We start from the raw sequence: 55,688 nt of genomic DNA on the forward strand, positions 1-55,688 counted from the left end.
GCGGCACCTTGTTGCTGGACGAGATCGGCGACATGCCGCTGGCCTTGCAGACCCGCCTGCTGCGCGTGCTGGAAGAGCGTCAGGTGGTACCGATCGGCGGCGAACCCCAGGCCGTGGATGTGCGCATCATCAGTGCCACCCACCGCGACTTGCTGCAGCGGGTGGAGCAGGGCAGTTTCCGCGAGGACCTGTATTACCGCCTCAATGGCCTGGAAGTGGCGTTGCCGGCGGTGCGCGAGCGCAGTGACAAGGCGGCGTTGCTGGACTTCCTGTTACGCCAGGAGGCACAAGGGCAGCGTGTTCAGCTGGCGGCAGAGGCGCGCCAGGCGCTGTTGGACTTCGCTTGGCCTGGGAACGTGCGGCAGATGCGCAATGTATTGCGGACCCTGGTGGCGCTGTGCGAAGACGCCCTTATAGCGCTCTCGGATCTCCCCGCAATCATTCGAAGCGACGCGGGCCCTGTAGGAGCGGCCTTGTGTCGCGAAAGGGCCGCGCGGCGGCCCCAGGATCTCACCGGTGACGCTCAGCCCTTTCGCGACACAAGGCCGCTCCTACACGCCGAGCATCAGGCGCTCATGGACGTACTGGAGGCAAAACACTGGCACCTCACGCGTGTCGCCGAGCACCTGGGCATCAGCCGCAATACCTTGTATCGAAAACTGCGCAAGCACGGCATCGCCAGGGGCGCCTGAGCAAAACACCGGGTGCGATTTCCCGCGCCCTGGGCTACCCTGCCTCGACGTTTTGCGAGGTCGATCATGCACATTCATATTCTCGGTATTTGCGGCACTTTCATGGGGTCGCTGGCGGTGCTGGCCAAGGAGCTGGGCCACCGCGTCACTGGCTCGGACGCCAACGTCTACCCGCCGATGAGCACGCAGCTCCAAGCCCAGGGCATCGAACTGACCCAGGGCTACGACCCGGTCCAGCTGGAGCCGGCACCCGACCTGGTGGTGATCGGCAACGCCATGTCGCGGGGCAACCCGGCGGTGGAGTACGTGCTGAACAAGGGCCTGCCCTATGTCTCCGGCCCGCAGTGGCTGGCCGACCATGTGCTGCAGGGCCGTTGGGTCCTGGCCGTGGCCGGAACCCACGGCAAGACCACCACCAGCAGCATGTTGGCCTGGGTACTGGAGCACGCTGGCATGAGCCCGGGCTTCCTGATCGGCGGCGTGCCGCAGAACTTCTCGGTGTCGGCGCGTCTGGGCGGCACGCCATTCTTCGTGGTCGAGGCCGACGAATACGACAGCGCCTTCTTCGACAAGCGCTCGAAGTTCGTGCACTACCACCCGCGCACCGCGATCCTCAACAACCTGGAGTTCGATCACGCAGACATTTTCCCCGATCTGGCGGCCATCGAGCGGCAGTTCCACCACCTGGTAAGGACTATCCCCAGCGAAGGCCTGGTGATTCACCCGACCGCCGAACAGGCGTTGGAGCGGGTGATCGGCATGGGTTGCTGGACCCCGGTGCAGACCACCGGCGTGGGTGGCCAATGGCAGGCGCGCCTGCTCAGTGCCGACGGTTCGCGCTTCGAAGTGCTGTTCGAGGGCCAGGCCCAGGGCGTGGTGGACTGGGCCCTGACCGGCCAGCATAACGTCGCCAATGCCCTGGCCACTCTGGCCGCCGCCCGCCATGTCGGCGTGGCGCCGGCCATGGCGGTCGAAGGCCTGAGCGCGTTCAAGAGCGTCAAGCGGCGCATGGAGAAGGTCGCCGAGGTGCAGGGCGTGACCATCTACGATGATTTCGCCCACCACCCGACTGCCATCGCCACCACCCTCGACGGCCTGCGCAAGCGCGTTGGCGAGGCGCCGGTGATCGCGGTAATCGAGCCGCGCTCCAACTCCATGAAACTCGGCGCCCACCGCGACGGCCTGCCGGAGAGCGTCAACGACGCCGACCAGGTGATCTGGTACGCACCGCCCAACCTGGGCTGGGACCTGGCCGGCACCGCGGCTCAGTGCAAGGTGCCGAGTGTGGTCGCCGACAGCCTCGAGGCGATCATCGAGCGCATCAAGGGCCAGGCCCGCCCCGGCACCCATGTGGTGATCATGAGCAACGGCGGCTTCGGCGGCCTGCACGGCAAGTTGGCCGAGGCCCTGAAGTGAGCGGGCCCGAGCGCATCACCCTGGCCATGACCGGCGCCTCCGGGGCGCAGTATGGCCTGCGCTTGCTCGATTGCCTGGTGCGCGAGGAGCGCGAGGTGCACTTTCTCATCTCCAAGGCCGCGCAACTGGTGATGGCTACAGAGACCGACGTTGTGTTGCCAGCCAAGCCCCAGGCCATGCAGGCGTTCCTGACCGAGTACACCGGCGCGGCCGACGGACAGATCCGCGTGTATGGCAAGGAAGACTGGATGTCGCCGGTGGCCTCGGGCTCCGGCGCGCCGGCGGCGATGGTGGTGGTGCCGTGTTCCACCGGCACCCTGTCGGCGATTGCCACCGGGGCCTGCAACAACCTGATCGAGCGGGCGGCTGACGTGACCCTCAAGGAGCGTCGTCAGTTGATCCTGGTTCCGCGCGAGGCACCATTCTCGACCATCCACCTGGAGAACATGCTCAAGCTGTCGCAGATGGGCGCGGTGATCCTGCCGGCGGCGCCGGGGTTCTATCACCAGCCGCAGAGCATCGACGACCTGGTCGATTTTGTCGTGGCGCGGATTCTCAACTTGTTGAATATCCCCCAGGACATGTTGCCGCGCTGGGGCGAGCATCACTATGGGGTCGATGATTGAAGCGCACCCTGGCAGGGCTGTTGCTGTTGGCCCACCTCGGCGGCTGCGCCACGGTGCGCACGTTGGATGGCAACAAGCCGGGGGCGCCGGTGGTGTATGCCGGGACCCGGCTTGACCTGTATGTGATGAATGGCGGGTGCTGCCCGGAGGATCGCTTCGGCGCCACTGCGCCGGCTTATCCAGGGCTGGACCTGCCGGGCAGCGCGTTGCTCGATACCGTGCTGCTGCCGTTGTCGTTGTTGACGGCGGCGGGAGTGGGCTTCAACGCCACAGGCGGCCTGTAGCAAAGCAATCGCGGGGCAAGCCCGCTCCCACGTCTTGATTGCCAAGCTAGGAGGGAGCGGGCTTGCCCCGCGATGAGACCGGTACTGCTGCGCTACTTTTTGCCCAGCTTGCGCAATTCATCCGACTCGACCACGCGGATTCCGTCTTCCTCTTCCAGTGCCAGGCGCCAAAGCGCCCGGGCCAGGGTACAGGCCTCGATGCCACGGTACTTGCCTGGTATCAGTCGCGAGAACGGCGCCGCCAGGCGCTCGCCCAGGCGTGGCTCGATACGCTCGCCCAACAGCAGTGAAGGCCGCACGATGGTCAACTGCGGCCAGTCCTGCTGCCTGAGCGCTTCTTCCATTTCGCCCTTGACCCGGTTGTAGAAGATCGACGACTTCGCATCGGCGCCCAGCGCGCTGATCACCAGCAGGTGTCGCGCACCCATCTCCCGGGCGCGTTTGCTGAAGGCCACGACCATGTCCAGGTCGACCGCGCGGAAGGCGTTTTCCGACCCTGCCTGCTTGAGCGTGGTGCCCAGGCAGCAGAATGCGATATCGACGCGGCCGGCCAGTTGCGGGAGAAACACGGCCGGGTCGCCCACCGGATTTTCCAGGTGTGGGTGCTCGGCCAGCGGCCGACGGGTCGGTGCCAATACGCGGCTGATGGTGGGCTCGTTGAGCAGGCGGTCGAGCAGGTGTTCACCCGTCAGACCCGTGGCACCGGCAAGCAGGACATGCTGAGGCGTCAAATACATGATGTCTCTCCCTCGTTACTACTGAGCTTAGTGGGCCCCAGGTGTTTTCGCCTGTTCCCCCGAAGCTGGCTGGGCTTCATTGCGCAAGGCTTGCTCGGCCTGTTGTCGGCGCAGGCGCTGCCAGTGGCTGACTACCGCAGGCGGCGCCCAGAGCTGCGGCTGCGAGGCTTCGAAGCCTTCCCTTCGTTCTCTTTCGGCAACGCTTTGTCGCGCCAGTTCAAACGCTTGTTTCAGATCGTCGGTCTGGTTCAGCGCCTGGGCGAACAGGGCATCGCCGAAATAGGTGAAGTCGGCCTCCTCCGAGCAGCCGAACGACACTCGGTCCGGGCGCGCGGCGGTCATGATCAGGGTGCGTTGGTCCTTGAGCGGGGCGATGTAGCCCCCGGAGTAGCAGGCGGAAATGACCACGACCTTGTCGCGATCTTTCAGCGGCGCCAGGGCGCTGGCCAGTTCATCGGCGGACAGGTCGGCCAGTTGCAGGCGTGGCTGGTCGAGTACCAGTTGGTGATCATGGCTGCCGTGGCTGGTCAGGTAGATGAATACCAGGTCTTCCGGGCCGCTGCGCTCGGCCAGGGTACGCGCGGCGCGGGTGATGTTTTCGCGGGTGGCCATGGGCCGGTCGGCCAGGTGGTCGCGATGGTTGACCAGGGTGACCTGGCCATGGGCGCCGAAGCGCACCTTGAGCATGTTGCTGACATAGTCGGCTTCGCGCAGGAACACGCTCTGCTGGCCATCGCCGGCCACCACCAGGCTGTACAACTGCACCGGCGGCAGCGTGCGTGGCACCTTGGCCAGGGCATCCTCCAGCAGCTTGCCCTGGTTGAGCAGGGCCAGGTCGAGGGGGTCGGGCAGCAGCGTGCCATGCTCGTCGCGCACCCGCACGCCATTGACCCAGGTGCCTGCTTCGACGCGGCCGTCGGGATGGGTCAGGCGACCATGGCCATGGTAGGCGTCGTCGGCAAAGCCGCCGGCGTACTGGCTGCCGTCGGCCAGTTGCAAGGTGCCCAGGCCGCTGAAGCGCCAGTCGCGAAAGCCGCCTTTGTAGCGGCTGCCATCGCTGCCCAGCAGCTCACCCTCGCCAACCAGCGAGCCGTCCTTGAAGTCGCCGATCCACACGTCGCCATCAGCGCTTTCGTAGCGGCCGCGGCCCTCGAGACGGTTGTCCTTGAATTCGCCGATGTACTGCTCGCCGTCGGCGCTGTCGTAGGTGCCGGCGCCTTGCAGTTGGCCATCGATGAAGTGGCCGCTGAACTGGTTGTCGCTGGCGTCGCTGCGCACGCCCGCGCCATTGGGCTTGCCCCGGGCGAACAGGCCCTGGTAACGGCTACCGTCGGACAGTTCGAGCTGGCCGGCGCCCTCGTACTGGTCGTCCTTGAATTGGCCGCGGTAGGTCTGGTCGTGTTGCTTTAGGGTTCCTTCGCCATCGCGGCGGCCGTGCTTGAACGTGCCGGCGTAGTGGCTGCCAGGGGTGGTCAGCTCGCCCAGGCCCTGGAACAGGCCTTCGCTGAACTGGCCTCGGTAAACCTCGCCATTGCTGCCGTGCCATTCGCCCTGGCCGTGCCATTGGCCATCCTGGAAACTACCGGCGTACCAACTGCCGTTGGGATAGTCGATGCGCCCCTCGCCTTGTAGCAGGCCGTTCACCACCTGGCCGCGGTAGCGGCCGCCGTCGGGCAGGCGCGCGTCCGGCGGCGCCAGGGGCTCACCTTCGCCGCAAGCGGCGAGTAGCAGGATCAAAGTCAGGGGCAGCAGGGGGCGCATGGCGGCTTCCGCGAAAAACGATGCGCCGAGTATGCCGCAGAATGCCAGGAGGCGTGAATTGGGCCGCGAAGGCCGGTGTGGGAGCCGGCCTCGTCGGTGAATACCGGCCTCGCCGGTGCGGTTCGCCAGCAAGCTGGCTGCTACGCAAGATCAGACGAAACAGAGCGACAGCGGTTCGGCGATATAGGCGGGCTTCTCTTCACCTTCGATCTCGAGGGTGGCAGTGGCCTTGAGCAGCCACTGGCCTGGCTTCTTCTCGGTGGCGTCGACCAGGTCCACCTTCAACCGCACCTGGCTGTCGACCTTCACCGGCTGGATGAAGCGCACGCTGTCCAGTCCGTAGTTGACCACCATCTTCAGCCCCTCGGGGAGTACCAGGATGTCCTCCATCAACTTGGGGATCAGCGACAAGGTGAGGAAGCCATGGGCGATGGTGGTGCCAAACGGAGTTTTGGCCGCCTTCACCGGGTCGACATGGATGAACTGGAAATCGCCGGTGGCTTCGGCGAACAGGTTGATGCGTTCTTGGTCGATCTTCAGCCATTGGGAACGGCCCAGCTCCTTGCCAACGTACTGCGAAAGCTCTGTAACGGGTACATAGGGCATCGCGACATCTCCAGATTGTCATTTGGTACGAAGGTGCAAGATCAGCACGGCCATGGGGATCAGTCAAGTTGCCAGCATTTCGCCGAACATCGCCTTATAGCCAGTTGCTTAGCGTGCTTATAATGGCCGCCATGCTCTGAGGGAGGTCTTTATGCTGCTGCGTGGTTTGACCTGGCTGGTGCTGTTCCAGTTGCTGGGGACGGCAATCAATCACCTGTTCCTGCACATTCTGCCTGGGCCGATCATCGGCCTGTTGCTGCTGCTGGCATACCTCATGCTGCGCGGCGAGGTGGGCGAACCGCTCAACGAGGCCGCCAGCAGCCTGCTGCGCTACCTGCCATTGCTGCTGGTGCCGCCAGCGGTGGGTGTGATGGTCTATGCCAGGGACATCGCCGCCGACTTCTGGGCCATCGTCGGGGCGCTGTTGATCTCCTGCCTGGCGACCCTGGTGTTCGTCGGCGTGCTGATGCAGAAGCTCATCCAGCGCCAGGGCAAGCACGAGGAGCAGCCATGACCCTCGATTGGCACGGCGCGCTCGACGCGGTCATCCACCATCCACTGTTCGGTATCGGCATCACCCTGGCCGCCTACCAGCTGGTGCTGGCAGGTTATGAAAAGACCCGCTGGATCTTCCTGCAACCGGTGCTGGTGTCGATGCTGGTGGTGATCGGCATCCTGCTTGTCTGCGGCATCGACTACGCCGAGTACCGCAAGAGCACCGAGATCATGAACATCCTCCTGGGTCCGGCCACCGTGGCCCTGGCGGTGCCGCTCTACCTTAACCTGCGGCGGATCCGCCAGCTGTTCTGGCCGACATTTACTACGCTGGTAATCGGAGGCCTGTTCGCCACGGTGGCATGCCTGGCGCTGGGCTGGTGGTTTGGCGCCGAGCACATGATCCTGATGACCATGGCGCCGAAGTCGGTCACCTCGCCGATCGCCATGTTGGTGGCCGAGCAGATTGGCGGCGTGGCGGCCCTGGCGGCGGTGTTCGTGCTGATCACCGGGGTGATCGGGGCTATCTTCGGCCCGGCGTTGCTCAGCCGCTGCGGCGTGCTCAGCGCCGAGGCTCGGGGCATGGCGCTGGGTGTGACCGCCCATGCGGTGGGCACTTCGGTGGCCTTGCAGGAAAGTGACGAATGCGGCGCCTTCGCCGCGCTGGCGATGAGCCTGATGGGGGTGGCCACGGCGGTGTTCCTGCCGTTGGCGGTCAGCCTGGTGGCTTGAGGAGCAAAGATGACGCTACCGCTGTTTCCCCTCAATACCGTGCTGTTTCCCGGTTGCCTGCTCGACTTGCAGATCTTCGAGGCACGCTACCTGGACATGATCGGCCGCTGCATGAAGCAGGGCGAAGGCTTTGGCGTGGTATGCATCCTGGAAGGCGAGCAGGTGGGCAAGGCGGCGCCGGTGGTGGCGTCGGTCGGCTGCGAGGCACTGATCCGCGATTTCGTGCAGCAGGACAATGGCCTGCTGGGCATCCGCGTCGAAGGCGTGCGGCGTTTTCGTGTCGAGCGCACCGAGGTGCAGAAGGACCAGTTGATGGTCGGCCAGGTGCAGTGGCTGTCGGAGCTGGCGGACGGGCCGCTGCAGGAGCAGGACGATGACCTGCTGGCGCTGCTGCTGGCCCTGGGCGAACACCCGATGGTCGAGGCGCTGGACATGCCGCGGGATGTCGACGGGCGACAGGCGTTGGCCAACCAGTTGGCCTACCTGTTGCCGTTCGTGGAAGAGGACAAGCTCGACCTGCTGGCGATCGACTCGCCGCAGCTCAGGCTGGAGGCGATCCAGGCGTTGCTCGAGCGTATCCAGGGCGAGTTGTTCGCCTGATCAGCGGCCGCTCCTACAGGGATTCGCGGTGCCGCAAAATGGCCGTCTCAGTACTGGTAGCGCAACAACGCCTTGGGCAGCGCATGCAGGGCGAAGAACGCCAGCAACGCGATGCATGCCGGCAGCACCAGCCACCATACCCGTTGCGACAGTGCCGTAAGCGGCTGGCGATACTGCGCCAGGGTCAGGCTCAGCGCGCACACACAGCAGGCCAGCAACGCCCCGGCGAGGATATCGGTCGGCCAGTGCGCCCCCAGGTACACCCGCGACAGGGCGATGGCCAGGGCCGGGATGCAACCCAGTAGCACCCAGGTCAGGCGCATGCGCGGCGGTTGGCCGCGCCCGGCCAGCAACGCCAGTACCAGGAAGAAGGCGAACGACGCCGAGCTGTGCCCGCTGGGCATGCTGTAGCTGGTCAGCGGGTCGGCCAGCACCTCGGGGCGAGCGCGGGCGAACAGCCACTTGAGCGAGCCGTTGGCCAGGGCCGTGCCGATCAGCGCGCTGCCGGCGAACAGCGCATGGCGCCACTGCCGGGCCAGCAACAGCAGGCCGGTCAGCAGGCCGCCGAGGAAGAACTGGGTGCGAAAGTCGCCCAGCCGGGTCACCACCACCACCGCGCCGTCGATAACCTGGCTGCGGTGTTCCTGCACCAGGGTCATCACGCCCTGGTCGAGTGCGCTCAGGTAAGGCCAGCCAACGAACAGCGCCGCCACCGCCACGCCGCTCAGCGCGGCGATCAGGCGCGTGCCGTGGCGCTGGTCGCGGATGCTGCTGTTCAGGCTCAGGCCGATCAGCACCGCAAGGGTGCCCACGACGATCCCAGCATCCAGCCAGAAGCCTTCCGGCAGCGGCAGGCGCATCGCCGCGCCGGTGGCCCAGCCGGGCAGCAGGTAGGCCACCGCCCAGCCCGCCCCGGCCACCAGGCTGACAGCGATGAAGCGTGGCAAGGGCATGTCGAACATGCCGGCGACCATTGGCAGCATCGGCCGCAAGGGACCGATGAAGCGCCCGACCAGCAGGCTGGCGATGCCATAGCGCTGGAAGTAAGCCTCGGCGCCGCCGATCCATTGCGGGTGGCTGCGCAGTAGCGGCAGGCGCCGGATGTTCTGGTGAAAATACTTGCCCACGGTATACGACAACGCATCGCCGAGCAGGCCGCCGAGAAAGCCCAGCAGCAAGGTTTCGCCCAGGCTCAGGGCGCCGCTGCCGGCCAGCACGGCGACGGCGAACAGCAGCACGGTGCCGGGTACGATGATGCCGGCAATTGCCAGGCACTCGACGCAGGCGATGATGAAGACCGCCAGGCCGAGCCACTGTGGATGAGCGCCAAGCCAGGCGGTCAGGCTATCGAGCCATTGGCCCATGTTTCAGTTTCCTTGTTCGAGCATGAAAAAATCCTTGCCTTCGACCTGGCCGCGGCGCAATGGGTTGCGGGTGCAGAAGCGCGCGTAGTCGGCATCGACGAAGCGGTAGGGCAGGTGTTCGTCGCGGCCGTGGGGAATGCCCAGGCGGGTGGTCTGGATCACCCGTGGCACGGCGATGGCGCAATCCTCGACGTACAGCCGCTGGGGGTCGAAGCGCTGGGCGTCCCACTGGGTCACCTTCAGGCCCAAGGCCCGACACAGCAGAGTCTGGCCGTTGCACAGGCGCTCGGGCGGGCGCAGGTTGCCGCTGGCGTCGGGGTTGTTCAGCTGCATCTGCGCCAGGCTGTTGTCGCCCGACAGTGCGTCGCTCCAGGGGAACGCCGACTTGATCAGCACCGCGTTGCCGGGGCCATGGGCGCTGAAATTGAGCGAATCGCCACCGCGGGCGTAATACATGTAGATGTGCCCGCCGTCGAGGAACAGCGCCTTGCGCTTCTCGGTGAAGCCGAGGGAGGCATGGCTGCCTTTGTCACTGAGGTAGTAGGCCTCGGTCTCGATGATGCGCGCGGCCAGCCACAAATCGCCATGGCGATGGCGAATGATCTTGCCCAGCAGGTCGCGGGCGAGGGTCTGGGCATCGCGGTCGAAGAAGCTGTCGGGCAGGGCGCGGGCCGGGCAGGGGGCTTGTTCGGGCATGCGGGCGGGGTTCGTGTTGGTGAAGGCGGGGATGATAGCAATGAATGGCTTAAGCGAGGCTGAATCAGGTTGTCCCGCGATGGCTAGGTGAAAATTCCGATACGGGCGGTTACATCTTTCCTGCACTTGGACGCCAACCATTTTCGACCATCCGCCACCCGCCGCTGGGCGTACCCGAGCGCGCCAGTTATAATCAGCCGATTTCCCCTTTGCCAAGACACCGAACCCATGACCGAGTCCGTTCTTGACTACATGACCCGCCTGGGTCGCGCCGCCCGTGAGGCCTCGCGGGTGATCGGCCGTGCCAGCACCGCGCAGAAGAACCGCGCCCTGCAGGCCGCCGCCGACGCCCTCGACGCGGCCCGCGACGTGCTCACAGCAGCCAATGAACAGGACCTGGCCAATGGCCGCAAGAACGGCCTGGAGCCAGCCTTGCTCGAGCGCCTGGCGCTCACCCCGGCGCGCATCGACGGCATGATCACCGGCCTGCGCCAGGTGGCCAGCCTGCCGGACCCGGTCGGCGCCATCCGCGACATGAGCTACCGCCCGTCAGGCATCCAGGTCGGCAAGATGCGCGTGCCACTGGGGGTGATCGGCATCATCTACGAGTCACGCCCCAACGTGACCATCGACGCCGCCAGCCTGTGCCTGAAGTCGGGCAACGCCACCATCCTGCGTGGCGGCTCCGAGGCCATCCACTCCAACCGTGCCATCGCCACCTGCATCCAGCGTGGCCTGGCCGAGGCCGGCCTGCCGCCAGCGGTGGTGCAGGTGGTCGAGACCACTGACCGTGAGGCGGTCGGCGCGTTGATCAGCATGCCGGAGTTCGTCGACGTCATCGTCCCGCGCGGCGGCCGTGGCCTGATCGAGCGCATCAGCCGTGACGCCCGGGTGCCGGTGATCAAGCACCTGGACGGCATCTGCCACGTTTTCGTCGACGAGCACGCCGACCTGGACAAGGCCTGGCGTGTAGCCTTCAACGCCAAGACCTACCGCTATGGCATCTGCGGCGCCATGGAAACGCTGCTGGTCGACCAGCGCGTGGCCGAGCGCTTCCTGCCGGAGATGGCGCGCCGCTTCCAGGAAAAAGGTGTCGAGCTGCGCGGCTGCGAGCGCACCCAAGCGATCATCGCGGCGACGCCGGCCAGCGAAACCGACTGGCACACCGAATACCTCGACGCGATCCTGTCGATCCGTGTCGTCGACGGCCTGGAGCAGGCCATCGAGCACATCAACCATTACGGCTCGCACCACACCGATTCGATCATCACCGAACACCAGGGCCAGGCCCGGCGCTTCATGGCCGAGGTCGACTCGGCGTCGGTCATGCTCAACACCCCGACCTGCTTCGCCGACGGTTTCGAGTACGGCCTGGGCGCGGAGATCGGTATTTCCACCGACAAGCTGCACGCCCGTGGCCCGGTCGGCCTGGAAGGCCTGACCTGCGAGAAGTACGTGGTGATCGGCGACGGCCAGCTGCGCGGCCAGGAGTCCTGCTGAGTTGAGCGAGCCTGTGGCCGTCCGCCGCGTCGGCATTCTCGGCGGCACCTTCGACCCGGTGCATATCGGTCACCTGCGCAGTGCGCTGGAAGTGGCCGAATTCATGTGCCTGGACGAACTGCGCCTGCTGCCCAATGCGCGTCCGCCGCACCGCGACGCGCCACAGGTATCGGCCCAGGACCGCCTGGCCATGGTGCGCGGCGCGGTGGCCGGGGTTGGCTGCCTGAGTGTCGATGATCGTGAGCTGGCTCGCGACAAACCGTCGTACACCATCGACACCCTCGAGTCGATTCGTGCTGAACTGAACAGGCATGACCAGTTGTTCCTGGTGCTGGGCTGGGACGCCTTCTGTGGCCTGCCCAGCTGGCATCGCTGGGAAGAGCTGCTGCAACACTGTCACATCCTGGTGCTGCAACGCCCGGATGCCGATGTCGAACCCCCTGACGAGCTGCGCAACCTGCTGGCGGCGCGCTCGGAGAGCGATCCCACCGCCATGTCCGGCCCGGCGGGGCACATTTCGTTCGTCTGGCAGACCCCGCTCGCGGTGTCCGCCACGCAGATCCGACAGCTGCTGGCCAGCGGCAAGTCGGCGCGGTTCCTGGTGCCGGACGCAGTACTGGCCTACATCGAGGCGCACGACCTGTATCGTGCGTCCAACTGACGGCGCCCGTGGGCGCCTCAATCAATGAGTTGAACGAGTTTTATATGACCAAGCAGAAAATCAACGGCATCAGCGGCGAAGAACTGGTCGAACTGACCAAGGCCGCGCTGGAAGACGTCAAGGCCCAGGACATCCAGGTCATCGACGTGCGTGAAAAGCACAGCCTGACCGACTACATGATCATCGCCACCGGTACTTCCAACCGCCAGATCAACGCGATGCTGGAAAAGGTCCGCGAAGCGGTCAAGGCCAAGGGCGCACAGCCGCTGGGCGAAGAAGGCAAGGGCGACAGCGACTGGGTGCTGCTGGACCTGAACGACGTCATCGTGCACATGATGACCGCCGCCGCCCGCCAGTTCTACGACCTGGAACGCCTGTGGCTGGGCGCCGAGCAGAGCCGCGCCAACGACGGCAAGCACCACAGCCCGGAGCACGCTCACGAGTACTCCGACAAGCTCAAGGACCGGGAATAAGGAAGCGTCGTGCGTCTGCGCCTGATCGCGGTCGGCTCGCGCATGCCCAAGTGGGTCGAGGAAGGCTGGCATGAGTATGCCAAGCGCCTGCCCCCGGAGCTTGCGCTGGAGCTGGTGGAAATCCCGCTGAACACCCGTGGCAAGAACGCCGATGTCGCCCGCCTGATCCGTCAGGAGGGCGAGGCGATGCTGAGCAAGGTGCAGCCTGGGGAACGCATCGTCACCCTTGAGGTCCATGGCAAGCCCTGGAGCACCGAGCAACTGGCGGGCGAGCTGGACCGTTGGCGCCTGGACGCGCGTACGGTCAACCTGATGGTGGGCGGCCCGGAAGGGCTGGCGCCGGAAGTCTGCGCGCGCAGCGAACAGCGCTGGTCGTTGTCGCCGCTGACGCTGCCGCACCCGTTGGTAAGGATACTCATCGGCGAGCAGATCTACCGCGCCTGGACCGTGTTGTCCGGGCATCCCTACCACAAATGAACCTGTAAGCCTGTCCGATGCCGCAGCAGATCCGCCTCAAGGACCACGAGAAAGACGCCCGCCTGGTGCGCAACCGCGTCGTCGTGGGCGCCGTGGCGGTGGTGCTGCTCGTCTGCGTGCTGATCGCCCGGCTGTACTACTTGCAGGTCATCCAGTACGACTACCACTCGACGCTGTCGGAGAACAACCGGGTGCACGTGCAGCCGATTCCGCCGACCCGTGGCCTGATCTTCGATCGCAACGGCGTGGTGGTGGCGGACAACCGGCCAAGCTTCAGCCTGGTGATGACCCGCGAGCGCGCGGGCAACGCCGGCAAGTGGCAGGAGGTGCTGGATGTGATCGTCGAGGTGCTGCAGCTCACCGCGGATGACCGCGCCCTGTTCGAGAAACGCATGAAGCAGGGGCGCCGGCCGTTCGAGCCGGTGCCGATCCTGTTCGAGCTGACCGAGGAGCAGATCGCCCGCATCGCCGTGAACCAGTTCCGCCTGCCCGGCGTGGAAGTGGCCGCGCAGCTGGTGCGGCACTACCCCCAGGGCGCGCATTTCGCCCACTCGGTGGGCTATGTGGGGCGGATCAACGAGAAGGAACTCAAGACCCTCGACACGGTGAACTACAGCGGTACCCACCATATCGGCAAGACCGGTATCGAGCGCTTCTACGAAGACGAGCTGCATGGCCAGGTGGGTTACGAGGAAGTCGAGACCAATGCCCGGGGCCGTGTGCTGCGGGTGCTCAAGCGCACCGACCCGAAACCGGGCAAGGACATTGTCCTGAGCCTGGACATCAAGCTGCAGGAAGCCGCCGAGCAGGCCCTGGGCGGGCGTCGTGGCGCCTTGGTCGCCCTCGATCCACGCACCGGCGAGGTGCTGGCGATGGTCAGCCAGCCAAGTTTCGACCCCAACCTGTTCGTCACCGGCATCAGCTTCAAGGCCTATGCCGAACTGCGTGATTCGATCGACCGGCCGTTGTTCAACCGGGTGTTGCGCGGCCTGTATCCGCCGGGCTCGACCATCAAGCCGGCGGTGGCCATCGCCGGCCTGGACAGCGGCGTGGTCACCGCTTCGAGCCGGGTGTTCGACCCTGGCTACTACCAATTGCCCAACTACGACCACAAGTACCGCAACTGGAACCGCTACGGTGATGGCTGGGTAGACCTCGATGTGGCGATCATGCGCTCGAACGACACGTATTTCTATGATCTTGCGCACAAGATGGGTATCGATCGGTTGTCCACCTACATGAACAAGTTCGGTATCGGGCAAAAGGTCGCGCTGGACATGTTCGAGGAGTCCCCCGGGCTGATGCCGTCGCGCGAATGGAAACGCGCCACCCGTCGCCAGGCCTGGTTCCCCGGCGAAACCCTGATCCTCGGCATCGGCCAGGGCTACATGCAGGCCACGCCCCTGCAACTGGCCCAGGCCACCGCGCTGATCGCCAACAAAGGGGTGTGGAACCGCCCGCACCTGGCCAAGACCATCGAAGGCCAGCCGCCGGTGGACGACAATCCGATGGAGAACATCGTCCTGCGCGACAAGTCCGACTGGGCCAAGGTCACCCACGGCATGGAGCAGGTGATGCACGGTGCCCGCGGTACCGCGCGCAAGGCCGCGATCGGCTCGCCGTACCGGATCGCCGGCAAGAGCGGCACGGCCCAGGTGGTGGCGATCAAGCAGGGCGAGAAGTACGACCGCAATAAACTCCAGGAACGTCACCGCGACCACGCATTGTTCGTCGCCTTCGCCCCGGCCGACGATCCGAAGATCGTGGTCTCGGTGATGGTCGAGAACGGCGAGTCTGGCTCCGGCGTCGCCGCCCCCGTGGTCCGCCAGGTCATGGACGCCTGGCTGCTCGATGAAAACGGCCGGCTCAAGCCCGAGTTCGCCCCCGCCACCGTTGCCCAGGAATCGGCCCCGTGAAGAACAATTTCGATCGCATGCTCTCCAGCGAGGACGTGATGCGCCGGCGCGCCAGCTTCCTGCAGCGCATCCATATCGACGGCCCCTTGCTGCTCATCCTCCTGACCCTGGCCGCCGGCAGCCTGTTCGTGCTGTATTCGGCCAGTGGCAAGAACTGGGACCTGCTGATGAAGCAGGCCACCTCGTTCGGCATCGGCCTGGTGTCGATGTTCGTCATTGCCCAGCTCGAACCGCGCTTCATGGCGCGTTGGGTGCCACTTGCCTATGTGGTCGGGGTGGTGTTGTTGATCGTGGTGGACGTCATGGGCCATAACGCCATGGGCGCCACGCGCTGGATCAACATCCCCGGGGTGATCCGCTTCCAGCCCTCGGAATTCCTCAAGATCATCATGCCGGCGACCATCGCCTGGTACCTGTCCAAGCGCACCCTGCCGCCGCACCTCAAGCATGTGGCGATCAGCCTGGTGATGATCGGTGTACCGTTCATCCTCATCGTGCGCCAGCCCGACCTGGGTACCGCGTTGTTGATCCTCGCCTCCGGCGCATTCGTGCTGTTCATGGGCGGGCTGCGCTGGCGCTGGATCGTCAGCGTGGTGGCGGCGGCGGTGCCGGTGGCGGTGGCGATGTGGTTCTTCGTCATGCACGACTACCAGAAGCAGCGCGTGCTGACCTTCCTCGACCCCGAGAGCGACCCGCTGGGCACCGGCTGGAACATTATCCAGTCCAAGGCGGCGATCGGTTCCGGCGGGGTGTTCGGCAAGGGCTGGCTGCTGGGCACCCAGTCGCACCTGGACTTCCTGCCCGAGAGCCACACCGACTTCATCATCGCCGTGCTCGGCGAGGAGTTCGGCCTGGTGGGCATCTGCCTGCTGCTGCTGATCTACGTCCTGCTGATCGGCCGTGGGCTGATGATCACCGCCCAGGCCCAGACCCTGTTCGGCAAGCTGCTCGCTGGCAGCCTGACCATGACCTTCTTTGTTTATGTGTTCGTCAATATCGGTATGGTCAGCGGCCTACTGCCCGTGGTGGGCGTGCCGCTGCCCTTCATCAGCTATGGCGGAACTTCGTTGGTGACGCTGCTGTCAGCGTTTGGCGTTCTGATGTCGATCCATACGCACCGCAAATGGATCGCACAGGTTTGAAAAAGGTGAAGAATTGCATGCAAGCAGTACGTGGTTGGGCGGCCCGTTGGGTACCGTGGATCGGCGCGATAAGCCTGTGCGGCGCGATCCAGCAGGCCAATGCCGGTGACTACGACGGCTCGCCCCAGGTGGCCGAGTTCGTCGGCGAGATGACCCGCGACTACGGTTTTGCCAGTGAGCAACTGCTGGGCGTGTTCGCCGAGGTGCAGCGCAAGCAGTCGATCCTCGATGCGATCTCGCGGCCGGCCGAACGGGTCAAGCCGTGGAAGGAATACCGGCCGATGTTCATCAGCGACGCGCGCATCGCCCGCGGGGTGGACTTCTGGCGCCAGCACGAAGCGGTGCTGGCTCGCGCCGAGCAGGAGTACGGCGTGCCGGCGCAGTACATCGTGGCGATCATCGGCGTGGAGACGTTCTTCGGTCGCAACACCGGCAACTACCGGGTCATCGATGCCCTGTCGACCCTGGGCTTCGACTACCCGCCGCGTGCCGAATTCTTCCGCAAGGAGCTGCGCGAGTTCCTCCTGCTGGCGCGTGAAGAGCAACTCGACCCGCTGACCCTCAAGGGCTCGTACGCTGGCGCCATGGGCCTGCCGCAATTCATGCCGAGCAGCTTTCGCAACTATGCGGTGGACTTCGACGGCGACGGCCACATCAATATCTGGAACAACCCGGACGACGCCATCGGCAGCGTTGCCAGTTATTTCAAGCGCCATGGCTGGGTTGCCGGCGAGCCTGTGGTCAGCCGCGCGCAGGTGCGCGGCGAGCGTGTCGACGAAGGCCTGACCAGCGGTATCGAGCCGGTCAGGACCGTGGCGCAGTTGCGAGCGCTGGGCTGGTCGGGCGATGATGCGCTGCGCGATGATCAAGCGGTCACCGCCTTCCGTCTGGAGGGCGAAAACGGCCCGGAATACTGGATGGGCCTGAAGAACTTCTACGCGATCACTCGCTACAACCGCAGCGTGATGTATGCCATGGCGGTGCATCAGCTATCCGAACAGCTGGTTCTGGCACGGGGCGTCAAGTAAATGCGCGAACTCTTTACAGCCAATGGCTTCAAACTGCTGACCTGCGTCGCCGTCGGCCTGGTCCTGGCCAGTTGCTCGTCGAGCCGGCCCAGCAGCCCGCAGGGCGGCAATACCAATACCGTGCGCGCGCAGCCGGGCCTGGACATCAACCGGGCCCACAAGGACGGCGCGCCCTGGTGGGACGTCGACGTCAACAAGATCCCCGACGCCACTCCCACGGTGCACACCGGTAATTACAAGGCCAACCCCTATACCGTGCTGGGCAAGACCTACTACCCGATGCAGGACTCGCGCAGCTACCGCGCCGAGGGCACCGCGTCGTGGTACGGCACCAAGTTCCACGGGCAGAATACCGCCAACGGCGAGCTCTACGACCTCTATGGCATGAGCGCGGCGCACAAGACCTTGCCGCTGCCGGCCTATGTGCGGGTGACCAACCTGGCCAACGGCCGTAGCGTGATCCTGCGGGTCAACGACCGTGGCCCGTTCTACTCCGACCGCATCATCGACCTGTCCTACGCGGCGGCGAAGAAGCTTGGTTACGCCGAGATCGGTACCGCCCATGTCCGCGTCGAGGGCATCGACCCGCAGCAATGGTGGGCGCAGCGCGGCCAGCAGCCGCCGATGATGCTCAAGGAGCCGCAGGTGGCCCAGGCCCAGCCGATCGCGGCCAGCAGCGGACGGGTCGAGCAATGGACCCCGCCACCGCAGCAGCACGCGGCGCCGGTGGTGCCGGTGCAGGTGGGTGGCAACAATGTACCGGCGGGCAACGGCGGCAGCTTCCTGCAGGTCGGTGCCTTCGCCAACCCGGACGCCGCCGAGCTGTTGCGCTCGAAACTGAGCAGCATGGTCAGCGCGCCGGTGTTCATCAGCTCCATCGTGCGTAACCAGCAGACGCTGCACCGTGTGCGCCTGGGGCCGATCAACAGCCAGGGCGAGATCCAGCAGACCCAGGACAGCATTCGCCTGGCCAATCTGGGTCAAGCCAAAGTAGTCACCGACTGAAGGCTGTGCGCTTACTGTAGGAGCGGCCTTGTGCCGCGAAGGGCCGTGAAACGGCCCCAGGTCTCAGCGTCACCGCAAATATCGCCGGGGCTGCTGCGCAGCCCTTTCGCGGCACAAGGCCGCTCCTACAGGGAGCGCGCCTGAGTCGAAGTCGGCGAAACAGACAACGCCGACCTGTCGGTTTGTTCATGAATTACCGGGCGTTGCCATGTACAATGCCCGCTTTTGCCCGCAGCGGCATTAGGTCGCACTTTTGCGGGCCAGGCCACAGGCCATATAACCAGACTGACGGGGCGTAGGGCACACGACGTGGCCCACGGAACATCAGACCATTAGCGATTTACGAGAGACGGATGAACATCACCAACCTTGCCAAACGACTTTGCCTGCCCGTTCTGCTGATGATCACGCCTGCTGCCTTCGCAGCGGAGCAGATGATGCCAGCACCACCGCAACTGGCCGCCAAGTCCTATGTACTCATGGACGCGTCCAGCGGCAACGTGCTGGTCGAGAACAACGGTGACGAGCGCCTGCCGCCAGCCAGCCTGACCAAGCTGATGACCGCCTACATCGCCACCCTGGACATCCGTCGTGGCCAGATCGGCGAGAACGACCCGGTCACCGTCAGCGAGAACGCCTGGCGCACCGGCGGGTCGCGCATGTTCATCAAGGTCGGCAGCCAGGTCACTGTCAGCGACCTGCTGCACGGCATCATCATCCAGTCGGGCAACGATGCCTCGGTCGCCCTGTCCGAGCACATCGCCGGCAGCGAAGACGCCTTCGCCGACATGATGAACAAGACCGCCGCCGATCTGGGCATGTCCAACAGCCACTTCATGAACCCGACCGGCCTGCCGAGCCCGGAGCACTACTCTTCGGCCCACGACATGGCCACCCTGGCCCGGGCGATCATCAACGAAGACCCGGCGCACTACGCCATCTACTCGCAGAAAGAGTTCTTCTGGAACAACATCAAGCAGCCCAACCGCAACCTGCTGCTGTGGCGCGACAAGACCGTCGACGGCCTGAAGACCGGCCACACCGACGAAGCCGGCTACTGCATGGTCGCCTCGGCCGTGCGTGATGGCCAGCGCCTGATCGCCGTGGTATTCGGCACCAACAGCGAACAGTCCCGCGCTGCCGAGACCCAGAAGCTGCTGACCTATGGTTTCCGCTTCTTCGAAACCCAGACCTTCTACCAGAAGGGCACCGAGCTGACTCAAGCCCAGGTATGGAAAGGCGCGACCAACCAGGTCAAAGCCGGTCTGGCCAACGACCTGACCATGACCATGCCTAAAGGCCAATTGAAGCGCCTCCAGGCTTCGATGACCATGAACCCGCAACTGACCGCTCCGATCGCCAAAGGTGACGTGATCGGTAAAGTGGAAGTCAAACTGGACGAGAAGGTGGTTCACAGCGCCGACCTCATCGCCCTGGATGGTGTCGAGGAAGCTGGTTTCTTCGGCCGTATGTGGGACAGCATCCGCCTGTTCTTCTACGGTTTGTTCAACTGATACGTGACTTGCACGCCCCCGTGAACCAGGCGGGGGCGCTGCTGCCACGGCTTACGAGGCCGTTACCGCCATGAGCGAAGAAGACGTCAAGTCGCACAAGATCGAATTCCCCTGCGAGGATTACCCGATCAAGGTGATCGGTGACACCGTTGTCGGTTTCAAGGACACGGTAATCGAAATTCTCAGCAAGTACGCCAAGGTCGACCTCTCGACCCTGGCCGAGCGCCAGAGCAAGGAAGGCAAGTACACCACGGTGCAGTTGCATATCGTTGCCACCGGTGAGGACCAACTGCACGACATCAACAGCGCCCTGCGCGCTACCGGCATCGTGAAAATGGTGCTGTGATGCCCGCTTGTCTCGGTTTTCGCGATCTTGGTCTGCAGCCCTATGAACCGGTGCTGGAGGCCATGCGTCGCTTTACCGAGCAGCGCGGCCCGGACAGCCTGGACGAAGTCTGGCTGGTCGAGCATCCTCCGGTGTTCACCCAGGGCCAGGCCGGCAAGGCCGAGCACCTGCTGGTCCCCGGCGAGATACCGGTGGTGCAGACCGACCGCGGTGGCCAGGTCACCTACCATGGCCCCGGCCAGTTGGTGGCCTACCTGCTGCTGGACGTGCGCCGCCTGAGTATCGGCGTGCGCGAGCTGGTCAGCCGCATCGAGCAGACCCTCATCGATCTGCTCGCCAGCTATGGTGTGCAGGCGGTGGCCAAGCCCGACGCCCCAGGCGTCTATGTCGATGGCGCGAAGATCGCGTCCCTTGGCCTTCGAATCCGCAATGGCCGTTCGTTCCACGGCCTTGCCCTGAACGTGGACATGGACCTTGCGCCATTCCGCCGAATCAACCCCTGTGGGTATGCGGGGCTGGCGATGACCCAGCTGCGCGACCTGGCAGGCCCGATCGAACTCATTGAGGTCAGGACAAGGCTGCGCGGACAGCTGGTCAAGCACCTCGACTATGCTGAGCAGACGACCCTGACGGGCGGAATCGACTGATTATGACAACTGTGCAAGAAGCCGTGCCGAACCTGATCCCGACGCAAGACGTCACCCCGCGCCCTGCTCCTAAAAAAGTGGAAGCCGGCGTGAAGCTGCGTGGCGCCGACAAAGTGGCGCGTATCCCGGTGAAGATCATCCCCACCGAAGAGCTGCCGAAAAAGCCCGACTGGATCCGCGTGCGCATTCCGGTATCCCCGGAAGTCGACCGTATCAAGCAGCTGCTGCGCAAGCACAAGCTGCACAGCGTATGCGAAGAGGCCTCCTGCCCGAACCTGGGCGAGTGTTTCTCTGGCGGTACCGCCACCTTCATGATCATGGGCGATATCTGCACCCGTCGTTGCCCGTTCTGCGATGTCGGCCATGGCCGACCGAAGCCATTGGACCTGGACGAGCCGAAGAACCTGGCCGTGGCCATCGCCGACCTGCGCCTGAAGTACGTGGTGATTACCTCGGTGGACCGCGACGACCTGCGTGATGGCGGCGCCCAGCACTTCGCCGATTGCATCCGCGAGATCCGCGCGCTGTCGCCGGGCGTGCAGCTGGAGACCCTGGTGCCGGACTACCGCGGGCGCATGGACGTGGCGCTGGAAATTACCGCGCAGACCCCGCCGGATGTGTTCAACCACAACCTCGAGACCGTGCCGCGCCTGTACAAGGCAGCGCGCCCGGGGTCGGACTACGACTGGTCGCTGGACCTGCTGCAGAAGTTCAAGCAGATGGTCCCGCACGTGCCGACCAAGTCCGGCCTGATGCTCGGCCTGGGCGAGACCGACGAAGAAGTGATCGAGGTGATGCAGCGCATGCGCGAGCACGACATCGACATGCTCACCCTGGGCCAGTACCTGCAACCGTCGCGCAACCACCTGCCGGTGCAACGCTTCGTGCACCCGGACACCTTTGCCTGGTTCGCCGAGGAAGGCTACAAGATGGGCTTCAAGAACGTCGCCTCCGGCCCGTTGGTGCGTTCCTCGTACCACGCCGACCAGCAGGCCCACGAAGCCAAGATCAAGCTCTGACGCGAGCTTGAGCGGAACATGCCGATGCGCGCTGGAAGGCGGCATCGGCATTTTTTTTGAGCTACAAGTCTCAAGCGACAAGCTGCAAGGAGTGGCGCGATGAATTGCCTGGAAACTGCCCAATACCTGTTGCCCAAGGCCCTGCCTGACAACGCCTGTTTCGCCATCGTTGCCCCAGCTGGGCCGGCGCGGCTGGATACCGATAAGGCCCGTCAGTGGTTCGCAGACCGTGGCCAGCAGTGCCGCATCTACCCCGGGGTGTTGCAGGCGGATGGCTACCTTGCCGGCAGCGACGAGCAACGCCTGCGCGACTTGCACGATGCATTCAGCGCCCCGGACATCGACGCTGTCCTGTGCATGCGCGGCGGTTACGGCAGCATGCGCCTGCTGGACCGTATCGATTTCGAACTGATCCGACGCCATCCCAAGCCGCTGGTGGGTTACAGCGACATTACCGCCCTGCATTCGGCGCTCAACCGACATGCGGGGATGCTGGCCTTCCATGGCGCAATGCTCAATGCCGACCTGCTGGGGGGCAAGCTCGAGCCTACCATCAGCTCACTGTTCGGGCAGTTGCGGGGGCGGCTGGGCGCGGGTGATGCGATTGCCCATCCTGCGGCGTTTGCGCTCACCGGCGTGGTACCCGGGGTTGCCAGCGGGCGCCTGGTCGGTGGCAACCTGTCGCTGCTCGGCTCCACGCTGGGGACGCTGGCGGAAGTCGACACCCAGGACAGCATCCTGTTCATCGAGGACGTCAACGAGCCACTGTACCGCGTCGACCGATTGCTGACGCAGTTGCGCCTGGCCGGCAAGCTTGAGGGGGTACGTGGCGTGCTGGTGGGGGATTTTGCCGGGATCACCGTGGCGGCGATCACGCCGCTGCTGCTGGATATCTTCGGCCCGCTCGGAGTGCCGGTGCTGGCCGGGTGGCGCAGCGGGCATTGTGATCCGAATGTGTGCTTGCCGTTGGGGGCAAGCGTGCGACTGGATGCCGAAGAGCAGAGTCTGGTGCTGTTGCAGGATCTGTTCAGAGTTTGAGATCGCCGGGGCTGCTTTGCAGCCCATCGCGACACAAGGCCGCTCCTACAGGGGGCACGTTACCGCGAATTTCGCGATTGCTTGTAGGAGCGGCCTTGTGTCGCGAAAGGGCCGCGCAGCGGCCCCAAAATTCTCAGCGCTGACGCAGGCTGTCGAGCAGCTTGTGCGTCGGATAGCCATCGGCCGGCCAGCCCTGCGCCTGCTGCGCATTGCGGATGGCCTTGCGGGTGTTGGCGCCGATGATCCCGTCGGGGTTGCCCGCTTCATGCCCGCTGGCATTGAGCAAGGTCTGCAGCTCGATACGTTCGCTACGGCTCAGCGGCAAGTCTTCCTTCGGCCAGTTGCCGGCGATGAAGCCCCAGCCCGAGAAGCGATCGCCCAGCAGGCTCACGGCCAGGGCATAGGACGACGAATTGTTGTACTTGAGGATCGCGCGGAAGTTGTCCAGCACCAGGAACGCCGGGCCACGGGCGCCGGCGGGCAGCAGCAGGGCGGCGGACAGCTGGTTGCTGCCGGCGGGCAGTTGCGTGCCGGCGGGCAGCTTGACGCCCAGTTGCAGCCATTCGCTGACACTCTTGCGCTGGCTGCCGTCGGCCAGCCACCAGTCGAACCCGGCCGGCACCTGTACCTCGAAGCCCCACGGCTGGCCACGCTTCCAGCCGGACGCCTGCAGGTAGTGCGCGGTCGACGCCAGGGCGTCGGCGGTGCTGTTCCAGATATCGCGGCGACCATCGCCGTCGAAGTCCACGGCGTGGGTGAGGTAGGTGGTGGGGATGAACTGGGTCTGGCCCATGGCGCCGGCCCACGAGCCACGCATGGCATCGGGCTGGATGTCGCCGTTCTGCAGGATCTGCAGGGCGGCGATCAGTTGGTCCTGGGCGAACTGTGGGCGGCGGCCTTCATAAGCCAGGGTGGCCAGCGAGCGGATCACCGACTTGCTGCCCTGGAACTGGCCGAAGTTGCTCTCCATGCCCCATACCGATACCAGCACCTGGCGGTCGACCCCATAGCGCTGTTCGATGCGGCCCAGCAACTCGGCATTTTGCTCCAGCAGCTTCTTGCCGTTGCGCACGCGCAGAGGCGACAGGGCGCCGTCGAGGTATTCCCACACCGGGCGGGTGAATTCGGGTTGGCTGCGGTCGGCCTTGATCACGTCCATGTCCGGGGTGACACCGAGGAAGGCGCGATCGAACAGGCTGGGGCTGATGCCGGCTTGCAGGGCTTGCTGGCGGAAGTTCGCCTGCCATTGGGCGAAGGTCTGCAAGGGCTGGATTTCGTTGCTGGTGTCGACGCTGGCGGACGGTAGCGTGACTACCGGGGCGGGCTGGGCGGGGGCCAGCGGCAAGGCGTCGGCGGCGGTGGGTTTCTCGGCGCAGGCGACGAGCAGGATGAAGCTGGTGGCCGCGATCAGCTGGCGAGGTTGCCAGCGTAGAGTGGGACGAGAGGGCATGCACAGATCCAGAATTGCAGGTCAGGTGCCGACCATACCATGCCTGCGCATTTCATGCCTTTTCAGGCGGCCATAAAGCAGGAAGCCTCCCAATCTCTCGATTGGAAGGCTTCGCGGCGGTAGCTGCCTTTGCCTTTTTCGGCCCGTTCCTGGCGGCAGCGGAACAGGGGTTGGGCGATGATCGACTTGGCCTTGTTGGGGCCGTGTTTTTTGGGCTTCTTGCTCATGGTGGCTTCCCGGTCTGGGTGGATTGCGGGCGCACTTTAGGCCTGTAGCGCTATGTGAGCCAATTGATTGTGTTTATGGCGGCTTGATCCGTGATGCGCCTCACTCGGCCGGCAGCGCCAGGCGCTGCCCGGCCATGAGCAGCGACAAGCGCGCCAGACTGGTCCACGGCGAGCCTTCGGCCTGGCCCTTGATCTGCGCGTCGATGCGCTGGGCATCCTGCAGCAGCATGGCCCAGCGCTGCGCCGAGAGGCGTTGCAGCGCCTTGCTGACCAGCGGCCGGCGTTTGTCCCACACCGGCGGCCGGGCCTGGCTGAATGCCTTGTCCAGCGGCACGCCCTGGCTGAACTGTTGCGCCAGCCCCGCCAGCAGGCGCAATTCGCGGGCCAGCGCCCATAGGATCACCGGTGGCTCGACGCCTTCGCCACGCAATCCCTCGAGCATGCGCAAGGCGTGCGCCGCTTCGCCGTTGAGGATGGCATCGACCAGGCCGAAGACATCGAAGCGGGCGCTGTCGGCCACCGCCGCCTGCACCGTCTCGACGGTGATCTGGTTGCCTTCGGCGAGCAGCTTGAGCTTCTCGATCTCCTGGGCCGCCGCCAGCAGGTTGCCCTCGACCCGCGCAGCGATCAGGTCCACGGCGTCACACTGAGCCGACAGGCCAGCCTGGGACAGGCGCTGGTTGATCCACTGGGGCAACTGCTGGGCGTCCACCGGCCAGATCTGGATGAACTGGCACTGGCCGCCCTCGATCAACGCCTTGCCCCACTTGGTCTTCTGCGCGCTGCCGTCGAGCTTGGGCAGGCTGATCAGCAGCAAGGTGTCTTCGGCGGGTTTGGCGCAGTACTCGATCAGCGCAGCTGCGCCTTTGTCGCCGGGCTTGCCGGAGGGCAGGCGCAGTTCCAGCAGGCGGCGCTGGGCGAACAGCGACAGGCTGGCACCGGCCAGCAGCAGGTTGCCCCAGTCGAAGTTGGCGTCGGCACTGAACACCTGGCGTTCGTCGTAGCCTTGCTGGCGCGCCGCGGCGCGAATGGCGTCGGCGGCTTCCTGGCACAGCAGCGGGTCGTCGCCACTGACGATATAGACAGGCGCAAGCGTGCCTTGCAGGTGCTTGTTGAGTTGGGCGGGGGCGAGCTTCATGGCGAAGGGCGGGGCACCTCAGGTGCCCCGTTCGGGCTCAGGGAGCCGGGATTTCCAGGGGCGATTGCTGCGGCGTCTCGTCCTGGATGCGCTGGGCTTCGCGCAGGGCGCGGGCTTCTGCTTCGGCACGCTCGTTGGCCTTGCGTTGCAAGTGCTCGAGGTGCTGCGGGGTCAGTTGTTGCAGGCGGGCCATCATGCTTTGCACCAGGTCGTGGCGGATCTCTTCGCGAACCTGGTTGGCTTCTTGGCCGGAGCCATTGATGTTGTTGCCGTCGTAGACGTAGTACTTCTGCACCTGCAGCTTGTCTTCGAGCAGCAGGGTGTCGTTCTGGCCTTGCAGTGCATAATTCAGCACGGTGGTCAGCTCGTACTCCGCCGAACGGCTACCTCCGGTATAGGTGGCGGCGCGCTGGGTTTCCTGCTCGTTGGTCAGCACCAGCTTGTAGGGGGCCGAGGCGTACACCTTGACGCCGCTGCTTTCCAGGGCGCGACGCAGTTGCATCACGGTGGCGCCGTACTGGTTGCGGGCGCTGAGGTCCAGCTCCTTGATGCTCAGTTCGTTGGTGCCGGTGCCGCGCAGCTGGAAACCGCAGGCGCTGAGCATGACGGCCAGGCCCATTACCAGCAGATTGCGTTTGATCATGTTGTTGCTCCCTCGTGGACCGATTACGCCCGCCTGCGCCCTGCGCCGGCGGGCGTTGCCATCAGTTGGCGACGATATTGACCAGTTTGCCCGGTACGACGATGACCTTGCGGATGGTCAGGCCATCGGTGAAGCGCAGGACGTTCTCGTTGTTGCGGGCAGCGGCCTCGACTTCCTCGCGGCTGGCGGCGGCGGGCATTTCCACCTGGCCGCGCAGCTTGCCGTTGACCTGGACCACCAGGGTGACGGTGTCCTGTACCAGCGCACCTTCATCCACTGCCGGCCAGCCGGCGTCGATGACGGCCTGGTCGTGACCCAGCTGCCGCCACAGCTCGTGGGAGATGTGCGGGGTGATCGGCGCCAGCAGCAGGGTCACGGCCTCGAGGCCTTCCTGCAGCAGGGCGCGGTCCTGGGCGGTAGCTTGCGGGGCCTTTTCCAGGACGTTCATCACGGTCATCACCTGGGCAATGGCGGTGTTGAACTTGTGGAACTGGCCCACGTCGGTGCTGGCCTGCTTGATCGCGGCATGGATGGCACGGCGGATGACCTTCTGTTCGTCGCTCAAGGCGGCGATGTCCAGGGTGCCCGGCAGGCCCTGGGCCACGTGGGCCTGGGCCAGGCGCCAGACGCGGCGCAGGAAGCGGCTGGCACCCTCGACGCCGGAGTCGGACCATTCCAGGCTCATGTCGGGCGGCGAGGCGAACATCATGAACAGGCGGCAAGTGTCGGCGCCGTACTGGTCGATCATCGATTGCGGGTCGACGCCGTTGTTCTTCGACTTCGACATCTTCTCGGTGCCGCCGATTTCCACCGGCAGGCCGTCGGTCTTCAGGCGCGCGCCGATGATCTTGGCCTTGGCGTCACGCTCGACTTCGACGTCGGCCGGGTTGAACCAGTCCTTGCCGCCGTTGCTGGCGACGCGGTAGTAGGTTTCGGCGACGACCATGCCCTGGGTCAGCAGGTTCTTGAACGGCTCGTTGGAGGTCACCAGGCCTTCGTCACGCATCAGCTTGTGGAAGAAGCGCGCGTACAGCAGGTGCAGGATCGCATGCTCGATACCACCGATGTACTGGTCCACCGGCAGCCAGTGGTTGGCCGCTTTCGGGTCGACCATGCCGCCCTCGTAGTTGGGCGAGGCGTAGCGGGCGAAGTACCAGGACGACTCGACGAAGGTGTCCATGGTGTCGGTTTCGCGCTTGGCCGCGGTGCCGCATTTCGGGCAGCTGCACTCGTAGAACTCAGGCATGCGCGCCAGGGGCGAACCGGCGCCGTCCGGCACCACGTTTTCAGGCAGGGTGACCGGCAGCTGGTCTTCCGGCACCGGTACGTCGCCGCAGGATGGGCAGTGGATGATCGGGATCGGGCAGCCCCAGTAGCGCTGGCGGCTGATGCCCCAGTCGCGCAGGCGGAACTGGGTGCGCGACTTGCCCAGGTCCTTGCGGATCAGCGCGGCCTCGATGGCATCGAAGGCGCCCTGGAAGTCCAGGCCGTCGAACTCGCCGGAGTTGATCAACTGGCCGTGCTCGCCATAGGCGGCCTGCCATTCGCTGCCGACCTGGTCGCCGGCGCTGGTGCGCACCACGGCCTTGACCGGCAGGTTGTACTTGTGGGCGAACTCGAAGTCGCGCTCGTCGTGGGCCGGCACGGCCATCACGGCGCCATCGCCGTAGTGCATCAGCACGTAGTTGGCGACCCACACCGGCAGCTTCTCGCCAGTCAGTGGGTGCTCGACGCACAGGGAAGTGGGCATGCCCTTCTTCTCCTGGGTGGCCATGTCGGCCTCGGCAACGCTGCCGCCTTTGCACTCTTCGATGAACGCCTGCAGCGCCGGGTTGCCCTGGGCCGCCTGGGTGGCCAGCGGGTGTTCGGCGGCAACCGCGACGTAGGTGGCGCCCATCAGCGTGTCGGGACGGGTGGTGAAGACCTTGAGGGTGCCTTCATGGCCGATGCTGGCCTGGTCGAACGGGAATTGCACTTCCATGCCGCGCGACTTGCCGATCCAGTTGCGCTGCATGGTCTTGACCTGTTCAGGCCAGCCCGGCAGCTCGTCGAGGCTTTCCAGCAGCTCGTCGGCGTACTCGGTGATGCGGAAGTAGTACATCGGGATTTCGCGCTTCTCGATCAGCGCGCCCGAACGCCAGCCACGGCCGTCGATGACCTGCTCGTTGGCCAGCACCGTCTGGTCGGCCGGGTCCCAGTTGACGGTACCGTTCTTGCGGTAGATCACGCCTTTTTCGAACAGACGGGTGAACAGCCACTGCTCCCAGCGGTAGTAGTCCGGCTTGCAGGTGGTGACTTCACGCGCCCAGTCGATGGCCAGGCCCAGGCTCTTGAGCTGGGTCTTCATGTAGTCGATGTTTTCGTACGTCCACTTGGCCGGTGCGACGTTGTTCTTCATCGCGGCGTTTTCCGCCGGCATGCCGAAGGCATCCCAGCCCATCGGCTGCAGCACGTTCTTGCCCAGCATGCGCTGGTAACGGGCGATCACGTCACCGATGGTGTAGTTGCGCACGTGCCCCATGTGTAGCTTGCCGCTCGGGTACGGGAACATCGACAGGCAGTAGTAGGTGTCCTTGCCTGGCTGTTCGGTAACAGCGAACGATTGTTGCTCGTCCCAGTAGGTCTGGGCGGCGGCTTCGATATCACGGGGTGTGTATTGTTCGTGCATGGCTACTTTGCATTTAGGGATAAGAGACATGTTCCAGGCAGCGCAACCTCGCTGCGTCCGGCACTCCGGTGTCGTGTAAGAGTGAACGCCGTAGCATACATGAGCGCTGCGCGTCGTGGGAAACCCAGTTTGCATTGGCGCTCGCGCGGGCCGTTGGTCGCGGCGCCCGGTCGCTTTTGCGAGTGACGCTAAGCTCAGGTGTGGGGGGAGAAATTCTTACCTTCAATGAGGTGAACGGATGGGAGAGTCGCAGCTAACCACGAGCAAACCGGAGCTTTACGAACGCCTGATCGACCGCCTGGGCCTGGCGCTGGAAGTGGCCAGGACCTCGGTCAGATTGCGCGACGAGATGCCCGCCGAACTGGAGTTGCGTGGCCTGAGCCATGCCGAGTTCGAAGTGATCAAGGCCTACCTGGAATCCCTCCCGGAGGGCCGTTTTGCCAGCGCCGGTGCTTATCCGCAGCCGCAACCGTCCTCGGCCAGAATCGTCTGGCTCAAGGATCGCAAGCGTTCCGCCGCCCCAGCAAGCGCGCGGACACTGCCGTCCCGATAGTCGATCAGGGTTGTAGTCGCTGGTACTTCACAGGTGTCGCTATCGATCGGCGCCGGTTGCCCTTGAGGCCCGGTGCCGATCCTCTTAGGCTGCACGCCTTCCATGGAGGTGTGTGATGCCGTTTCGCTTTTTCCTCAAACAATGGCTGATGCCGCCCGGCGTGCTGTTGCTGTTGCTGCTGGCTGCCTGGTGGTGGCGCCGGCGTCGGCCACGGCTGGCGGCGGCCTGCTTCGCCCTGGGCCTGGGCGGCTTGTGGCTGATGAGCTTGCCGTGGGTGGTGGAGCATGCTGCCCGGGCGCTCGAAACCGAGCCGGCGTTGCGTGTCGATGACTGGGCCAGCCTGGCGTCCAGGGGCGATGCCATAGTGGTGCTCGGGGCCGGGCGTGACCGGGGTGACTCGGCCTGGGCCGATGCCGATCAGCCGAGCTACATGGCGCTGGAGCGCATGCGCTATGCCGCCCAATTGGCCAAGGCCTCAGGGTTGCCGGTGCTGACCAGCGGCGGTTTGCACTATGGCACGCCGCCTAGCGAAGCGCAGATGATGGCCGAGCGCCTGCAGGCCGACTTTGGCGTGCAGGTCAGCTGGAAGGAGCAGGCTAGCCGGACCACTTGGGAAAATGCGCTATTCAGCGCCAAGCTGGTGCAGCCGTTGGGCATCCGCCGCGTGGTGGTGGTGACCCAGGCCTGGCACATGCAACGTGCGCGCTGGAGTTTTGAGCGGGCTGGGTTCGAGGTGGTGCCGGCGCCGGTGGGTTTTCTCGGGCGCGATCATGCGCGACCGTTCGCCGGGTTGCTGCCGGAAAGCCGGGCGATGTGGCAGAGCGGGCAGTTGCTGAACGAGGCGGTGGGGTTGCTGGGGTATCGGTTGTTCTACTGATGTCCTGCGTACACGGCCCCCTGTAGGAGCGGCACGAGGCCGCTCCTACAGGAGGGCGTCGTGGATCAGACGGTCTTGGCAATTCGCCCGGCCAGCAGCGCCCAGCCCAGCAGCAAGGCACAGACGATCGCCAGCGGCCACGAGCGCCATTGCAGGTAGGGCGTCAGTTGCTGCATCGGTACCACTTCGCCGTACAGCACCGCGCGCTGGAACTGCGGGACCTGGGTGGTGATCCTGCCGAACGGGTCGATCAGCGCGGTCACGCCGTTGTTGGTGGCGCGGATCATCCAGCGCCCAGCTTCCAGGGCACGCATCTGGGCCATCTGCAGGTGTTGCAGCGGGCCGATCGAGGTGCCGAACCAGGTGTCGTTGCTGATGGTCAGCAGCAGGTCGCTGCGTGCGGCAAGGCCGGCGGCGAACTCCGGGTAGACCACTTCGTAGCAGATGTACGGGGCGACCTGGTAACCCTTGGCCTGCAACAGCGGCTGGTCCTCGGGGCCACGGGCGAAGTCCGACATCGGCAGGTTGAAGAACTCGATCAGGCCACGCAGCATGTCCTGCAGCGGTACATATTCGCCGAACGGCACCAGCTTCTGCTTGAGGTAGGTGCCGTCGCCTTCACCCGTGACGGTGACGCCGTTGTAGTAGCGACGCTGCTGGTGCACCACCTGGCGTACCGGCACCCCGGTGATCAGCGCCGAATGCCGCTCGGCGGCAAAGGCGCCCATCATGTCGATGTAGCCCTGGGCCTGGTCCTTGAGCACGGGCACGGCGGTTTCCGGCCATACCAGCAGGTCGACGGGCTTGGAGCTGAAACTCATGTCGCGGTACAACGCCAGTTGCGCGTTGACGTGCGCCGGGTCCCATTTCAGGTCCTGCTCGACGTTGCCTTGCAGGGCGGCGACTTTGAGTGGGTCTCCAGCGGGGGTGGTCCAGGCGTGGTCTTTCAAGGCCAGGCCGATGCCCCAGGGCGCCAGCAGCAACAGCACGCCTACGGCCAGGAACGCCCGGCGCTCGCGCAGACGATACAGGTTGCACAGCAAGGCGGCGCTCAGGGCCAGGACGAACGACACCAGCCACACGCCACCCAGTGGGGCGAGCCCGGCAAGCGGGCCATCGAGCTGGCTGTAGCCGGCATAGAGCCAGGGGAAGCCGGTGAGGAACCAGCCGCGAAACGCTTCTTGCAGCAGCCACAGGGCGGCGAAGCCCAGGGCGTCGGCCAGCGGTGCTTCGTCGCGGCGCAGCCAGCGCGCCCAGAGCCAGGCGGGCAGGGCGAAGAACAATGCCAGGCAGGCGAAGAACGCCAGCAACAGCAGGATCGCCAACAGCGGCGAGGCGCCGCCGTAGGTGTTCATGCTGACGTAGATCCACCAGGTGCCGGCGCCGTACAGGCCAAAGCCGAAGCACCAGCCACGGCCCAGGGCCTGGCGCGGGGTGAGGGTGCGCAGGCCGGCGTAGAACAGGGCGATGGACAGCAGCGCCAGCGGCCAGATGTCGAACGGTGCCAGGGCCAGGAGGGTGGAGGCGCCGGCCGCCATGGCCAGCAGGTTACCGGGCCAGCCGGGGCGGGTGATCCAGCGCATGGTGTTCCTTAACGGTTGATCGGGGTCAGACGCAGCAAGTGTATCCGCCGGCTGTCAGCGTTGAGAATACGGAAGCGGTAGCCGCCGATCTCGGTGGTCTCGTTGCGCTTGGGCAGGTGGCCGAAGGCGCTCATCACCAGGCCGCCGACGGTGTCGAACTCGTCGTCGGAGAACTCGCTGTCGAAGAACTCGTTGAAGTTCTCGATCGGGGTCAGTGCCTTGACCAGGAAGTCGCCGCTGGGCAGCGGCTTGATGTAGCTGTCTTCCTCGACGTCGTGCTCGTCCTCGATGTCGCCGACGATCTGCTCGAGCACATCCTCGATGGTCACCAGGCCCGCCACGCCGCCGTATTCGTCGATGACCACGGCCATGTGGTTGTGGTTGGCGCGAAACTCGCGCAGCAGCACGTTCAGGCGCTTGGACTCGGGCACGAAGGTGGCCGGGCGCAGCAGGTCCTTGATGTTGAAGCTGTCGCCGTTCTCCTTGAGGATCAGCGGCAGCAGGTCCTTGGCGAGCAGGATGCCGAGCACATCGTCATGGCTCTCGCCGATCACCGGGTAGCGCGAGTGCGCGGCGTCGATCACCGCCGGCAGGAACTCGCGTGGCGATTGGCTGGCCTTGATGCTGATCATCTGCGAGCGCGGCACCATGATGTCGCGCACCTGCAGGTCGGCGACCTGAATGGCGCCTTCGACGATGGTCAGCGCTTCGCTGTCGAGCAGCTTGTTCTGATGGGCTTCGCGCAGCAGCTCGAGGAGCTCCTGGCGGTTTTTCGGCTCATGGGCAAAAGCCTGGGTCAGTTTACCCAGCCAGGACTTTTGCCCGTTGCTCGATCGATCTTCGCTCATGGCGGTTACTCGTGATCCTTGCAGTGTTCAGTGTGTGATTGAGTCGGTTTCGTCGTCGGCGTATGGGTCGGGGTGACCCAGTTCGGCCAGCAATTCTCGTTCCAGCGCTTCCATCTCCTCGGCCTCCTCATCTTCGATGTGGTCGTAGCCGAGCAGGTGCAGGCAGCCATGGATGACCAGGTGTGCCCAGTGCGCTTCCAGGGTTTTGCCCTGTTCGGCGGCCTCGCGCTCGACCACCGGCACGCAGATGACCAGATCGCCCAGCAGCGGAATGTCGAGCAGGTCGTCGGGTACATCGGCTGGGAAGGACAATACGTTGGTGGCGTAGTCCTTGTGCCGGTAGGTGTGGTTCAGTTCGCGGCCTTCGGTTTCATCCACCAGGCGGATGGTCATCTCCGAGTCGGCGCTGCGCTGGCGCAGGGCCAGTTCGCACCAGCGGCGGAAGGCGGCGTCATCGGGAGCGGTGGCGTCGGTGGCCCGTTGCAGGTCGAGTTCAAGCATCTTTGCCGGGCGCCTCGGGCTTGGCCTGACGGGCGTCGAAGCGGTCGTAGGCTTCGACGATGCGCTGCACCAGCGGGTGGCGCACCACGTCCTTGGGCTGGAAATGGGTGAAGCTGATGCCCGGCACGTCCTTGAGCACCTCGATCACATGGGCCAGGCCCGATTTGGTGCCACGTGGCAGGTCGACCTGGGTGATGTCGCCGGTGATTACCGCGGTCGAGCCGAAGCCGATGCGGGTGAGGAACATCTTCATCTGTTCCAGCGTGGTGTTCTGGCTTTCGTCGAGGATGATGAAGCTGTTGTTCAGCGTGCGGCCACGCATGTAGGCCAGCGGGGCGATCTCGATCACCTGGCGCTCGATAAGCTTGGCCACGTGTTCGAAGCCGAGCATTTCGTACAGCGCGTCGTACAACGGACGCAGGTACGGGTCGATCTTCTGCGCCAGGTCGCCCGGCAAAAAGCCCAGTTTCTCGCCGGCCTCGACCGCCGGGCGCACCAGCAGGATGCGCCGCACCTGTTCGCGCTCCAGCGCGTCGACGGCGCAGGCCACGGCCAGGTAGGTCTTGCCGGTACCGGCCGGGCCGATGCCGAAGTTGATGTCGTTGGCCAGGATCTCCTTGACGTAGCGCTGCTGGTTGACGCCGCGCGGGCGAATGTTGCCCTTGCGCGTGCGCAGCGAGACGCTGACTTCATTGACGGCAGGGTTCTCGAGGGTCTCGACCGTCGATTCCTGGAGATACAGGTGCACGGTTTCCGGCGACAGGTCGGTGGCCTTGGCCTCGCGATAGAGGCGGCGCAGCAGCTGTTCGGCGGCGGAGGTGGTTTTCGGTTCGCCAATCAGTTCGAACTGATTGCCGCGGTTGCGGATTTCGATGGCCAGGCGTTGTTCGATCAGGCGCAGGTGCTCGTCGAACTGGCCGCACAAGTTGGCGAAACGGTGGGCCTCGAAGGGTTCGAGGATGAAACGATGAGGTTGTATGGGTGCGTTCAAGGTCGTTTTTAGCCGCTCGACGGCAATGAATGTGAACTCAAGAATAACCCTTGCGTGGCAGTGGTGAAAGCACTGAAACGATCAAGGGTCGGCGCAGTGTGGCAAGGCCAGTTGACGAATCGATGATGCCAGTGTGACCGTTGCCCGGCGGGATGCCGCTCAGGGCAGGGGGGAAAAGGGCGTGCGCCCTTCGGCGTTCTGCAGTTCCAGCAGGTACTTGCGGAAGATCTGGCCGAGCACCTGGGTGGCGTGCTCGAGTTCGTCGCGCGGCATCTGCTCGGTGACTTCGTCGGCCATGTCCAGGGCATCCTCGGCACCGTTGACCGCGGCTATCTTCAGCAGGATATAGGCCTGCACGTTGTTGGCCTTGACCCCTTCGCCATGGAAGAACATCGAGCCGAGTCGGTACTGGGCCTGGGCCTGGCCTTGCAGCGAGGCTTTCTCGAACCACTTGAGGGCGTTGTCCAGTTGGCGTGGCGTGGCGCTGTAGTAGAACTCACCCAGTTCGTACTGGGCTTCGGCATCCCCGCTTTGCGCCGCTTGCTCACAGGCTTTCAGCGCGCTCTCCCGGTCCTCGGGCGCCGCGTCGAGGGTGCAGCGGCCCGCCGCCGGAATCAGCAGCGAATTACCGCCCTCCGCCAGGGCCAGCAGGGGCTGAAGAAGCAACAGGCAGCCCAAGGTCAGGGCGCGGCCGGTGCGGTTCATGGGGATCGACTTACCTCTGCAAAGCTGCGGCCAATGTCTCTGGTGGCACATTATGGGATAAGCAGCGCCTACCTTACAAAGTTTTACTCAGATTTCTGTCCTGCTGGCGAATCGGTTGACTATGTAGGAGCGGCCTTGTGTCGCGAAAGGGCTGCGAAGCAGCCCCTGGGATTTCAGTTTTGATGAGAACAATGCCGGGGCCGCTTTGCGGCCCGTTCGCGGCACAAGGCCGCTCCTACCTGGGCGGTGTGAAGGCTTACTTCAGCTTGGCGAACGCCCGCTCAGCCGCATCCAGGGTGATCTGCAGCTCCTTGTCGCCGTGGGCGATGGAGGTGAAGCCGGCCTCGAACGCGCTGGGCGCCAGGTATACGCCACCGTCGAGCATCAGGTGGAAGAAGCGCTTGAAGCGCTCGGCATCGCTGGCCATCACGTCGTCGAAGGTGACGATGTCGTCCGCACCGCTGAAGTACAGGCCGAACATGGCGCCGGCTTGGGTGGTGACGAACGGGATGCCGGCGGCATCGGCACGCTGTTGCAGGCCGTCGAGCATGCGGCTGGTGAAGGCGCTCAGTTCGTCATGGAAGCCCGGGCGGCTGATCAGCTTCAGGGTGGTCAGGCCGGCGGCCATGGCCAGTGGGTTGCCCGACAGGGTACCGGCCTGGTAGACCGGGCCGAGCGGGGCGATGCAGCCCATGATCTCGCGTTTGCCACCGAAGCAGCCGACCGGCATGCCGCCGCCGACGATCTTGCCGAAGGTCGACAGGTCGGGAGTGATGCCGTAGTGGCCCTGGGCGCCGCCAAGGGAGACGCGGAAACCGGTCATCACTTCATCGAAGATCAGCACTACGCCATGCTTGTCGCACAGGCTGCGCAGGCCTTCGAGGAAGCCCGGCGCCGGCGGCACGCAGTTCATGTTGCCGGCCACGGGCTCGACGATGATGCAGGCCACGGTCTGGCCGACCTCGGCAAGGGTCTTCTCGACCGCGGCGATGTCGTTGAACGGCAGCGTCAGGGTGTGCTTGGCGAAGTCCGCCGGCACCCCGGCCGAGCTCGGCACGCCCTGGGTCAGCAGGCCGGAACCGGCCTTGACCAGCAGGCTGTCGGAGTGACCGTGGTAGCAGCCTTCGAACTTGATGATCGCGTCACGGCCGGTGTAGCCACGGGCCAGGCGGATGGCGCTCATGGTGGCTTCGGTGCCGGAGCTGACCATGCGCACCATTTCCATCGACGGCACGATCGAGCAGACCAGGTCGGCCATCTCGGTTTCCATGGCGGTCGGCGCGCCGTAGGACAGGCCGTGCTCCAGCTGCTTGCGCACCGAATCCAGGACCTCGGGATGGGCATGGCCAAGGATCATCGGGCCCCAGGAGCCGACATAGTCGACATAGCGCTTGTCGTCTTCATCGATGACATAGGCGCCTTCGGCGTGCTTGAAGAACAGCGGCGTGCCGCCGACGCTCTTGAAGGCGCGGACTGGCGAGTTGACGCCGCCGGGGATGTGTTTCTGGGCTTGGGCGAACAGGGCTTCGGAACGGGACATGGGATCTTCTCTCGAAATCAGCAAGCGAACAGGGCATTGAAGGCGCGGGCGCGGCGGGTGACTTCCTGCGCGCTATCGGCACCGAACAAGCCGTGGATCACCGCCAGCAGGTCGGCACCATGGGCGACCAGCGGGGCGGCGTTGTCGAGGGTGATGCCACCGATCACGGCGATCGGCAGCTTGACCTGGGCGCGGGCCTGCTCCAGCAGGTTGACGTCGGCAGCCGGGGCGCCCGGTTTGGTCACGGAGTTGAAAAAGCGGCCGAAGGCGACGTAGCTGGCACCTTCGCTGGCTGCTTGTTGCGCCAGCTCCAGGCTGGCATGGCAGGTGGCGCCGATGATCGCCTGGCGGCCGAGCAGGGCACGGGCCGGGGTCAGCGGGCCATCGGTCTGGCCCAGGTGCACGCCGACGCCCAGGCGCGCGGCCAGCTCAGCGTCGTCGTTGATCAGTAGTTGCGTGCCGTAGCGCTCGCAGAGCTTGAGCAGCGCTTCGCCCTCACGCAGGCGGCGGGCCGCGTCGTCGCTCTTGTCGCGATACTGCAACAGGCATACGCCGCCCTCGAGCGCCGCTTCGACATGGGAAAGGAAACGGCCGGCCAGCAGTTGGCTGTCGGTGATCGCATACAGACCGCGGAGCGTCATGGGTTGGCCTCGAGTCAGGAGCAGAAATCCAGGGGCAGGCGGCGCGGCACGTACTGGCCCTTGCCCAGTTGCTCGGCGTCACGCAGGGTGCGCCAGGTGTAGTCCAAGGCGCTGCGCACCGCGCTGCTCAGCGCCTCGCCCAGGGCCAGGCGGCCGGCCAGGGCGCTGGCCAGGGTGCAGCCAGAGCCGTGGTAGCTGCCCGGCAGGCGCTGGCAGGTCCAGGTGTGTTGCTGGCCGTCACGGCTGTACAGGCGGTTGTGGATTTCCACTTCGTCGCCGTGACCGCCAGTGATCAGCAGGTGTCTACAGAACGGCAAGAGCTTCTCGGCGCATTCGTCCGCGCTGCCTTCGGGCAACTCGGCGAGGATGCGCGCTTCCGGCAGGTTCGGCGTGGCAATGGTGGCCAGCGGCAGCAGCCGTTCGCGCAGGGTGTAGCCGACCTCGTCCTTGCCCAGTCGACCGCCGCCACCGGCACGCAGCACCGGGTCGCAGACCAACGGCAGGTGCGGGTGGGCGGTCAGCAGTTCGGCGACGGTGTCGACCATCTCGATCGAGCCGAGCATGCCCAGCTTGACCGCGGCTACCGTGGAGTCGGCAAGCACGGCGTTGGCCTGTGCCAGCACCCACTCGCGGTCGAGCACGCGGAAGTCGGAAACGTTGACGGTATCCTGCACGGTCAGGGCGGTCACGGCGGGAGCGGCGTGGCAACCTTGGGCGATCAGGGCTTCGATATCTGCCTGCAGCCCGGCGCCACCACTGGGGTCGTGGCCGGAGAGACAGAGGACAACGGGGCGGGAGCTGTAGGTATTCATGGTCGGCGAGCTTATCACCAAACCTTTTTGCGCGGATCAGCCGCGCGGGGTTAATTCCTGATCGAGTGGTCAGAAGGTGTTGGTCTGTTGCTCTGTAATGCCCGTAATAGAGCCTTTAAAGGCAAAAATGATGTGGCCTCTGGTCGGTCTGAAAAGCTATGCTAGAGTGCTCGGATAACTCGATGAACGGCACTGCCGGATCACGTCGTCTCAAATGGACAGGAGGCAACCGCGACGCGACCGTGACAGGCCATGCTGGGGCTGTATGCGCTATTTGCTGATTGTGCTGCTGGGCTGTGTGCCCCTGTTCGCTGGGGCGGTCGCGTTCGACGACAGCACCGGGCGTCTGCCGTTGGGCCGGTTCATGCAGGTCTATGAAGACCACGATGGCAGCGCCAGTATTGCCCAGGTCAGTTCGGCCGCTTTCGCCAACCGCTTTCAGGCCCATGAGCACGAGGTGCTCAACGCCGGTTATTCGACCTCGGTGTTCTGGCTGAAGGTCGACCTCGCCTACGCTGTCGCGCCGTCCGCCGCCCCACGCCAATGGTTGCTGGAGCTGGCCTACCCGCCGCTGGATCACCTCGAACTCTACCTGGCGGACGCCCAGGGCGTGTACCGCCTGGCCGGGCGCACCGGCGACGCGCTGCCCTATGCCAGCCGGCAGATCCAGCAGAACAACTACCTGTTCGGACTGCCCCTGCACCCAGGCCAAGCCACCACCGCCTACCTGCGCCTGCACAGCCAGGGCTCGATCCAGGCGCCGCTGACCCTGTGGTCGACCGAGGCCTACCTGCAAGACCAGCCCACTCGCCTGTATGTACTGGGCATGATCTACGGCGTGTTGCTGGTGATGCTGGTGTACAACCTGTTCATCTACCTCAGTGTGCGTGACGTCAGCTACCTGTACTACATCCTTTATATCGGCGCGTTCGGGCTCTACCAGGTGTCGGTCAACGGCGCCGGCATCGCCTATTTCTGGCCGGATAGCCCCTGGTGGGCGAATGCCGCCACGCCGCTGTTCATTGGCGCTGCGGGGTTGTTCGGCTGCCAGTTCGCCCGCCACTTCCTGCAATTGGGCCGCCTCAGTCGTGGCTTCGACCGGCTGCTGATGCTGCTGATGGTCGCGGGCGCGCTGGTCATGGTCACGGCGCTGACCCTGCGTTATGGCGTGGCGTTGCGCATGGCCACGGTGCTGGCGCTGCTGTTCACCGTGAGCATCTTCACCGCCGGGCTATATGCCTGGTGGCGGGGAGTGCGGGTGGCGCGCTGGTTCATCATCGCCTGGACGGCGTTTTTGCTGGGTGGCCTGGTCAACACCTTGATGGTGCTGGGTTACCTGCCCAACTTGTTCATCACCATGTACGCCAGTCAGTTGGGCGCTGCGCTGGAGGTGGCGCTGTTGTCGCTGGCCCTGGCCGACCGCATCAACAGTTTGCGTGAGCAGCAGGCCCAGGCCCTGCGCGACACCGGGCGCACCCTTGAGCAGTTGAACCTGCAACTGGCCCGCAGCAACCGGCTCAAGGACGAGTTCCTAGCCACCGTGACCCACGAGTTGCGCACGCCGATGAACGGCGTGATCGGTTCGCTGGAACTGCTGCACACCCTGCCCATGAGCGCCGAGCAGGCGCAGTACCATCGTACCGCCACCGGCTCGGCCCAGGACATGATGGCGATGGTCGACGATATTCTCATCCTCACCGAACTACAGGCCGGGCGGCTGCGTAGCCATGGCGTGCCGTTCAGCCTGCGCCGGCTGCTCCAGGAACTGCGCGCCGGCTATGCCGGGCAGGCCCTGGCCAAGGGCCTGTACCTGAGCCTGGACATCCCCGCTGACCTGCCCGACAGCCTGGTCGGCGATGCGCAGAAAGTCGCCCGCTGTCTGGGTTGCCTGGTGGACAATGGCCTGAAGTTCACTCACCACGGTGGGGTGACGATTCAGGTTCGTGGTCGCCGCCTTGGCCCTCACAGCCTGGCGTTGACGTTCACCATCAGTGACAGCGGCATCGGTTTCGATGACCTGGACCAGGCGATTCTCTATCAGCGTTTCTTCCAGGTGGATGGCTCGATGACCCGGCGTTATGGCGGGCTCGGTATTGGCTTGTCGATCTGTCGGCAGTTGGCCGAACTACTCGACGCCAAGCTGTCCCATGAGTCGACGCGTGGGTTGGGGAGCCGCTTCGAGCTGACCTTGAATGTGGCGGTTGCCCAGGTGCAGATGCCGCCTGGGCGAGCGGTTTCTGGCGCGACGCGACCCTGATTTGCACTCACCTGCTGACAAGTTCGCGGGCCGACTGAAGGATGGTTAGTGCAGTCCTAGTGAGGAGCTGCACTGCAGTTTCTGTGTGTTCCTCAAAACGCTAGTGCAGCTATTATCAACCAGGCGAAGGATATCCAACCCAGCCATGCAGATAAGACCATAATTTGTCTGATGTTTTTCGGGAATTCGGCCACGTCTTTCTCATTGAGTAGTCCTTTCCTTATAGATCTCTTTGAGATCGCCATGGCCCCGCATAACTGAAAGATAATTAATAGCTTGGTTGTTCTGCTGTGCTCGCTCCATGTATTTCTGACAGTGTCAAGGCACTGGCTTCTTTGTAATGATGATGTTATGTCGTGAAAATTTCGCGATTTCGTTAGGTAGAGGTCTAATGCAAGCCCAGTTGCAACTAAAATTATGGGTGGGGTCAGTAGGGTCAGTGTAACGATTGGCCCTAGTTTTTCATTCATTGTCGAATACCTCGTAAATCGCTTCCCCTATTATCTCCCCGAGCTTCATGCCTCCAACGCTGCCAGCCAGCGCACCGATACCTGCTACAACCAATGAGCATACAGGGGTACCCGGTCCGGTTACCCAGCAGGCTGTAACAGCGATTGCGCCACCCGCTTTCGCTCCAGCTATCCCCCCGGCGAACCCGACCGAAAAATTTCCTATTTCAGTAAACTGCGTTTTTCTGCAAGTGCCACTGCTGCCCGCCTGGCAGGCTTCGTAGATTTTAAGCGCTGAACCAGTGCCACCAACGGCAATTCCGACATTGCCGCCAGCCTTGAGGAATTTGGAAAGTCGTGCAAGCTTATTCAAATGTGTCGAGTAACCGGGTATCTGACCTGGCGCTCCCGCCTTACTCCAGTGGTGCATTAGGCTTTTCGAGGATATGCCCAAGTCACGCCGTAGCTTTTCATAATTGCCCAAGTTCATCCGCTTGTTGAGGAAAGTCGCTCTCAAATGTGTATCCAGTTGCTTGAACAGTTTTTTTCGTTCAGCAAAAAACTCAGGGCTGCGCAGATGCCTATACTTGGCAAATTGCGTTTGATGCAAATCTTCGATCTTTCGCAGTATTGAGCTCAGCTCATCCAGTGATTTTGCCATCATCGCCTGGCTCACACCCATCGCGAGGCTGACATCACTGAGCAACCCGGCGATCTCAGCTTGATGGCGCATCATGAAGTCGGCTTCTTCCTCCGTCAGATCTGCCAATGCTTCCCGAGCCTGTTGCGCCGCGCTCATTGCGATCAGCTCTTCACGGGTGCAGACCGGCCGGCTCAGGCCGTCGCCGATGACGAAGATCTCCCCCGCCTTGAACCCCTGCTGATAGGTCGGGTTCAGGCGCTCCAGGATAGATCTGGGGAGGTTGGCTTGCGGTGCACCAAGTTCAATCAGCACCTCCTGATACGTCATGCACCGCGGCACGATGTAGAAGCCAGGTTCCTGGCTTTGCTGTGTCACCGATGGCTGGACTGTCTGAGGCTGGTAGTCAGTCCATTTCGGCGTGTTTGCGTAAGCCTGTACTGGCGCCTCTCTAGCAGCCGCCGCTGCAGGTGCAAGGCGCGGGGCTGGGAGTCGATCCAACGGTGCAACCACGCGATTGTCGCCCAAGGGGCAGCCACATTTGACCAGCGTGCCATCCACTGCTGTGGAGACGCCGTTCTGCGTCCAGCAAGGCTCTCCTTCGATGATGGTTCCGGCCTCACCACAGCGCGGGCAAGTAGTGGTCTTGTCCCCTTCAAATAGCCAGGCGATGCCGCTCGAAAAGCCCATGGACTGGTTGGCGATGCAGATGGCGCCTGTGGTGGTTTCGTCTCCGTCCAGGCCTTGACCCCGGCCGAAGATGTTGATGCGCAAGCCCATGGCTCACCTCATGTTGAACATGGAAGCCTGGAACCTAGCAGTCTTGAGGCGCGCATTTTCAGGGCGAGGGCGGTTTGGGAAATGCCCTACAAGCAATAAAGATTTGAATGTCATTCACCTCAACGGCGTGGGTGTGGGCGATCGAATTGCCTGCTCAAGCATCGTTCATAAAACAGAGCGATAAAGCCAAAAACCACTATATATCGCTCCAAAGGTGGTGGTTTTAATCTTCTCCCATCAACGCGAAACACCCAACTTACTGAAAATCAAAACCCTTGGGAGCTACCGCCATGACCAACTTCAAATACAACCGCCTGAACAAAGACGACGCCGCTGTCCTGCTGGCCGCCCTGGAAGAAGAGTTTGAAGTGTTCGTGGTGACCGATGCTTCCGGTTTGGCTGTGTGATGGCTACGATGTGCCCGTCTTGAGCTTGTGTAAGGGCAGACAGGTGCATGCCTTGCTTGATGGTTGTGCTGTCTGTGAGACCGAGCGCCGCGCGGGCGCCGCTCGATCTCGCAGGCGCTGAACCTGTTGTGGTGAACCCTTGGCAGTTCTGAGCCACATGTTTAGTCATTATTGTCACTTTGACTGACCCGCTGGGAGTGCTTCACTGGGCCTTTCAGGCATGCCCGGATCCAGGAGCTCCCGATGAACCTGCACCAGTTCGCCGAAACCCACGAAGTCACCAACCAGCCGCCGCCCCTCGACGGCGCCAACCTGTACCGCCTCGACCTGCCGCTGCAGGAGTGGTCGCGGCGTTTCGGCGCCGGTTGGGCCGAGTCGCGGATCGACGCCTACGGTGCCCTGGCCGGTGGTCCGCTGATGGCCGCAGGCTTTCAGGCCAATGCGCACAAGCCCGAGTTCAGCAGCCATGACCGCTACGGCCATCGCATCGACCTGGTCGAGTTCCACCCCGCCTACCACGAACTGATGCGCACCGCCGTCGAGCACGGCCTGCCCTCGTTGCCCTGGGCCGAACCTCGCTCCGGTGCCCACGTGGCCCGGGCCTCGATGACCTACCTGCACAGCCAGGCCGAAGCCGGTACCGGCTGCCCGCTGACCATGACCTTCGCCGCCGTGCCGGCCCTGCGCCTGCAACCGGAACTGGCCGGTTACTGGTTGCCGAAGGTCCTCGCCCGCGAGTACGACCCGCGCAATGTCGGCGACCGGCACAAGGCCGGGGTGACCATTGGCATGGCGATGACCGAGAAACAGGGCGGCACCGACGTGCGCGCCAACACCACCCGCGCCTACCCGGTGGGTGCGCCGGGGCCGGGCCAGGCCTACGAGCTGGTGGGGCACAAGTGGTTCTGCTCGGCGCCGATGTGCGACGCCTTCCTCACCCTGGCGCAAACCGACAAAGGCCTGAGTTGCTTCCTGCTGCCGCGCCACCGGCCGGATGACAATCGCAACCAGTTCTACATCCAGCGCCTGAAGAACAAGCTCGGCAACTGCTCCAATGCCTCCAGCGAAGTGGAGTTCCGCGGGGCCCTGGCCTGGATGGTCGGCGAGGAGGGCCGTGGCGTGCCGACCATCATCGAGATGGTCGCCATGACCCGCTTCGATTGCATGGTCGGCTCCAGTGCCCTGATGCGCCAGGCCCTGACCCAGGCCGCGCACCATTGCGCCCACCGCAAGGTCGGCGGTCGGCTGCTGGCCGAGCAGCCGTTGATGCAGAACGTGCTCGCCGACCTGGCGCTGGAGAGCGAAGCCGCCCTGGCCTTGAGCCTGCGCATGGGCCAGGCCCTGGACCAGCTGGACGATCCGCAGCAGGCGCATTTCGCCCGGCTGGTGACAGCAGTGGGCAAGTACTGGATCTGCAAGCGCGCCCCAGGGATGATCAACGAGGCCGCCGAATGCCTGGGCGGCGCGGGTTATGTCGAGGACAGCATCCTGCCCCGGCTGTACCGAGAGGCCCCGGTCAATTCGACCTGGGAGGGCTCGGGCAACGTGCAGTGCCTGGACGTGCTGCGCGCGCTGTCGAAGGAACCGGGTGTGCTCGAGGCACTGTTCGTCGAACTGGGTGATGGCCATGGCGATCCGCGGCTGGCGGCGTTCATCGGCAACCTCAAGGGCGCGTTCGCCGACACCGACGACATCCAGTACCGCGCACGGCAACTGACCGAGGATATCGCCGTGGCGTTGCAGGCCAAGTTGTTGCTGGAGGCGGGCAACGCCACGGTGAGCGATGCGTTCATCGGCAGTCGCCTGGGCGCTGGCGGGCGGGTGTATGGCGCCTTGCCGCGCGGGGTGGATGCCGTGGCGCTGGTGGCCAGGGCCACGCCTGTCTGGGCTGGTTGAAAGCCGTTCGTGCAAGGAATGGCACAGCACCGACACTGGGGGTGTATTTGCCTGGCAACGCAGGCAAGATGGCTGGCATGCATGTTCCCAAAACAGGAAGCCCAGCGTGAGCCAAGCGTTTGAAGTCGTAGCTACCCCCGAACAGGCCGTCGACCGACTGGCGGCCTTGCATGCACAGGCCACCGGGGCCCTGAGCCAGGCCCTCAAGCGTTACCTCAAGGACCGCACCGAACCGGGTGACGAGGAGCGGGCGTTGTTCCGCTACCCGGCGCTGCGCCTGACCTACTTCAGCCAGGGCGAAGTCGCCGCTACCACCCGCGCCTATGCCAAGGTCCAGGTGGCCGGCACCTACAGCGTTACCGTGACCCAGCCCGCGGCCTTTCGCAGCTACCTGTTGGAGCAACTGCGCCCGCTGATGCACGACTACACCGTGACCGTCGAAGTCGGCGTCAGCGAGCAGAACATCCCGTACCCCTACGTGGTCGACCAGGGCGACGAGCTGGCCGGCAGCGGCATTACCGCCGCGCAGCTGGCGCGGGTGTTCCCCAGCACCGACCTGTCGGCGGCCACCGACAACATCGCCGACGGCCTGTACGACTGGGAAAGCGCCCAGACCCTGCCGCTGGCGTTGTTCGATGCCGCTCGCGTCGACTTCTCGCTGCGCCGCCTGGTGCACTACACCGGCAGCGACTGGCGCCATGTGCAGCCGTGGATCCTGCTGACCAACTACCACCGCTATGTCGACCAGTTCATCGCCCATGGCCTGGAGCAACTGCGCGACGACCCGCGCTTCGTGCGCATGGTGTTGCCGGGCAACGTGATCATCGACAAGGGCATGGACAACGGCGAGGCCCAGGCCCTGGTGGCCGGCGTGGTCTGGCACCGCTACCAGATGCCGGCCTACCACCTGATCGCCGCCGACGGCGATGGCGTCACCCTGGTCAATATCGGCGTCGGTCCGTCCAACGCCAAGAACATCACCGACCACCTGGCCGTGCTGCGCCCGCACTGCTGGCTGATGATCGGCCACTGCGGCGGCCTGCGCCAATCGCAGACCATTGGCGACTATGTGCTGGCCCACGCTTACATGCGCCGCGACGGTATTCTCGACCGCGTGGTGCCGCCGAACATCCCGATCCCGGCCCTGGCCGAAGTGCAACTGGCGCTGCAGGAAGCCGCGGCCCAGGTTACCGGCGAGCGTGGCGAGCAGTTGAAGAAGCGCCTGCGCACCGGCACCGTGCTCACCTACGACGACCGCAACTGGGAGCTGCGCTGGGCCCAGGAGCGGCCGTTGATCAACCTGTCCCGGGCCGTGGCGGTAGACATGGAAAGCGGCACCATCGCGGCCCAGGGCTATCGCCTGCGGGTGCCGTACGGCACCTTGCTGTGCGTGTCGGACAAGCCGCTGCACAGCGAGATCAAGCTGCCAGGCTCGGCCAACGCCTTCTACAACCGCGCGGTCAGCCAGCACCTGAAGATAGGCATCGCCGCCCTCGACTTGCTGCGCACCGAGCTCAACTCGCTGCACTCGCGTAAACTGCGCAGCTTCGATGAGCCGCCGTTCCGCTGAGGATCCATGCCCCTGCCACCCCGCAACCCACCGCGCCGCCCGGCGGCGCGTCCTGCCGGCCCAAGGCGCCAGCCCAAGGCACCGCCGACCGAGCCGCGCCTGATCCTGTTCAACAAGCCGTTCGATGTGCTCACCCAGTTCAGCGACGGCGAGGGGCGCGCCACGCTCAAGGACTATATCGACATCCCCGGCATCTACCCCGCCGGGCGCCTGGACCGTGACAGCGAAGGGTTGTTGCTGCTGACCAACGACGGCCGCCTGCAGGCGCGCATCGCCGACCCCAAGCACAAACTGGCCAAGACCTACTGGGTGCAGGTGGAGGGTGAACCGAGCGCCGAGCAGTTGCAGCGCCTGCGCGAGGGCGTCGAGCTCAATGACGGGCCGACCTTGCCGGCCGAGGCGCGCCTGCTCGACGAGCCGACGCTATGGCCGCGCAATCCGCCGGTGCGCTTTCGCAAGAGCGTGCCGACCGCCTGGCTGGAACTGGTGATTCGCGAAGGGCGCAACCGCCAGGTGCGGCGCATGACCGCGGCGGTGGGCTTGCCGACCTTGCGTCTGGTGCGGGTGAGGATTGGCGACTGGACCCTCGACGGGCTGGACCAGGGCTGTTGGCGCGAGGTGCCGGCCAAGCTTTAAGCCGCACGCGTCCCCGGCAATTTCTGCCTTGATGCTGAAATCTGGGGCTGCTTTGCAGCCCTTTCGCGACACAAGGCCGCTCCTACAAGGAAGGGTGGAGGGCGTCAGGCCGCTACACCCCTTCGAGAAACCCCACCACCACGCTCTTGATGATGAACGCCAGCACGCCAAGGCCCAGCACGAAGAACAGGATCAGCGTGCCGAAGCGCCCAGCCTTGGACTTCTTCGCCAGGTCCCAGACGATGAAGCCCATGAAGGCGATCAGTACGGTGACGAGGATGATCATCATCCATTCTTCGAATACTGCGGGATCCATCGGTTCACTCCAGGCAGATTGAGCCCACGATCATACGCCGGGCGCGCAGGGATTCAACGCAGGTGGGTCAAGGGCAGCTCGGTGCTGGCCAGTACCTGGTTGAGCACGAAGCTCGAACGCACGCTGGTCACCCCCTCGATACGGGTCAGGCTGCCGAGCAGCAGTTTCTGGTAGTGGTCCATGTCTGGCACCACCACTTTAAGCTGATAGTCGGCGTCCATCCCGGTGACCAGGCTGCACTCGAGCACCTGCGGCAGGCTGCGGATCGCCGCCTCGAAGGTCTCGAAGCGCTCGGGGGTGTGGCGGTCCATGCCGATCAGCACGTAGGCGGTCAGGCTCAGGCCGAGCTTCTTGCGGTCCAGCAGCGCCACCTGGCGCGAGATGTAGCCATCGTCTTCGAGCTGCTTGACCCGGCGCGAGCAGGGCGACGGCGACAGGCCAATACGTTCGGCCAGCTCCTGGTTGGAGATGCGCGCATCGCGTTGCAATTCGGCGAGGATGCTCAGGTCGTAGCGGTCGAGCTTGCTCATGGAAAAGGCCTTTTCTGTTCAGATTGCGGCGAATTATCGATCCTGAGTGAAAAATTGCGCAAGTGCTATTTATCAGAGCAATCTTAGCAATCCTCTGCTCCGGCGTCTGGCCTATCTTTATCACCAGAATCACTGCCCGGACATCAGTCCACGGCGACGCGCCCTAGGCGGGCGGTCGCGGCCAGCCATCCAACAGGATCCGCCAGGCCCCCGGGCTACGCACTGTCCAGAAGACGGCGCGAGGTGAGCCGGTGTCACAAGCGCCGAGCACGGACGACAATTGCAGAAGGGAGACCCTGAGGTCTCCCTTTTTTATTGCGTCTGTCCCGCGATCGATACGCGGCGCCGTGGCCAGGCGGCCACCAACAGCACCAGCAGCCCGCCGGCCAATGCAATGAAGAAGCCGTTGCGCGGCGTGGTGGCGTCCACCCACTGACCAGCGCTTGCAGCCCCGATCGCCACGCCGATGTTAAGGCCGGCGAGCAGCCAGGTCAGGCCCTCGGTCAGTTGGTGTTGCGGCACGCTGCGCTCGACCAGGGCCATGGCCACGATCATGGTCGGTGCGAAGAAGATGCCGGCCAGCAGCACCGCGCCGCCGAGTTGCATGACAGTGTCGACCAGCAACAGCGGCAGTGTGCTCAGCGCGGTCGCCAGTGCCCCGAGCAACAGTTGGCGATGTAGCGCCAGGCGCCAGTGCCGCGCTCCGAACATCAGCCCGGCGAGGCATGAGCCGGCGGCATAGGCCGACAATACCAGGCTGGCGGCGGCAGGCAGGCCCTGTTCGCTGGCGAAGGCCACGCTGACGATGTCCACCGTGCCTACGATCATCCCCATCGCCATCATCAGCAACGTCAGTTGCGCCACGGCGCGGTGTCGCCATAGCGCAGGCGCAGGTGTTGCCAGCTCGCGGGGCGCCAGTGGCGGTTCGCTACGTGCCTGGCAAACCAGTGCCAGCGTTCCCAGTGCCAGCAACAGCGCTGCCGCCAACAGGCCAGCCGGTGGCCATAGGCCGACACTGAGGCCGACCGCCAGAGGTGGCCCGGCGATGAAGCTGATTTCGTCGAGTACGGTCTCCAGCGAGTAGGCCGCCTGCAGTTGTGGCCGGCCACGGTACAGATGGGTCCAGCGCGCCCGGACCATGGCCGACATGCTCGGCATGCAGCCGCTGAGCAGGGCGGCGACGAACAGCACCCAGCTGGGGCTGCCCAACCAGGCGCCGGTGGCCATCAGCACCAGGCCCAGCACGCTCAGCAAGGCGGCCAGGGGCAGCACCCGGCGTTGCCCCCGGCGGTCCACCAGGCGCGAGACCTGGGGCGACAGCAGGGCGTAGGTCAGCACGAAGGTCGCGGATACCGCGCCGGCCAGGGCATAGCTGCCGCGTGTTTGGGCCAGCAGGGTGATGATGCCGATACCGGCCATGGGCAAGGGCTGTCGCGCCAGCAGCCCGGCTGCGGTAAAGCCGCGGGTGCCAGGGAGGGCAAACAGTTCGGCGTAGGGGTTGGGCATGAAGGCTGTTCCTTTTACATTCAGTCCGTATGATTGTTTATTCATACGCTATGTATGTAAATGCTGCAAGCCAAGCATTGCTGTCGTCACTTTCATCTGCTGGTATGGGCAGTCGCGGTAGACTTTGGGCCTGCAAGGGCAAGTGTTGTCATCGAGAGGAAGATCATGAGGTCGCGCATCTGGCATTGGGCCGGTATTGGTGTGCTGGGCATGGGTATCAGCCTGGGCGCCTGGGCCGAGGAATCCGGGGCAGGGCATGACGGCCAGGGAGCGCAACGCGGCTCGCCGCTCACTTCCCGGGACGAAGTACGCCAGACCCAGCCGCCGCGCCAGGGTTACTACCAGGACATTCCCCGGCGCCATGGCGACAACCGTTACTGGGCAGCCGGTGGCCCGGGGCAGCGACCGGGCGGTGACTGGTCGGGCCGGCCGGACGGCCATGGCAATGGCTGGGGGCCGGGGCCGCAATACCATCCGGGACACCAGGTCGAACACTTCCCGGATCGCTATTGGAAAGTGCCCTATCGGGGGCAGGATTACTTCTACTCCGGCGGCTACTGGTATCGCCCGCACAGCGGCGGTTACGTCGTGGTCACGCCGCCCTATGGGGTGAGGGTCGGCTACTTGCCGCCTTATGCCCGCGAGGTGTGGCTGGGTGGGGCGCTGTTCTTCCTGGTGGCGGATACCTACTACCAGTACCAGGCCGACAGCCGTGACTATGTGGTGGTCAACCCACCCTCGCTGGCGCCTGCGCCAGCTGCGCAGCAGCCCCAGGGTTATGACGTGGTGGCCTACCCGATGTACGGGCAGGGGCCGGAGCAGCAGGAGCAGGACCGTTTCCAGTGCCACCGCTGGGCAGTCAGCCAGTCGGGGTTCGACCCGGCGACGGCCAGCTATGCGCCACCGGCGAATGTGGCGGACAACTACCGGCGGGCACTGGCAGCGTGCTTGAGCGGGCGGGGATATAGCACCAACTGAGGCCGTCGTTACACGGGGTCGGCATGCACCATCACGTCGGCCCGTGGGTAGCGCGCCCGAATCGCCTGCGATGCCTGCACGCACAGGGCATGGGCCTCGTGCAGCGGCAACTGCCCCGGCAGCTCCAGGTGCAACTGCACGAACCAGTGGCTGCCCGACACCCGCGTGCGCAGGTCGTGCGCGCCTTGCACCCCGGGGATCGCCAGCACCAATTCGCGCATGCGCTCGCTGACATCCGTCGGCAGCTCCTGGTCCATGAGGATCGCCGTGCTTTCCCGGGCAATCTGCACCGCGCTCCAGAGGATGTACAAGGCGATCCCCAGCCCGAACAGCGTATCCAGCTGCGGCCAGCCAAACCGTGCCAGCAGCAGCGCCAGCAGGATGCTGCCATTGAGCAGCAGGTCGGAGCGGTAATGCAGGGAGTCGGCCCGCACCGCGGTGGAGCCGGTCAGGCGCACGACCTTGCGTTGGAACGCCAGCAACGCCACGGTCAGCACCAGTGACAACAGCATCACCGCGATGCCGGCGGCGGTGTCGCCCAACGGCTCTGGCGCTTGCAGGCGCTGCACCGCCTGCACCCCGATCAGCACCGCGCTGACGCCGATGAACAGGGCCTGGGCGATGCCGGCCAGGGCCTCGGCCTTGCCATGGCCGAAACGGTGGTCGTCGTCGGCTGGGCGCAGTGCGTAATGCACCGCCAGCAGGTTGAGCAACGAGGCGACCGCATCGAGCGCCGAGTCGGTGAGCCCGGCTAGCAGGCTGACCGAGCCGCTGAGCCACCAGGCCACGGCCTTGCTCAGGACCAGGATGCTGGCCACGGCTAGCGAGGCGCGGGTGGCCAGGCGCAGCAGGCGTTGGTGTTCGGCCGAGGTGGTCATGCCTTGGAGGTCTTCCTTGAGGGGCTCAGGCTGCTGGCACCAGGCCGAGGCTGGCCAGTTGCTCGACGCTGCCGCGTTGCTGGATCAGGCGTGGGTCGTTCAGCGGCAGGCGCTGGCCCAGTTCGGTCTGCAGGATAGCCTGCAGCTTGAGCCTGTCGACCTGGCCGTTGGCGTCGACCGCCGGGGCCAGCTTGGCCGGGTCGACCTGGGCGGTCTTGCCGCCGGGGTAGTAGATGGCCCCGGTGGCGAAGTCGATGCCGAAGGCGATCAGGCCTGGCAGCACGTAGAACAGGATACCAATGGCGTCCATGGCCGCGACGACGGGGTCGATCTTGCCTTCGATCTGACCACGGCGGTCCGGGTAGAACAGGGTGCCGCAGGCCGTCAGTTGGGTCAGCAGGGTGGCGACCAGGGCGCCACCGATGACGCGGGAAGGGATGCGCATGTAAATCTCCGGGAAGGTAGCACTGCAAGGGCGCGGCAAACGTCCGCGCCTGAGCTTAAGACCATGTTAGGCCAGCCTCGGTTCGCCGTTATACTCGGACGATTGTTCGAGGACCACCATGATTTCATTACCGATCGATGCCGTACTGTCCGACCTGCGCCTGGCCCTAGGCGCGCGTGACGAAGCGGTGCTCGAGGCGCCGCCCGGCGCCGGCAAGACCACCCGTGTGCCGTTGGCGTTGCTCGACGAGCCGTGGCTGGCCGGGCAGACCATCCTCATGCTCGAGCCCCGGCGCCTGGCCGCCCGCGCCGCCGCCGAGCGGCTGGCCAGCGAGCTGGGCGAAAAGGTCGGCCAGACCGTGGGCTATCGCATCCGCCTGGACAGCAAGGTTGGCCCGAACACGCGCATCGAGGTGGTCACCGAGGGCATCCTCACCCGCCGCCTGCAAGCCGATCCGGCGCTGGAAGGGGTGGGCTTGCTGATTTTCGACGAATTCCACGAGCGTAGCCTGGATGCTGACCTGGCCCTGGCCCTGAGCCTCAATGGCCGGGCCCTGCTGCGTGACGAGCCGCCGCTGAAGATCCTGCTGATGTCGGCGACGCTGGAGGGCGAGCGCTTGTCGCGCTTGCTCGACGACGCGCCGGTGGTGAGCAGCCAGGGCCGTATGCACCCGGTGGACATCCGCTGGGGCAGGCCCTTCCAGCTCGGCGAGTTCGTCGAACCACGGGTGGTCGACTGCGTGCTCCAGGCGCTGGCCGACGAGAGCGGCAGCCTGCTGGTGTTCCTGCCCGGCCAGGCGGAGATTCGCCGGGTCCACCAAGCCTTGCAGGAGGCCTTGGGCGAGCACCTGGGCATCTTGCTGTGCCCGTTGCATGGCGAGCTCGACCTCGATGCCCAGCGCGCCGCGATCGATCCAGCGCCCAAGGGCCAGCGCAAGGTGGTGCTGGCCACCAACATCGCCGAGACCAGCCTGACCATCGACGGCGTGCGCGTGGTGATCGACGCAGGCCTTGCTCGGGTACCGCGTTTCGACCCAGGCAGCGGCATGACCCGCCTCGATACCCAGCGCATCTCCCGCGCCAGTGCCACCCAGCGCGCTGGCCGGGCCGGGCGCCTGGAGCCGGGGGTGTGCTACCGGCTGTGGTCCGAGGCCCAGCACGACCAGTTGGCCGCCCACGGCAGTGCCGAGATCCTCCAGGCCGACTTGTCCGGGCTGGCCCTGCAACTGGGCCGCTGGGGCATGCCGCCGGAACAGTTGAGCTGGCTCGACCAGCCCCCTGCGGCGGCCTACGCCCAGGCCCAGGACCTGCTGGCGCGGTTGGGGGCCTTCAAGCCTGGCAGCCGCGACAACCTAAGCGCCCATGGCCAGGCCATGGCCGAGTTGCCCGCGCACCCTCGCATCGCTCATTTGCTGTTGCGTGGGCAGGACCTGGGGCTGGCCGACATGGCCTGCGACGTCGCGGCCCTGCTTGGTGAGCGCGACATCCTGCGTGGTGGCGGCGCCGATCTGCATTCGCGGTTGAGCCTGCTCAGCGGCGAATCCAAGGCATCGCGTGGCGGCCAGGGCGGGGTGCAACGCGCCCGGCAACTGGCCCGGCAGTACCGTGGCCAGTTGCGCGGCAAGGCCAGCGCCGCTGTGGCCGATCCCGACCATCCGCGCTGGCTGGGCGCCTTGCTGGCGCTGGCCTACCCTGACCGTGTCGCCCAGCAGCGCCGCGAAGGCGGTGGTGAATATCGCCTGGCCAATGGTCGCGCGGCCTTGTTCGGCGAAGCCGATGCCTTGATGAAATGCCCCTGGCTGGTGATCGCCGACCTAGGCAGCCGACAGGGCCAGCGTGAAGAGCGCATCTACCTTGCCGCTGAGTTCGAGCCGACACTGTTCGATGAGGTGTTGGCCGAGCAAGTGCAAACCCTCGACCTGCTGGACTGGGATGATCGCGAACAGCTGCTGCGCGCCGAGCGCCAGCGCAAGGTTGGCGAACTGGTGCTCAGCCGCGAGCCCCTGCCAGGGCTGGATGACGAGGCGCGAGCCAAGGCTCTGCTCGGCCTGGTACGGCGCAAGGGCCTCAACCTGCTGACCTGGACCCCTGAACTGCGCCAGTGGCAGGCCCGGGTTGCCCTGCTGCGCCAGCTGGACCTGGACAAGGACGGCCAGAGCGAATGGCCCGACCTGGGCGACGAAGCGCTGCTGGCCAGCCTGGAAGACTGGCTGCAACCCTACCTGGGCAAGGTATCGCGCCTGAGCCATTTCGCCGCGCTGGACCTGGCGTCACTGCTGCGCAACCTGCTGCCCTGGCCACTGCCCCAGCGTCTGGACGAACTGGCCCCGGCGCACCTGAGCGTGCCGTCGGGTTCGAGCATCCGCCTGGACTACAGCGAGCAGCCGCCGATCCTCGCGGTGCGCCTGCAGGAGCTGTTCGGCCTGGCCGACACCCCGCGCATTGCGGGTGGTCGCCAGCAGGTCAAATTGCACCTGCTATCACCGGCACGCCGTCCCGTGCAGGTCACCCAGGACCTGGCCAACTTCTGGCGCACCACCTATGCCGAGGTGAAGAAGGATTTGAAAGGGCGCTACCCCAAGCATTACTGGCCGGATGACCCACTGGTGGCCGAGGCCACGGCGCGAGCCAAACCCAGGGGGACTTGACCTGGGCGTTGCCGGTAACCGTTGTCATGGCGCACCTGGCAGATGCCGAGCGCTTTGATGATCTGCGGGCCGGCAATGATTAGACCTCGGTGGTGGAGGTGCCAGCGTTGACGACCGGCTTACTGTTTGGATTCAAGGAGGGGCATTGATGAACAGACCTCCTCGGCTTACTGCGTGAAACGCGCAGGTTGAGCCGGCGGCCCACTCAAGTGTTCAATTGCGTGCACAACAACGAATTGTCAGGATAACCAGGACATACCTTCCAGGCCCGGCAGTACAACTTGTTTGACGAGGAACTTACTGACGGACTTCCCCTCCGTGTTGAGATAGTAGTACTTATGGTTTTTTATAAACGTATGTTCGCTGCTCACGACGACACGGTAATCGCGGAAGTCTCGCAGGTAGCACAACATTTCCGTCCCGGTCCATTCCAGCGGTTCCAGCTTCCACGCCTGCGTATTGGTGTGATAGTCATACAAGCCGAGGTACCCGTTTCGACTGCGGCCAACGCGTTGCAGAAGGCCGCGGTGGTTGTGGGCGGACAGGTTCATCGTCAGGCGGTTGTTCAGCTTGCTGGTGAAGTCCATGGCGAAGAGGGGGGAATCCCCCTCACCGCCTGCTTGTAGCCATCCGCCATCCGAGAACAGCCCCTCCTCGGTAGGCTTGGTAAAACGCAATGGCGTTCGGACTCCGTTATCGTATTGATAGATGCGCGCCTGGAAAAAACTGGGAAGCGGGGCGTTGAAGGTGGCTTGGATTATTTCGTCGCTGGTCATGTTACTACCTTCATGAAAGAGGAAAGTCTCGTGCCGCTGAGCACGCGCGTTCACTGTGATTTCAGTTGGCAGTTCGCATCAGCGTGAATGATTTCCTAACCAATGGAGGTATTGGAGTAGCCCACATGTCGGATGTGTTGCAACTTCAAAGGTGAGCACAATGCTCTGGCGCTACAAACATCAGGCGTCACCATGGCAGACTTCGATTTCGCCATTGTTGTCGAGGCGAACATACCGTGGCTATCGATCCAGCAACAGCTCAGCCAGCTCGCGACTGTAGCCAAAGTGTTGGGAATTGGCGTTCGATTTGCAATTGCGGGATCGCCTTGCAACCCTTTTCGACCGCTACGACGCCTCTGCAAGGCCGCTCCTAACAGGCGCCCGAGCTGCCTTGTTTGGTCAAGGACCATAAAGCAGCCCCGGTCATCCTGAAATGACGCGGCCATACTCCAAAAACGCCAGGACCTTGATAGCTCTGGGCTTTAGAGGCGAGTGATGACGAAGCTGACCTCGTCTCCGTTCTGCACATTCAGGTACGTTGGGTTTTCATAGGCCACTTTAACGGCATGCCCTTGATGGTCGCGGATACGGCAACGCAGGGTGTTAGCGGTCCACTCCAGCGGCTCGAGCTTCAGCAGCTCGGAGGCATTGGCGTACAGGCCGAGATAGCCATTGCGGCTGATATCCACTTGCTTGTCCTGGTCAGTGCCCGTGCCGTGGATCCTGACATAAAGCCGATCCGTGGTGCGCGAGTGGAACTCGAACTTGAATGTCGCCGGTTGCTTGCGATTGTCGATGATCAGCCAGTTGTCCAGGCTTGAACCGCCAGTGCTCAGATTGACGGGGAAAGCGATGTCGCAGCTTGTGCCTGGTAGGCAGCGCACGGGCGTGTAGAGCTGCAGCAAATCGCTCCACTGTTTCTTCACGCCGTGACAGTGGATATGTGCGGTGAATGTGCCAGCGTTTTCGATCCAGTTATCAATGTCGGGGTACACGGGGGACGTGGCGAGCGTTGGCGGGGTATG

The 55,688-nt window shown here is 64.7% G+C and carries 54 protein-coding genes (2 of these 54 cut by a window edge); 28 read left to right on the forward strand and 26 right to left on the reverse strand.

Annotated features, from left to right (window positions below; all coding sequences use genetic code 11):
• The 4 genes from ACODS5_RS14105 to ACODS5_RS14120 form a co-directional block, all read left to right on the forward strand.
• Window positions 1-692: the 3' end of a sigma-54-dependent Fis family transcriptional regulator gene (locus ACODS5_RS14105; RefSeq protein WP_489108966.1), read on the forward strand. The gene continues 1,273 nt to the left of window position 1, outside the view; 692 of the gene's 1,965 nt are visible here — the last part of the coding sequence; its start codon lies beyond the left edge, outside the window; it ends in the stop codon at window positions 690-692.
• Window positions 693-758: 66 nt separating this feature from the next.
• Window positions 759-2,108: a UDP-N-acetylmuramate:L-alanyl-gamma-D-glutamyl-meso-diaminopimelate ligase gene (gene mpl, locus ACODS5_RS14110; protein ID WP_134692716.1), complete on the forward strand. Its 1,350-nt coding sequence runs from the start codon at window positions 759-761 to the stop codon at window positions 2,106-2,108.
• Window positions 2,105-2,734, forward strand: a complete 630-nt coding sequence (ubiX, locus tag ACODS5_RS14115) for a flavin prenyltransferase UbiX (protein WP_134692715.1) — start codon at window positions 2,105-2,107, stop codon at window positions 2,732-2,734. The genes mpl and ubiX overlap by 4 nt, the downstream gene beginning before the upstream one ends.
• Complete coding sequence (locus ACODS5_RS14120; RefSeq protein ID WP_134692714.1) at window positions 2,731-3,018, forward strand: YceK/YidQ family lipoprotein; 288 nt, start codon at window positions 2,731-2,733, stop codon at window positions 3,016-3,018. The genes ubiX and ACODS5_RS14120 overlap by 4 nt, the downstream gene beginning before the upstream one ends.
• A gap of 92 nt (window positions 3,019-3,110) precedes the next feature.
• On the opposite strand, the gene ACODS5_RS14125 is transcribed toward ACODS5_RS14120, so the two are convergent.
• The 3 genes from ACODS5_RS14125 to ACODS5_RS14135 form a co-directional block, all read right to left on the reverse strand.
• Complete coding sequence (locus ACODS5_RS14125) at window positions 3,111-3,755, reverse strand: oxidoreductase (protein WP_134692713.1); 645 nt, start codon at window positions 3,753-3,755, stop codon at window positions 3,111-3,113.
• Window positions 3,756-3,782: 27 nt separating this feature from the next.
• A complete protein-coding gene (locus ACODS5_RS14130; protein ID WP_489108967.1) occupies window positions 3,783-5,516 on the reverse strand; it encodes a C13 family peptidase in 1,734 nt (577 codons plus the stop codon).
• Window positions 5,517-5,666: 150 nt separating this feature from the next.
• Complete coding sequence (locus ACODS5_RS14135; RefSeq protein WP_134692711.1) at window positions 5,667-6,122, reverse strand: MaoC family dehydratase; 456 nt, start codon at window positions 6,120-6,122, stop codon at window positions 5,667-5,669.
• A gap of 151 nt (window positions 6,123-6,273) precedes the next feature.
• On the opposite strand from ACODS5_RS14135, the gene ACODS5_RS14140 reads away from it, so the two are divergent.
• The 3 genes from ACODS5_RS14140 to ACODS5_RS14150 are packed head-to-tail and all read left to right on the forward strand — an operon-like array spanning window position 6,274 to window position 7,949.
• Window positions 6,274-6,636, forward strand: coding sequence for a CidA/LrgA family protein (locus tag ACODS5_RS14140; RefSeq protein ID WP_134692710.1), 363 nt, complete (start codon window positions 6,274-6,276; stop codon window positions 6,634-6,636).
• Window positions 6,633-7,349: an LrgB family protein gene (locus ACODS5_RS14145; RefSeq protein ID WP_134692709.1), complete on the forward strand. Its 717-nt coding sequence runs from the start codon at window positions 6,633-6,635 to the stop codon at window positions 7,347-7,349. Before ACODS5_RS14140 ends, ACODS5_RS14145 begins: the two co-directional genes overlap by 4 nt.
• A 9-nt stretch (window positions 7,350-7,358) precedes the next feature.
• Window positions 7,359-7,949, forward strand: a complete 591-nt coding sequence (locus ACODS5_RS14150) for an LON peptidase substrate-binding domain-containing protein (RefSeq protein WP_134692708.1) — start codon at window positions 7,359-7,361, stop codon at window positions 7,947-7,949.
• A 47-nt stretch (window positions 7,950-7,996) separates the two neighbouring features.
• On the opposite strand, the gene ACODS5_RS14155 is transcribed toward ACODS5_RS14150, so the two are convergent.
• Together ACODS5_RS14155 and ACODS5_RS14160 are read right to left on the reverse strand one after the other, a co-directional pair.
• A complete protein-coding gene (locus tag ACODS5_RS14155) occupies window positions 7,997-9,313 on the reverse strand; it encodes a bifunctional DedA family/phosphatase PAP2 family protein (RefSeq protein ID WP_134692707.1) in 1,317 nt (438 codons plus the stop codon).
• Window positions 9,314-9,316: 3 nt separating this feature from the next.
• A complete protein-coding gene (locus tag ACODS5_RS14160; protein ID WP_134692706.1) occupies window positions 9,317-10,009 on the reverse strand; it encodes a DNA-3-methyladenine glycosylase in 693 nt (230 codons plus the stop codon).
• 228 nt (window positions 10,010-10,237) lie between these two features.
• On the opposite strand from ACODS5_RS14160, the gene ACODS5_RS14165 reads away from it, so the two are divergent.
• The 13 genes from ACODS5_RS14165 (at window position 10,238) to ACODS5_RS14225 (ending at window position 22,775) form a co-directional block, all read left to right on the forward strand.
• Window positions 10,238-11,509 carry a glutamate-5-semialdehyde dehydrogenase gene (locus ACODS5_RS14165; protein ID WP_489108968.1) on the forward strand — a complete coding sequence of 424 codons (1,272 nt, stop codon included), beginning with the start codon at window positions 10,238-10,240 and terminating at the stop codon, window positions 11,507-11,509.
• Window position 11,510: 1 nt separating this feature from the next.
• Window positions 11,511-12,170: a nicotinate-nucleotide adenylyltransferase gene (gene nadD, locus ACODS5_RS14170; protein WP_134692704.1), complete on the forward strand. Its 660-nt coding sequence runs from the start codon at window positions 11,511-11,513 to the stop codon at window positions 12,168-12,170.
• Between the two features lie 44 nt (window positions 12,171-12,214).
• Window positions 12,215-12,643, forward strand: coding sequence for a ribosome silencing factor (gene rsfS, locus ACODS5_RS14175; RefSeq protein ID WP_031315360.1), 429 nt, complete (start codon window positions 12,215-12,217; stop codon window positions 12,641-12,643).
• Between the two features lie 9 nt (window positions 12,644-12,652).
• On the forward strand, window positions 12,653-13,120 hold the full coding sequence (gene rlmH / locus ACODS5_RS14180; RefSeq protein ID WP_023631106.1) for a 23S rRNA (pseudouridine(1915)-N(3))-methyltransferase RlmH: 468 nt from the start codon (window positions 12,653-12,655) through the stop codon (window positions 13,118-13,120).
• Window positions 13,121-13,137: 17 nt separating this feature from the next.
• Complete coding sequence (gene mrdA / locus ACODS5_RS14185) at window positions 13,138-15,036, forward strand: penicillin-binding protein 2 (protein ID WP_134692702.1); 1,899 nt, start codon at window positions 13,138-13,140, stop codon at window positions 15,034-15,036.
• 38 nt (window positions 15,037-15,074) lie between these two features.
• Window positions 15,075-16,178: a rod shape-determining protein RodA gene (gene rodA, locus ACODS5_RS14190; RefSeq protein ID WP_167659498.1), complete on the forward strand. Its 1,104-nt coding sequence runs from the start codon at window positions 15,075-15,077 to the stop codon at window positions 16,176-16,178.
• 17 nt (window positions 16,179-16,195) lie between these two features.
• Complete coding sequence (gene mltB / locus ACODS5_RS14195; protein ID WP_134692700.1) at window positions 16,196-17,206, forward strand: lytic murein transglycosylase B; 1,011 nt, start codon at window positions 16,196-16,198, stop codon at window positions 17,204-17,206.
• Window positions 17,207-18,211: a septal ring lytic transglycosylase RlpA family protein gene (locus ACODS5_RS14200; RefSeq protein ID WP_134692699.1), complete on the forward strand. Its 1,005-nt coding sequence runs from the start codon at window positions 17,207-17,209 to the stop codon at window positions 18,209-18,211. It abuts the gene before it with no gap.
• Between the two features lie 353 nt (window positions 18,212-18,564).
• On the forward strand, window positions 18,565-19,725 hold the full coding sequence (locus ACODS5_RS14205) for a D-alanyl-D-alanine carboxypeptidase family protein (RefSeq protein ID WP_489108969.1): 1,161 nt from the start codon (window positions 18,565-18,567) through the stop codon (window positions 19,723-19,725).
• A gap of 70 nt (window positions 19,726-19,795) precedes the next feature.
• Window positions 19,796-20,071, forward strand: coding sequence for a DUF493 domain-containing protein (locus ACODS5_RS14210; RefSeq protein WP_023630272.1), 276 nt, complete (start codon window positions 19,796-19,798; stop codon window positions 20,069-20,071).
• On the forward strand, window positions 20,071-20,718 hold the full coding sequence (gene lipB / locus ACODS5_RS14215; RefSeq protein WP_134692697.1) for a lipoyl(octanoyl) transferase LipB: 648 nt from the start codon (window positions 20,071-20,073) through the stop codon (window positions 20,716-20,718). Before ACODS5_RS14210 ends, lipB begins: the two co-directional genes overlap by 1 nt.
• 2 nt (window positions 20,719-20,720) lie before the next feature.
• Window positions 20,721-21,737 (forward strand): lipoyl synthase, encoded by a 1,017-nt coding sequence (gene lipA / locus ACODS5_RS14220; protein WP_134692696.1) that lies wholly within the window; start codon window positions 20,721-20,723, stop codon window positions 21,735-21,737.
• A gap of 99 nt (window positions 21,738-21,836) precedes the next feature.
• A complete protein-coding gene (locus tag ACODS5_RS14225) occupies window positions 21,837-22,775 on the forward strand; it encodes a S66 peptidase family protein (RefSeq protein WP_489108970.1) in 939 nt (312 codons plus the stop codon).
• A 133-nt stretch (window positions 22,776-22,908) separates the two neighbouring features.
• On the opposite strand, the gene ACODS5_RS14230 is transcribed toward ACODS5_RS14225, so the two are convergent.
• The 5 genes from ACODS5_RS14230 to leuS all read right to left on the reverse strand — a co-directional run bounded on the left by ACODS5_RS14230 (window position 22,909) and on the right by leuS (window position 28,901).
• Window positions 22,909-24,225, reverse strand: a complete 1,317-nt coding sequence (locus ACODS5_RS14230; RefSeq protein ID WP_489108971.1) for a lytic murein transglycosylase — start codon at window positions 24,223-24,225, stop codon at window positions 22,909-22,911.
• Window positions 24,226-24,287: 62 nt separating this feature from the next.
• Window positions 24,288-24,452, reverse strand: a complete 165-nt coding sequence (gene arfA, locus ACODS5_RS14235; protein ID WP_134692271.1) for an alternative ribosome rescue factor ArfA — start codon at window positions 24,450-24,452, stop codon at window positions 24,288-24,290.
• Between the two features lie 100 nt (window positions 24,453-24,552).
• A complete protein-coding gene (gene holA, locus ACODS5_RS14240; protein ID WP_489108972.1) occupies window positions 24,553-25,590 on the reverse strand; it encodes a DNA polymerase III subunit delta in 1,038 nt (345 codons plus the stop codon).
• 37 nt (window positions 25,591-25,627) lie between these two features.
• On the reverse strand, window positions 25,628-26,233 hold the full coding sequence (locus ACODS5_RS14245; RefSeq protein ID WP_134692275.1) for an LPS-assembly lipoprotein LptE: 606 nt from the start codon (window positions 26,231-26,233) through the stop codon (window positions 25,628-25,630).
• A 61-nt stretch (window positions 26,234-26,294) separates the two neighbouring features.
• Window positions 26,295-28,901, reverse strand: coding sequence for a leucine--tRNA ligase (gene leuS, locus ACODS5_RS14250; protein WP_489108973.1), 2,607 nt, complete (start codon window positions 28,899-28,901; stop codon window positions 26,295-26,297).
• A gap of 238 nt (window positions 28,902-29,139) precedes the next feature.
• On the opposite strand from leuS, the gene ACODS5_RS14255 reads away from it, so the two are divergent.
• Both ACODS5_RS14255 and ACODS5_RS14260 read left to right on the forward strand, forming a co-directional pair.
• The gene (locus ACODS5_RS14255; RefSeq protein ID WP_134692278.1) at window positions 29,140-29,454 is read left to right on the forward strand and encodes a hypothetical protein; all 315 of its coding nucleotides are present in this window, start codon (window positions 29,140-29,142) and stop codon (window positions 29,452-29,454) included.
• A gap of 115 nt (window positions 29,455-29,569) precedes the next feature.
• A complete protein-coding gene (locus ACODS5_RS14260; RefSeq protein ID WP_134692280.1) occupies window positions 29,570-30,331 on the forward strand; it encodes a YdcF family protein in 762 nt (253 codons plus the stop codon).
• Window positions 30,332-30,396: 65 nt separating this feature from the next.
• Here ACODS5_RS14260 and lnt read toward each other — a convergent pair whose 3' ends face one another.
• The 8 genes from lnt to ACODS5_RS14300 all read right to left on the reverse strand — a co-directional run bounded on the left by lnt (window position 30,397) and on the right by ACODS5_RS14300 (window position 37,952).
• Window positions 30,397-31,914, reverse strand: a complete 1,518-nt coding sequence (lnt, locus tag ACODS5_RS14265) for an apolipoprotein N-acyltransferase (RefSeq protein ID WP_489108974.1) — start codon at window positions 31,912-31,914, stop codon at window positions 30,397-30,399.
• An 8-nt stretch (window positions 31,915-31,922) separates the two neighbouring features.
• Window positions 31,923-32,762: a CorC family transporter gene (locus ACODS5_RS14270; protein ID WP_134692284.1), complete on the reverse strand. Its 840-nt coding sequence runs from the start codon at window positions 32,760-32,762 to the stop codon at window positions 31,923-31,925.
• Window positions 32,763-32,789: 27 nt separating this feature from the next.
• A complete protein-coding gene (ybeY, locus tag ACODS5_RS14275; RefSeq protein WP_134692286.1) occupies window positions 32,790-33,263 on the reverse strand; it encodes an rRNA maturation RNase YbeY in 474 nt (157 codons plus the stop codon).
• On the reverse strand, window positions 33,256-34,254 hold the full coding sequence (locus ACODS5_RS14280; protein WP_050707047.1) for a PhoH family protein: 999 nt from the start codon (window positions 34,252-34,254) through the stop codon (window positions 33,256-33,258). The genes ybeY and ACODS5_RS14280 overlap by 8 nt, the downstream gene beginning before the upstream one ends.
• 159 nt (window positions 34,255-34,413) lie before the next feature.
• The gene (locus ACODS5_RS14285) at window positions 34,414-34,959 is read right to left on the reverse strand and encodes a tetratricopeptide repeat protein (protein WP_134692288.1); all 546 of its coding nucleotides are present in this window, start codon (window positions 34,957-34,959) and stop codon (window positions 34,414-34,416) included.
• A 256-nt stretch (window positions 34,960-35,215) separates the two neighbouring features.
• The gene (gene hemL / locus ACODS5_RS14290; RefSeq protein ID WP_134692290.1) at window positions 35,216-36,499 is read right to left on the reverse strand and encodes a glutamate-1-semialdehyde 2,1-aminomutase; all 1,284 of its coding nucleotides are present in this window, start codon (window positions 36,497-36,499) and stop codon (window positions 35,216-35,218) included.
• A 17-nt stretch (window positions 36,500-36,516) separates the two neighbouring features.
• A complete protein-coding gene (thiE, locus tag ACODS5_RS14295; protein ID WP_489108975.1) occupies window positions 36,517-37,140 on the reverse strand; it encodes a thiamine phosphate synthase in 624 nt (207 codons plus the stop codon).
• Window positions 37,141-37,154: 14 nt separating this feature from the next.
• The gene (locus tag ACODS5_RS14300) at window positions 37,155-37,952 is read right to left on the reverse strand and encodes a hydroxymethylpyrimidine/phosphomethylpyrimidine kinase (protein ID WP_134692293.1); all 798 of its coding nucleotides are present in this window, start codon (window positions 37,950-37,952) and stop codon (window positions 37,155-37,157) included.
• A 265-nt stretch (window positions 37,953-38,217) separates the two neighbouring features.
• On the opposite strand from ACODS5_RS14300, the gene ACODS5_RS14305 reads away from it, so the two are divergent.
• A complete protein-coding gene (locus ACODS5_RS14305) occupies window positions 38,218-40,209 on the forward strand; it encodes a sensor histidine kinase (protein WP_489108976.1) in 1,992 nt (663 codons plus the stop codon).
• A gap of 462 nt (window positions 40,210-40,671) precedes the next feature.
• On the opposite strand, the gene ACODS5_RS14310 is transcribed toward ACODS5_RS14305, so the two are convergent.
• Complete coding sequence (locus ACODS5_RS14310; protein ID WP_489108977.1) at window positions 40,672-42,078, reverse strand: PAAR domain-containing protein; 1,407 nt, start codon at window positions 42,076-42,078, stop codon at window positions 40,672-40,674.
• A 650-nt stretch (window positions 42,079-42,728) separates the two neighbouring features.
• Here ACODS5_RS14310 and ACODS5_RS14315 point away from each other — a divergent pair.
• The 3 genes from ACODS5_RS14315 (at window position 42,729) to ACODS5_RS14325 (ending at window position 46,587) form a co-directional block, all read left to right on the forward strand.
• Complete coding sequence (locus ACODS5_RS14315; protein ID WP_134692297.1) at window positions 42,729-44,381, forward strand: acyl-CoA dehydrogenase family protein; 1,653 nt, start codon at window positions 42,729-42,731, stop codon at window positions 44,379-44,381.
• A gap of 106 nt (window positions 44,382-44,487) precedes the next feature.
• On the forward strand, window positions 44,488-45,951 hold the full coding sequence (gene amn / locus ACODS5_RS14320; protein WP_134692298.1) for an AMP nucleosidase: 1,464 nt from the start codon (window positions 44,488-44,490) through the stop codon (window positions 45,949-45,951).
• 6 nt (window positions 45,952-45,957) lie between these two features.
• On the forward strand, window positions 45,958-46,587 hold the full coding sequence (locus ACODS5_RS14325; RefSeq protein ID WP_134692300.1) for a pseudouridine synthase: 630 nt from the start codon (window positions 45,958-45,960) through the stop codon (window positions 46,585-46,587).
• A gap of 112 nt (window positions 46,588-46,699) precedes the next feature.
• Here ACODS5_RS14325 and ACODS5_RS14330 read toward each other — a convergent pair whose 3' ends face one another.
• The 3 genes from ACODS5_RS14330 to ACODS5_RS14340 all read right to left on the reverse strand — a co-directional run bounded on the left by ACODS5_RS14330 (window position 46,700) and on the right by ACODS5_RS14340 (window position 48,939).
• On the reverse strand, window positions 46,700-46,903 hold the full coding sequence (locus ACODS5_RS14330; protein WP_023631482.1) for a DUF2788 domain-containing protein: 204 nt from the start codon (window positions 46,901-46,903) through the stop codon (window positions 46,700-46,702).
• A gap of 53 nt (window positions 46,904-46,956) precedes the next feature.
• On the reverse strand, window positions 46,957-47,433 hold the full coding sequence (locus ACODS5_RS14335) for an Lrp/AsnC family transcriptional regulator (RefSeq protein WP_011535815.1): 477 nt from the start codon (window positions 47,431-47,433) through the stop codon (window positions 46,957-46,959).
• A gap of 312 nt (window positions 47,434-47,745) precedes the next feature.
• Window positions 47,746-48,939, reverse strand: coding sequence for an MFS transporter (locus ACODS5_RS14340; protein WP_489108978.1), 1,194 nt, complete (start codon window positions 48,937-48,939; stop codon window positions 47,746-47,748).
• 165 nt (window positions 48,940-49,104) lie between these two features.
• On the opposite strand from ACODS5_RS14340, the gene ACODS5_RS14345 reads away from it, so the two are divergent.
• A complete protein-coding gene (locus ACODS5_RS14345; RefSeq protein ID WP_489108979.1) occupies window positions 49,105-49,917 on the forward strand; it encodes a DUF6515 family protein in 813 nt (270 codons plus the stop codon).
• Between the two features lie 8 nt (window positions 49,918-49,925).
• On the opposite strand, the gene ACODS5_RS14350 is transcribed toward ACODS5_RS14345, so the two are convergent.
• Window positions 49,926-50,795: a cation diffusion facilitator family transporter gene (locus ACODS5_RS14350; protein ID WP_489108980.1), complete on the reverse strand. Its 870-nt coding sequence runs from the start codon at window positions 50,793-50,795 to the stop codon at window positions 49,926-49,928.
• Window positions 50,796-50,820: 25 nt separating this feature from the next.
• On the reverse strand, window positions 50,821-51,240 hold the full coding sequence (locus ACODS5_RS14355) for a polyribonucleotide nucleotidyltransferase (RefSeq protein WP_489108981.1): 420 nt from the start codon (window positions 51,238-51,240) through the stop codon (window positions 50,821-50,823).
• 118 nt (window positions 51,241-51,358) lie between these two features.
• Here ACODS5_RS14355 and hrpB point away from each other — a divergent pair, with 118 nt between their 5' ends.
• On the forward strand, window positions 51,359-53,887 hold the full coding sequence (hrpB, locus tag ACODS5_RS14360; RefSeq protein WP_489108982.1) for an ATP-dependent helicase HrpB: 2,529 nt from the start codon (window positions 51,359-51,361) through the stop codon (window positions 53,885-53,887).
• A 239-nt stretch (window positions 53,888-54,126) separates the two neighbouring features.
• Here the strand turns inward: hrpB and ACODS5_RS14365 are convergent, their stop codons facing one another.
• Window positions 54,127-54,663, reverse strand: a complete 537-nt coding sequence (locus ACODS5_RS14365) for a hypothetical protein (protein WP_489108983.1) — start codon at window positions 54,661-54,663, stop codon at window positions 54,127-54,129.
• A gap of 482 nt (window positions 54,664-55,145) precedes the next feature.
• Window positions 55,146-55,688: the 3' portion of a hypothetical protein gene (locus ACODS5_RS14370; protein ID WP_134692314.1), read on the reverse strand. 18 nt of this gene lie beyond the right edge of the window; 543 of the gene's 561 nt are visible here — the last part of the coding sequence; its start codon lies beyond the right edge, outside the window; the stop codon is at window positions 55,146-55,148.

The sequence above is a fragment of the Pseudomonas sp. FG47 genome (assembly GCF_057809115.1).

Coding starts and splice junctions, on each gene's coding strand:
- mpl (WP_134692716.1), top strand. CDS start 759: ATGCACATTCATATTCTCGGTATTTGCGGCACTTTCATGGGGTCGCTG.
- ACODS5_RS14125 (WP_134692713.1), bottom strand. CDS start 3,755: ATGTATTTGACGCCTCAGCATGTCCTGCTTGCCGGTGCCACGGGTCTG.
- ACODS5_RS14130 (WP_489108967.1), bottom strand. CDS start 5,516: ATGCGCCCCCTGCTGCCCCTGACTTTGATCCTGCTACTCGCCGCTTGC.
- ACODS5_RS14135 (WP_134692711.1), bottom strand. CDS start 6,122: ATGCCCTATGTACCCGTTACAGAGCTTTCGCAGTACGTTGGCAAGGAG.
- ACODS5_RS14140 (WP_134692710.1), top strand. CDS start 6,274: ATGCTGCTGCGTGGTTTGACCTGGCTGGTGCTGTTCCAGTTGCTGGGG.
- ACODS5_RS14145 (WP_134692709.1), top strand. CDS start 6,633: ATGACCCTCGATTGGCACGGCGCGCTCGACGCGGTCATCCACCATCCA.
- ACODS5_RS14150 (WP_134692708.1), top strand. CDS start 7,359: ATGACGCTACCGCTGTTTCCCCTCAATACCGTGCTGTTTCCCGGTTGC.
- ACODS5_RS14155 (WP_134692707.1), bottom strand. CDS start 9,313: ATGGGCCAATGGCTCGATAGCCTGACCGCCTGGCTTGGCGCTCATCCA.
- ACODS5_RS14160 (WP_134692706.1), bottom strand. CDS start 10,009: ATGCCCGAACAAGCCCCCTGCCCGGCCCGCGCCCTGCCCGACAGCTTC.
- ACODS5_RS14165 (WP_489108968.1), top strand. CDS start 10,238: ATGACCGAGTCCGTTCTTGACTACATGACCCGCCTGGGTCGCGCCGCC.
- rsfS (WP_031315360.1), top strand. CDS start 12,215: ATGACCAAGCAGAAAATCAACGGCATCAGCGGCGAAGAACTGGTCGAA.
- mrdA (WP_134692702.1), top strand. CDS start 13,138: ATGCCGCAGCAGATCCGCCTCAAGGACCACGAGAAAGACGCCCGCCTG.
- rodA (WP_167659498.1), top strand. CDS start 15,075: ATGCGCCGGCGCGCCAGCTTCCTGCAGCGCATCCATATCGACGGCCCC.
- mltB (WP_134692700.1), top strand. CDS start 16,196: ATGCAAGCAGTACGTGGTTGGGCGGCCCGTTGGGTACCGTGGATCGGC.
- ACODS5_RS14200 (WP_134692699.1), top strand. CDS start 17,207: ATGCGCGAACTCTTTACAGCCAATGGCTTCAAACTGCTGACCTGCGTC.
- ACODS5_RS14205 (WP_489108969.1), top strand. CDS start 18,565: ATGAACATCACCAACCTTGCCAAACGACTTTGCCTGCCCGTTCTGCTG.
- ACODS5_RS14210 (WP_023630272.1), top strand. CDS start 19,796: ATGAGCGAAGAAGACGTCAAGTCGCACAAGATCGAATTCCCCTGCGAG.
- lipB (WP_134692697.1), top strand. CDS start 20,071: ATGCCCGCTTGTCTCGGTTTTCGCGATCTTGGTCTGCAGCCCTATGAA.
- lipA (WP_134692696.1), top strand. CDS start 20,721: ATGACAACTGTGCAAGAAGCCGTGCCGAACCTGATCCCGACGCAAGAC.
- ACODS5_RS14225 (WP_489108970.1), top strand. CDS start 21,837: ATGAATTGCCTGGAAACTGCCCAATACCTGTTGCCCAAGGCCCTGCCT.
- ACODS5_RS14230 (WP_489108971.1), bottom strand. CDS start 24,225: ATGCCCTCTCGTCCCACTCTACGCTGGCAACCTCGCCAGCTGATCGCG.
- arfA (WP_134692271.1), bottom strand. CDS start 24,452: ATGAGCAAGAAGCCCAAAAAACACGGCCCCAACAAGGCCAAGTCGATC.
- holA (WP_489108972.1), bottom strand. CDS start 25,590: ATGAAGCTCGCCCCCGCCCAACTCAACAAGCACCTGCAAGGCACGCTT.
- ACODS5_RS14245 (WP_134692275.1), bottom strand. CDS start 26,233: ATGATCAAACGCAATCTGCTGGTAATGGGCCTGGCCGTCATGCTCAGC.
- leuS (WP_489108973.1), bottom strand. CDS start 28,901: ATGCACGAACAATACACACCCCGTGATATCGAAGCCGCCGCCCAGACC.
- ACODS5_RS14255 (WP_134692278.1), top strand. CDS start 29,140: ATGGGAGAGTCGCAGCTAACCACGAGCAAACCGGAGCTTTACGAACGC.
- ACODS5_RS14260 (WP_134692280.1), top strand. CDS start 29,570: ATGCCGTTTCGCTTTTTCCTCAAACAATGGCTGATGCCGCCCGGCGTG.
- lnt (WP_489108974.1), bottom strand. CDS start 31,914: ATGCGCTGGATCACCCGCCCCGGCTGGCCCGGTAACCTGCTGGCCATG.
- ACODS5_RS14270 (WP_134692284.1), bottom strand. CDS start 32,762: ATGAGCGAAGATCGATCGAGCAACGGGCAAAAGTCCTGGCTGGGTAAA.
- ybeY (WP_134692286.1), bottom strand. CDS start 33,263: ATGCTTGAACTCGACCTGCAACGGGCCACCGACGCCACCGCTCCCGAT.
- ACODS5_RS14285 (WP_134692288.1), bottom strand. CDS start 34,959: ATGAACCGCACCGGCCGCGCCCTGACCTTGGGCTGCCTGTTGCTTCTT.
- hemL (WP_134692290.1), bottom strand. CDS start 36,499: ATGTCCCGTTCCGAAGCCCTGTTCGCCCAAGCCCAGAAACACATCCCC.
- thiE (WP_489108975.1), bottom strand. CDS start 37,140: ATGACGCTCCGCGGTCTGTATGCGATCACCGACAGCCAACTGCTGGCC.
- ACODS5_RS14300 (WP_134692293.1), bottom strand. CDS start 37,952: ATGAATACCTACAGCTCCCGCCCCGTTGTCCTCTGTCTCTCCGGCCAC.
- ACODS5_RS14305 (WP_489108976.1), top strand. CDS start 38,218: ATGCGCTATTTGCTGATTGTGCTGCTGGGCTGTGTGCCCCTGTTCGCT.
- ACODS5_RS14310 (WP_489108977.1), bottom strand. CDS start 42,078: ATGGGCTTGCGCATCAACATCTTCGGCCGGGGTCAAGGCCTGGACGGA.
- ACODS5_RS14315 (WP_134692297.1), top strand. CDS start 42,729: ATGAACCTGCACCAGTTCGCCGAAACCCACGAAGTCACCAACCAGCCG.
- ACODS5_RS14325 (WP_134692300.1), top strand. CDS start 45,958: ATGCCCCTGCCACCCCGCAACCCACCGCGCCGCCCGGCGGCGCGTCCT.
- ACODS5_RS14330 (WP_023631482.1), bottom strand. CDS start 46,903: ATGGATCCCGCAGTATTCGAAGAATGGATGATGATCATCCTCGTCACC.
- ACODS5_RS14335 (WP_011535815.1), bottom strand. CDS start 47,433: ATGAGCAAGCTCGACCGCTACGACCTGAGCATCCTCGCCGAATTGCAA.
- ACODS5_RS14340 (WP_489108978.1), bottom strand. CDS start 48,939: ATGCCCAACCCCTACGCCGAACTGTTTGCCCTCCCTGGCACCCGCGGC.
- ACODS5_RS14345 (WP_489108979.1), top strand. CDS start 49,105: ATGAGGTCGCGCATCTGGCATTGGGCCGGTATTGGTGTGCTGGGCATG.
- ACODS5_RS14350 (WP_489108980.1), bottom strand. CDS start 50,795: ATGACCACCTCGGCCGAACACCAACGCCTGCTGCGCCTGGCCACCCGC.
- ACODS5_RS14355 (WP_489108981.1), bottom strand. CDS start 51,240: ATGCGCATCCCTTCCCGCGTCATCGGTGGCGCCCTGGTCGCCACCCTG.
- hrpB (WP_489108982.1), top strand. CDS start 51,359: ATGATTTCATTACCGATCGATGCCGTACTGTCCGACCTGCGCCTGGCC.
- ACODS5_RS14365 (WP_489108983.1), bottom strand. CDS start 54,663: ATGACCAGCGACGAAATAATCCAAGCCACCTTCAACGCCCCGCTTCCC.